58 protein-coding genes and 4 pseudogenes (1 of these 62 running past the window's edge) are annotated in these 56,687 nt (G+C 59.2%); 38 read left to right on the top strand and 24 right to left on the bottom strand.

Annotated elements, in window-relative coordinates; genetic code table 11:
- The 4 genes from EAO80_RS07005 to EAO80_RS06990 all read right to left on the bottom strand — a co-directional run.
- On the bottom strand, positions 1–587 hold the 5' portion of the coding sequence (locus tag EAO80_RS07005; protein ID WP_122089226.1) for an ABC transporter permease. It extends 490 nt beyond the left edge of the window; the window shows 587 of its 1,077 coding nt (coding positions 1–587); its start codon is at positions 585–587; its stop codon lies off the left edge, out of view.
- A 53-nt stretch (positions 588–640) separates the two neighbouring features.
- Positions 641–2,227 (bottom strand): ABC transporter ATP-binding protein, encoded by a 1,587-nt coding sequence (locus EAO80_RS07000; protein WP_122089209.1) that lies wholly within the window; start codon positions 2,225–2,227, stop codon positions 641–643.
- Positions 2,228–2,278: 51 nt separating this feature from the next.
- A complete protein-coding gene (locus EAO80_RS06995; protein ID WP_122089208.1) occupies positions 2,279–3,427 on the bottom strand; it encodes a BMP family lipoprotein in 1,149 nt (382 codons plus the stop codon).
- Positions 3,428–3,636: 209 nt separating this feature from the next.
- Positions 3,637–4,293 (bottom strand): helix-turn-helix domain-containing protein, encoded by a 657-nt coding sequence (locus tag EAO80_RS06990; protein WP_122089207.1) that lies wholly within the window; start codon positions 4,291–4,293, stop codon positions 3,637–3,639.
- Positions 4,294–4,449: 156 nt separating this feature from the next.
- On the opposite strand from EAO80_RS06990, the gene EAO80_RS06985 reads away from it, so the two are divergent.
- The 5 genes from EAO80_RS06985 to EAO80_RS06965 all read left to right on the top strand — a co-directional run bounded on the left by EAO80_RS06985 (position 4,450) and on the right by EAO80_RS06965 (position 10,495).
- Complete coding sequence (locus EAO80_RS06985) at positions 4,450–6,513, top strand: hydantoinase/oxoprolinase family protein (protein ID WP_122089206.1); 2,064 nt, start codon at positions 4,450–4,452, stop codon at positions 6,511–6,513.
- The gene (locus EAO80_RS06980) at positions 6,510–8,360 is read left to right on the top strand and encodes a hydantoinase B/oxoprolinase family protein (RefSeq protein WP_122089205.1); all 1,851 of its coding nucleotides are present in this window, start codon (positions 6,510–6,512) and stop codon (positions 8,358–8,360) included. Before EAO80_RS06985 ends, EAO80_RS06980 begins: the two co-directional genes overlap by 4 nt.
- Positions 8,361–8,380: 20 nt before the next feature.
- Positions 8,381–9,016, top strand: a complete 636-nt coding sequence (locus EAO80_RS06975) for an isochorismatase family protein (RefSeq protein ID WP_122089204.1) — start codon at positions 8,381–8,383, stop codon at positions 9,014–9,016.
- Positions 9,017–9,085: 69 nt separating this feature from the next.
- Positions 9,086–10,033: an isocitrate lyase/PEP mutase family protein gene (locus tag EAO80_RS06970; protein ID WP_122089203.1), complete on the top strand. Its 948-nt coding sequence runs from the start codon at positions 9,086–9,088 to the stop codon at positions 10,031–10,033.
- A gap of 249 nt (positions 10,034–10,282) precedes the next feature.
- On the top strand, positions 10,283–10,495 hold the full coding sequence (locus tag EAO80_RS06965; RefSeq protein ID WP_122089202.1) for a hypothetical protein: 213 nt from the start codon (positions 10,283–10,285) through the stop codon (positions 10,493–10,495).
- Between the two features lie 65 nt (positions 10,496–10,560).
- Here EAO80_RS06965 and EAO80_RS06960 read toward each other — a convergent pair whose 3' ends face one another.
- The 3 genes from EAO80_RS06960 to EAO80_RS06950 form a co-directional block, all read right to left on the bottom strand.
- A complete protein-coding gene (locus tag EAO80_RS06960) occupies positions 10,561–11,106 on the bottom strand; it encodes a metal-dependent hydrolase (RefSeq protein ID WP_122089201.1) in 546 nt (181 codons plus the stop codon).
- Positions 11,107–11,241: 135 nt separating this feature from the next.
- Positions 11,242–11,685: a zinc ribbon domain-containing protein gene (locus tag EAO80_RS06955; RefSeq protein ID WP_122089200.1), complete on the bottom strand. Its 444-nt coding sequence runs from the start codon at positions 11,683–11,685 to the stop codon at positions 11,242–11,244.
- A 364-nt stretch (positions 11,686–12,049) separates the two neighbouring features.
- Positions 12,050–13,237 carry an MFS transporter gene (locus EAO80_RS06950; RefSeq protein ID WP_122089199.1) on the bottom strand — a complete coding sequence of 396 codons (1,188 nt, stop codon included), beginning with the start codon at positions 13,235–13,237 and terminating at the stop codon, positions 12,050–12,052.
- A 346-nt stretch (positions 13,238–13,583) separates the two neighbouring features.
- On the opposite strand from EAO80_RS06950, the gene EAO80_RS06945 reads away from it, so the two are divergent.
- From EAO80_RS06945 to EAO80_RS06915, 8 genes and pseudogenes are all read left to right on the top strand, one after another.
- Positions 13,584–14,222 (top strand): hypothetical protein, encoded by a 639-nt coding sequence (locus tag EAO80_RS06945; RefSeq protein WP_122089198.1) that lies wholly within the window; start codon positions 13,584–13,586, stop codon positions 14,220–14,222.
- A 202-nt stretch (positions 14,223–14,424) separates the two neighbouring features.
- Entirely contained in the window at positions 14,425–14,850 is a 426-nt protein-coding gene (locus EAO80_RS06940) for an EamA family transporter (RefSeq protein WP_122089197.1), read from the top strand.
- A 580-nt stretch (positions 14,851–15,430) separates the two neighbouring features.
- Complete coding sequence (locus EAO80_RS06935; RefSeq protein ID WP_211330659.1) at positions 15,431–15,964, top strand: hypothetical protein; 534 nt, start codon at positions 15,431–15,433, stop codon at positions 15,962–15,964.
- A gap of 329 nt (positions 15,965–16,293) precedes the next feature.
- Positions 16,294–16,590 (top strand): annotated as a pseudogene (locus EAO80_RS20775) (response regulator); the annotation flags it as partial.
- A gap of 84 nt (positions 16,591–16,674) precedes the next feature.
- Entirely contained in the window at positions 16,675–18,453 is a 1,779-nt protein-coding gene (locus EAO80_RS06930; RefSeq protein ID WP_245998501.1) for a PAS domain S-box protein, read from the top strand.
- 254 nt (positions 18,454–18,707) lie between these two features.
- Positions 18,708–18,950: pseudogene (locus EAO80_RS20770) on the top strand (ribbon-helix-helix domain-containing protein).
- Between the two features lie 19 nt (positions 18,951–18,969).
- A complete protein-coding gene (locus EAO80_RS20765; protein ID WP_368280516.1) occupies positions 18,970–19,227 on the top strand; it encodes a type II toxin-antitoxin system RelE/ParE family toxin in 258 nt (85 codons plus the stop codon).
- 412 nt (positions 19,228–19,639) lie between these two features.
- Positions 19,640–20,344, top strand: coding sequence for a TVP38/TMEM64 family protein (locus tag EAO80_RS06915; protein WP_122089194.1), 705 nt, complete (start codon positions 19,640–19,642; stop codon positions 20,342–20,344).
- 274 nt (positions 20,345–20,618) lie between these two features.
- Here EAO80_RS06915 and EAO80_RS20595 read toward each other — a convergent pair whose 3' ends face one another.
- On the bottom strand, positions 20,619–20,750 hold the full coding sequence (locus tag EAO80_RS20595; protein ID WP_281273011.1) for a hypothetical protein: 132 nt from the start codon (positions 20,748–20,750) through the stop codon (positions 20,619–20,621).
- Between the two features lie 629 nt (positions 20,751–21,379).
- Here EAO80_RS20595 and EAO80_RS06900 point away from each other — a divergent pair.
- Together EAO80_RS06900 and EAO80_RS06895 are read left to right on the top strand one after the other, a co-directional pair.
- A complete protein-coding gene (locus EAO80_RS06900) occupies positions 21,380–22,033 on the top strand; it encodes a ribonuclease HI family protein (protein ID WP_122089225.1) in 654 nt (217 codons plus the stop codon).
- A gap of 219 nt (positions 22,034–22,252) precedes the next feature.
- Complete coding sequence (locus EAO80_RS06895; protein WP_122089193.1) at positions 22,253–22,747, top strand: hypothetical protein; 495 nt, start codon at positions 22,253–22,255, stop codon at positions 22,745–22,747.
- Between the two features lie 136 nt (positions 22,748–22,883).
- Here EAO80_RS06895 and EAO80_RS06890 read toward each other — a convergent pair whose 3' ends face one another.
- Positions 22,884–23,066 (bottom strand): hypothetical protein, encoded by a 183-nt coding sequence (locus EAO80_RS06890; protein WP_122089192.1) that lies wholly within the window; start codon positions 23,064–23,066, stop codon positions 22,884–22,886.
- Between the two features lie 129 nt (positions 23,067–23,195).
- Here EAO80_RS06890 and EAO80_RS06885 point away from each other — a divergent pair, with 129 nt between their 5' ends.
- From EAO80_RS06885 to EAO80_RS20755, 8 genes are all read left to right on the top strand, one after another.
- Complete coding sequence (locus EAO80_RS06885; protein ID WP_162993911.1) at positions 23,196–24,245, top strand: M23 family metallopeptidase; 1,050 nt, start codon at positions 23,196–23,198, stop codon at positions 24,243–24,245.
- A gap of 920 nt (positions 24,246–25,165) precedes the next feature.
- Entirely contained in the window at positions 25,166–26,425 is a 1,260-nt protein-coding gene (locus EAO80_RS06880) for an FAD-dependent monooxygenase (RefSeq protein WP_122089190.1), read from the top strand.
- Positions 26,426–26,832: 407 nt separating this feature from the next.
- Positions 26,833–27,351 carry a winged helix-turn-helix domain-containing protein gene (locus EAO80_RS06875; RefSeq protein WP_122089189.1) on the top strand — a complete coding sequence of 173 codons (519 nt, stop codon included), beginning with the start codon at positions 26,833–26,835 and terminating at the stop codon, positions 27,349–27,351.
- Positions 27,348–27,797 (top strand): hypothetical protein, encoded by a 450-nt coding sequence (locus tag EAO80_RS06870; protein WP_122089188.1) that lies wholly within the window; start codon positions 27,348–27,350, stop codon positions 27,795–27,797. Before EAO80_RS06875 ends, EAO80_RS06870 begins: the two co-directional genes overlap by 4 nt.
- Before the next feature lie 149 nt (positions 27,798–27,946).
- Entirely contained in the window at positions 27,947–28,504 is a 558-nt protein-coding gene (locus EAO80_RS06865; RefSeq protein ID WP_122089187.1) for a DUF7342 family protein, read from the top strand.
- Positions 28,505–28,510: 6 nt separating this feature from the next.
- The gene (locus EAO80_RS06860; protein ID WP_122089186.1) at positions 28,511–29,017 is read left to right on the top strand and encodes a hypothetical protein; all 507 of its coding nucleotides are present in this window, start codon (positions 28,511–28,513) and stop codon (positions 29,015–29,017) included.
- 155 nt (positions 29,018–29,172) lie between these two features.
- Complete coding sequence (locus tag EAO80_RS06855; protein WP_122089185.1) at positions 29,173–29,493, top strand: MarR family transcriptional regulator; 321 nt, start codon at positions 29,173–29,175, stop codon at positions 29,491–29,493.
- The gene (locus EAO80_RS20755) at positions 29,453–29,824 is read left to right on the top strand and encodes a hypothetical protein (protein ID WP_122089224.1); all 372 of its coding nucleotides are present in this window, start codon (positions 29,453–29,455) and stop codon (positions 29,822–29,824) included. Before EAO80_RS06855 ends, EAO80_RS20755 begins: the two co-directional genes overlap by 41 nt.
- Before the next feature lie 201 nt (positions 29,825–30,025).
- Here the strand turns inward: EAO80_RS20755 and EAO80_RS06845 are convergent, their stop codons facing one another.
- The 5 genes and pseudogenes from EAO80_RS06845 to EAO80_RS06825 all read right to left on the bottom strand — a co-directional run.
- Positions 30,026–30,832: a nucleotidyl transferase AbiEii/AbiGii toxin family protein gene (locus EAO80_RS06845; protein ID WP_122089184.1), complete on the bottom strand. Its 807-nt coding sequence runs from the start codon at positions 30,830–30,832 to the stop codon at positions 30,026–30,028.
- A complete protein-coding gene (locus EAO80_RS06840; protein ID WP_122089183.1) occupies positions 30,829–31,662 on the bottom strand; it encodes a type IV toxin-antitoxin system AbiEi family antitoxin domain-containing protein in 834 nt (277 codons plus the stop codon). Before EAO80_RS06840 ends, EAO80_RS06845 begins: the two co-directional genes overlap by 4 nt.
- 106 nt (positions 31,663–31,768) lie before the next feature.
- Positions 31,769–32,119, bottom strand: coding sequence for a MarR family transcriptional regulator (locus tag EAO80_RS06835; protein WP_122089182.1), 351 nt, complete (start codon positions 32,117–32,119; stop codon positions 31,769–31,771).
- A gap of 149 nt (positions 32,120–32,268) precedes the next feature.
- Complete coding sequence (locus EAO80_RS06830) at positions 32,269–32,517, bottom strand: hypothetical protein (RefSeq protein ID WP_122089181.1); 249 nt, start codon at positions 32,515–32,517, stop codon at positions 32,269–32,271.
- 89 nt (positions 32,518–32,606) lie between these two features.
- Positions 32,607–32,816: pseudogene (locus tag EAO80_RS06825) on the bottom strand (cell division control protein Cdc6); the annotation flags it as partial.
- Between the two features lie 312 nt (positions 32,817–33,128).
- Here EAO80_RS06825 and EAO80_RS06820 point away from each other — a divergent pair.
- Together EAO80_RS06820 and EAO80_RS20750 are read left to right on the top strand one after the other, a co-directional pair.
- On the top strand, positions 33,129–33,629 hold the full coding sequence (locus tag EAO80_RS06820; protein WP_211330657.1) for a hypothetical protein: 501 nt from the start codon (positions 33,129–33,131) through the stop codon (positions 33,627–33,629).
- 1 nt (position 33,630) lies between these two features.
- Positions 33,631–33,876 (top strand): annotated as a pseudogene (locus EAO80_RS20750) (hypothetical protein); the annotation flags it as partial.
- A gap of 106 nt (positions 33,877–33,982) precedes the next feature.
- Here EAO80_RS20750 and EAO80_RS06810 read toward each other — a convergent pair.
- The 6 genes from EAO80_RS06810 to EAO80_RS06780 all read right to left on the bottom strand — a co-directional run bounded on the left by EAO80_RS06810 (position 33,983) and on the right by EAO80_RS06780 (position 40,403).
- A complete protein-coding gene (locus EAO80_RS06810) occupies positions 33,983–35,203 on the bottom strand; it encodes a mandelate racemase/muconate lactonizing enzyme family protein (RefSeq protein ID WP_122089178.1) in 1,221 nt (406 codons plus the stop codon).
- A 338-nt stretch (positions 35,204–35,541) separates the two neighbouring features.
- Positions 35,542–37,035 (bottom strand): tripartite tricarboxylate transporter permease, encoded by a 1,494-nt coding sequence (locus tag EAO80_RS06805; protein WP_122089177.1) that lies wholly within the window; start codon positions 37,033–37,035, stop codon positions 35,542–35,544.
- A 1-nt stretch (position 37,036) separates the two neighbouring features.
- The gene (locus EAO80_RS06800; protein ID WP_245998499.1) at positions 37,037–37,525 is read right to left on the bottom strand and encodes a tripartite tricarboxylate transporter TctB family protein; all 489 of its coding nucleotides are present in this window, start codon (positions 37,523–37,525) and stop codon (positions 37,037–37,039) included.
- Positions 37,526–37,546: 21 nt separating this feature from the next.
- Positions 37,547–38,566 (bottom strand): Bug family tripartite tricarboxylate transporter substrate binding protein, encoded by a 1,020-nt coding sequence (locus tag EAO80_RS06795; protein WP_245998498.1) that lies wholly within the window; start codon positions 38,564–38,566, stop codon positions 37,547–37,549.
- Positions 38,567–38,727: 161 nt separating this feature from the next.
- The gene (locus tag EAO80_RS06790; protein WP_122089174.1) at positions 38,728–39,693 is read right to left on the bottom strand and encodes a D-2-hydroxyacid dehydrogenase; all 966 of its coding nucleotides are present in this window, start codon (positions 39,691–39,693) and stop codon (positions 38,728–38,730) included.
- Positions 39,694–39,920: 227 nt separating this feature from the next.
- Positions 39,921–40,403 carry a DUF7529 family protein gene (locus tag EAO80_RS06780; protein WP_122089173.1) on the bottom strand — a complete coding sequence of 161 codons (483 nt, stop codon included), beginning with the start codon at positions 40,401–40,403 and terminating at the stop codon, positions 39,921–39,923.
- Between the two features lie 81 nt (positions 40,404–40,484).
- Between EAO80_RS06780 and EAO80_RS20590 the strand changes: the two genes are divergently transcribed.
- The 5 genes from EAO80_RS20590 to EAO80_RS06755 all read left to right on the top strand — a co-directional run bounded on the left by EAO80_RS20590 (position 40,485) and on the right by EAO80_RS06755 (position 47,283).
- Complete coding sequence (locus EAO80_RS20590; RefSeq protein ID WP_122089172.1) at positions 40,485–43,220, top strand: ABC transporter ATP-binding protein; 2,736 nt, start codon at positions 40,485–40,487, stop codon at positions 43,218–43,220.
- 81 nt (positions 43,221–43,301) lie between these two features.
- Positions 43,302–44,954, top strand: coding sequence for an ABC transporter substrate-binding protein (locus EAO80_RS06770; RefSeq protein WP_122089171.1), 1,653 nt, complete (start codon positions 43,302–43,304; stop codon positions 44,952–44,954).
- Positions 44,955–45,013: 59 nt separating this feature from the next.
- Positions 45,014–46,027, top strand: coding sequence for an ABC transporter permease (locus EAO80_RS06765; RefSeq protein ID WP_122089170.1), 1,014 nt, complete (start codon positions 45,014–45,016; stop codon positions 46,025–46,027).
- Positions 46,024–46,941 (top strand): ABC transporter permease, encoded by a 918-nt coding sequence (locus tag EAO80_RS06760; RefSeq protein WP_122089169.1) that lies wholly within the window; start codon positions 46,024–46,026, stop codon positions 46,939–46,941. Before EAO80_RS06765 ends, EAO80_RS06760 begins: the two co-directional genes overlap by 4 nt.
- A 3-nt stretch (positions 46,942–46,944) precedes the next feature.
- On the top strand, positions 46,945–47,283 hold the full coding sequence (locus tag EAO80_RS06755) for a DUF7268 family protein (protein WP_122089168.1): 339 nt from the start codon (positions 46,945–46,947) through the stop codon (positions 47,281–47,283).
- Positions 47,284–47,412: 129 nt separating this feature from the next.
- Here EAO80_RS06755 and EAO80_RS06750 read toward each other — a convergent pair whose 3' ends face one another.
- Positions 47,413–48,426, bottom strand: coding sequence for an alcohol dehydrogenase catalytic domain-containing protein (locus tag EAO80_RS06750; RefSeq protein ID WP_122089167.1), 1,014 nt, complete (start codon positions 48,424–48,426; stop codon positions 47,413–47,415).
- A 148-nt stretch (positions 48,427–48,574) separates the two neighbouring features.
- Between EAO80_RS06750 and tnpA the strand changes: the two genes are divergently transcribed.
- The 6 genes from tnpA to EAO80_RS06715 all read left to right on the top strand — a co-directional run bounded on the left by tnpA (position 48,575) and on the right by EAO80_RS06715 (position 54,339).
- Positions 48,575–48,949 (top strand): IS200/IS605 family transposase, encoded by a 375-nt coding sequence (tnpA, locus tag EAO80_RS06745; protein WP_122089166.1) that lies wholly within the window; start codon positions 48,575–48,577, stop codon positions 48,947–48,949.
- The gene (locus tag EAO80_RS06740) at positions 48,946–50,220 is read left to right on the top strand and encodes an RNA-guided endonuclease InsQ/TnpB family protein (protein ID WP_122089165.1); all 1,275 of its coding nucleotides are present in this window, start codon (positions 48,946–48,948) and stop codon (positions 50,218–50,220) included. The genes tnpA and EAO80_RS06740 overlap by 4 nt, the downstream gene beginning before the upstream one ends.
- 659 nt (positions 50,221–50,879) lie before the next feature.
- Positions 50,880–51,191 carry a toxin-antitoxin system TumE family protein gene (locus EAO80_RS06735; protein WP_122089164.1) on the top strand — a complete coding sequence of 104 codons (312 nt, stop codon included), beginning with the start codon at positions 50,880–50,882 and terminating at the stop codon, positions 51,189–51,191.
- A gap of 13 nt (positions 51,192–51,204) precedes the next feature.
- A complete protein-coding gene (locus EAO80_RS06730) occupies positions 51,205–51,618 on the top strand; it encodes an HVO_A0114 family putative DNA-binding protein (RefSeq protein WP_122089163.1) in 414 nt (137 codons plus the stop codon).
- Between the two features lie 584 nt (positions 51,619–52,202).
- Positions 52,203–52,775, top strand: coding sequence for a helix-hairpin-helix domain-containing protein (locus EAO80_RS06725; RefSeq protein ID WP_122089162.1), 573 nt, complete (start codon positions 52,203–52,205; stop codon positions 52,773–52,775).
- A gap of 367 nt (positions 52,776–53,142) precedes the next feature.
- Entirely contained in the window at positions 53,143–54,339 is a 1,197-nt protein-coding gene (locus tag EAO80_RS06715; protein ID WP_122089161.1) for a Cdc6/Cdc18 family protein, read from the top strand.
- Between the two features lie 277 nt (positions 54,340–54,616).
- On the opposite strand, the gene EAO80_RS06710 is transcribed toward EAO80_RS06715, so the two are convergent.
- The 3 genes from EAO80_RS06710 to EAO80_RS19565 are packed head-to-tail and all read right to left on the bottom strand — an operon-like array spanning position 54,617 to position 55,756.
- On the bottom strand, positions 54,617–55,237 hold the full coding sequence (locus EAO80_RS06710; protein ID WP_122089160.1) for a hypothetical protein: 621 nt from the start codon (positions 55,235–55,237) through the stop codon (positions 54,617–54,619).
- Positions 55,224–55,556, bottom strand: a complete 333-nt coding sequence (locus EAO80_RS06705) for a PHD finger domain-containing protein (protein ID WP_122089159.1) — start codon at positions 55,554–55,556, stop codon at positions 55,224–55,226. The genes EAO80_RS06710 and EAO80_RS06705 overlap by 14 nt, the downstream gene beginning before the upstream one ends.
- A complete protein-coding gene (locus EAO80_RS19565; protein WP_162993910.1) occupies positions 55,550–55,756 on the bottom strand; it encodes a hypothetical protein in 207 nt (68 codons plus the stop codon). Before EAO80_RS19565 ends, EAO80_RS06705 begins: the two co-directional genes overlap by 7 nt.
- Positions 55,757–55,965: 209 nt before the next feature.
- On the opposite strand from EAO80_RS19565, the gene EAO80_RS06700 reads away from it, so the two are divergent.
- Together EAO80_RS06700 and EAO80_RS06695 are read left to right on the top strand one after the other, a co-directional pair.
- Positions 55,966–56,202, top strand: a complete 237-nt coding sequence (locus EAO80_RS06700) for a MarR family transcriptional regulator (RefSeq protein ID WP_122089158.1) — start codon at positions 55,966–55,968, stop codon at positions 56,200–56,202.
- 114 nt (positions 56,203–56,316) lie between these two features.
- A partial coding sequence (locus EAO80_RS06695; RefSeq protein WP_122089223.1) for an NAD-dependent epimerase/dehydratase family protein occupies positions 56,317–56,687 on the top strand: 371 nt, incomplete at its 3' end.

Below are 56,687 nucleotides of genomic sequence, written 5' to 3'. Positions count from 1 at the left end.
TCGGGGTTGTCGTAGACGATCTGTGGGAGCGAGACGGACTCGGGGAGCCGTTCGGTATTGGGTGCCCGGTTTCCCTCGCCCCGAAGCGGCCCTTCGACGAGCCAGCCGACGACCCCGACGGCGATGAAGTTCAGCATGATCGTGGTGATGATCTCGTTCGCGCCGCCGTAGGCCTTCAAGACGCCGGGAATTGCCGCGTAGGCGCCGCCGGCGACCACTGCGGCGAGCGTGCCCACCAGCATGAGTGCAACGCCACCGATTGGGCCAGCCGGGACGAAGGGGGCGAGCCAGAGGATCGAGAGGACGGTCGCGAACCCGCCGACGACGAACTGGCCCTGCACGCCAATGTTGAACACACCGGCACGAAACGCGATCGCCACGGAGACGCCGGTCAAGACGAACAACGTCGTGAACTTCAGCGTCCGGGCGGTGGCGTTTCCATCGCCAAACGAGCCCTCGATCAGCTGGCGGAGGAACTGTACCGGGTCGTAGCCGGACGCGGCCACGACGACCAGCCCGATCAACAGCGCCAGTGCCGTCGCCGCCATCGCGATGGCGAATCGTTGGAGGACCGTCGCATCCAGCATCCTGGCGGCGGCTCGGTCGAGAATCGCACGGCCGCGCGGCGAGTCCGAGCCGCTCACGTCCGCACCCCGCCATCCCCCTCCGGGGCGTTTTCGGTCGATCCTTCCACGTCACGACCGTGACCGGCCATCAGCAGACCGAGTTCCTCGTCAGTGACGGCCTCGGGATCGACCGTATCGATGAACTCACCCTCGTACATTACCGCGATGCGATCGGAGAGCGTCCGGATCTCCTCGAGTTTCGAGGAGACCAGCACGATCCCCAGCCCCGCATCCCGCAGCTCCAGCAGCCGGTTGTGGATGAACTCGATCGACCCGATGTCGACGCCGCGAGTCGGATGGGACGCGACCATGACCACGGGATCGTGTTCGATCTCCCGACCGACGATGAACTTCTGCTGGTTGCCCCCCGAAAGCGATGCCGCCTGTGTATCGGGGTTCGGCGGCTGCACGTCGTACTCCGCGATGATGGCTTCGGCGTGCTCACGGACGGCCGGCCAGTCGATGAATCCGCGGCTGATGTAGGGCTCGACGGTCTGATTACCGAGCAGCGCGTTCCGGACCAGATCGTAGTCCTGTACCAGTCCCTCGGTCTGGCGATCCTCCGGGACGTAGGCGATACCGGCCTCGATGCGGCGTCGACGACTCATCTCGGTGATCTCTCGGTCGTCGAACCGCACGGTGCCCGACTCGACGGGCCGGATCCCGGTGAGTGCCTCGACCAGTTCGGTCTGGCCGTTACCCTGAACGCCCGCGATGCCGAGGATCTCGCCCTTTCGAACGGTACAGTCGATGCCACGGACCTGCTCGAGGCCGTGATCGCCCTGCACCCGCAGCTCGTCGACCTCGAGAACGGGGTCGCCGGGCGTCGTCTCCCGTGGTCGACGATCGAACAGCACCTCCCGACCGACCATCATCCGGGCCAGTTCCTGCTCGGAGGTTTCGGCCGCGTTCACGGTGTCGACGGCCGTGCCGTCCCGAAGGACGGTGATATGATCGGCCGCTGTGAGCGCCTCGTCCAGTTTATGCGTGATGAAGACCAGCGAGCGTCCGGTCGCCGTGAGTTCGTCCATCACGTCGAGCAGTCGGTCGACCTCCTGGGGCGTGAGGACGGCCGTCGGTTCGTCGAGGATGAGGACGTCGGCACCACGATAGAGGCTTTTCACGATCTCGACGCGTTGGCGGGCACCGAGGTCGAGATCTCGAATCGGCGTGTCGAGATGGCGGTCGACGTCGAACTCGTAGCGCGAGCAGATGGCTTCGACGTCCTCCCTGGCGGTCGCCTCGTCGACCAATCCGTTCGCAGTCGGTTCGTGGCCGAGGATGACGTTCTGCAGAACGGTCATCGGTTCCACGAGCTGGAAGTGCTGGTGGATCATGCCGATCCCCGCGTCCATGGCGTCCCGCGGGGAGTCGAACGTCCGGGGGTCGCCGTCGACGACGATCGTTCCCGCATCCTGATCGTAGAGCCCATAGAGGACGCTCATCAGCGTCGTCTTGCCCGATCCGTTCTCGCCGAGCAGAGCGTGGACGGTTCCCTGCTCTAGGGTGAAATCGACCGCGTCGTTCGCGACGACATCGCCGAAACGTTTGGTGATTCCGTCGAGCCGGACTGCCGGCGTGTATGCGTTATCTGTGCTCATGATACCGATGTGAATGCGGACAGGCGGACATATATTCGAGGGAAGTGACGATTAGTTGCAACCGGAGGCGCTACAGGGAACGGTGATATCGCCGTTCGTGATGCCCTGTTTGGCTTCATCAAGGTTCTGCTGAACCGCATCGGGGAGCTGGCCCTCGAACGCCTGACCGATGACGCAGTCGACAGCCTCGTCTTCTAATCCCAGCGTGTTGTCGCCGGTCACGCTCTCGAAGTTCCCCTCGGCGATCGCGACCGCGACCTCGCGGGTCCCTTCGTTGATGTACTTGACCGCCGAGCCGAGGATGACGTCCTGGAAATCGGGCAGCGTCTGGGACTGATCGGAATCGACGCCGATGGCGAGGCGGCCGTTCTCCTGGGCGGCCTCGAAGACGCCTCGGCCCGCGGCCGCGGCGGCGTGATAGACGATGTCCGCCCCGGCACCGTACTGGGAGCTGGCGATGTCTGCGGCCGTGTCCGTGTCGGTGTAGTCGCCGATGTAGCCGACGTTGACCTCGACGTCCTGGTTGACCCACTCGGCGCCGGCGACGTAGGACTGCTCGAAGGCGTTGATGAGCGATTCGTCGACGCCGCCGACGAAGCCGATCTGGGCGGTGGCGGGATCGTTGGAAATACCCCCTTGCGAGAGTTCCTCGGTCGTCATTGTCCCGGCCAGAACGCCCGCCAGATACGACATCTCGTGGTTGGCCCACGTGTAGCCGGCCACGTTCGGTTCTTCGACGTGGTCGTTGATGAGCATCCAGTTCTGGTCGGGGTAGTCGGCGGCGTTCTGGGTCAGCGCCTCGGTGTGGTTGTACGAGACCAGCACGATGAGGTCGTACTCGCCGCTACTCGCGAGTTCGGACTGTGTCGACTGGTACTGGGCCTGTTCGGTCTCCTCGACCTCGTTGATCTCGATGTCGTACTCCTCCGCGGCGGTCTGGAGGCCTTCGAGCGCGAGGTCGTTGAACGCGTTGTCGTCGAACCCAGCGGGGCTCGAGACGATCGCGACGTTCGTCGTCCCGCCTCCGGACCCACCACCACCGCTATCATTACCGTTACCTGATTCATCGCCACCGAGACAGCCGGCGAGACTCGTCGCACTGATGATGGCCGCCCCGGATGCGAGGACGGACCGTCGATCGATGTTCGTCGTCTCACGCCCTGTCCTCGAATCCGTGGAATCATTGTATGAATCTCCCATGTGAGTAGTTCTCTTGATACAGAGATATTCTACATATTTAACCATTTCGTATAGAGTAGTTCGTTACGTTACATGAATATGGCACTGTAACGGTGGTCCCCACCCGTCTCGGCCCTCGGGAGATGGACCGGCAGCATCGACTAGACGACCGCAGTTTGTGATGGAACAGAACGTTCGATCGAGGATTGAAAGCGCCTCTAGTCGATGGGTTACTCGAGTTCGATGCGCTCGAACCGTCCCTCGCCGGTTCGCTTGTGCCCGTCCACGAGGGCGGCGGAAAGCAATGCCCGTTCTGCCTTCCGGAGGTGTTCCTGTAGGGTAGCACGGCTGATCCCCAACTCCTCGGCGAGCGCTTCGTTCGTGATCGCCCGTGGCCAGTCGTAGTACCCACGCGTGAGCGCTTCGATGGCGACGTCGCGCTGTCGGTCGGTCAGCGGCGAATCGATGTCCGCCCTGAACTCCTCGAGTTTTCCGAGCGTGACCGTCCCGAACGTACCCAGATCGTCGAGGATGTTCTTGAGATCCTCGCGACGGAACGCGAGGACGTTGTATTCTCGTTGTCGGCCTGAAACGGTGTTCGAGCGCCGGAGCGTACCGTGATTCTGATAGATGGCCGAGTACGCTCCACAGGACGGTTTGGTGACGAGCAGGTTCTCGTCGTCGAGGCGCTTGACGTGTTCGACGTGATCGGCGGCTTCGAGCACCGGCTGAAACGCGTCGGTATGGCGACCCGAACGGAGAACGAACGTCACGAGCCCGTTCTGTATCTCTTCGATCTCGATCGGGACGGGACTGTCGACGTCCGTAGTGAGTCGTCGAAGGATACAGTCCCGGTGTTGTGTGAAGTGAACCGTCGCAATAAACATCCTGACGGTTCATGATAACGTGACCCGTGGTGAAAAGCGTAGTTGCTGGGTTAGTCACTGATAGCCAACGACGAAGCGGTGTGATATAAACAGCCAACAGCTGTTGGGGAAATCCTTACTCGCGATCACGGTATCCTCTGTAGTGTACGATAACACATGACATATAACCTCGGCGTCGACGTCGGCGGGACGTTCACCGACGTGATCGTCTTCGACGAGACGACGCACGAACTCACGATCGATAAAGTCCTTTCGACGCCATCGGATCCCTCCGAAGGGGTGCTTCGGGGCGTCGAGGAGGCGACCGAAAAGGCCGGAACGTCGGTCGGCGAACTCGAGCTCCTGTTTCACGGCACGACGGTCGTGACGAACATGCTTCTGGAGGAGACGGGATCGCGGGTCGGTCTCATCACGACGGCCGGGCACGAGGACATACTGCACTTGGCACGGGCGTGGACGCCCGGTCCGCTGTACGGCTGGATGGACATGGAAAAACCGGCACCCCTCGCCGATCTGGTGGACACATGGGGGATCACCGGGTCGATCAGCTCTCCGGCGGGCGAGGTGACCGAGCCGCTCGACGAGGACGCAGTGCGAGAAGCGGTCGCGGAACTGGACGCTGCCGGCGTCGAGTCGGTGACCGTCGCGCTGTTGAACTCCTATCTCAATCCCGCCCACGAAGAGCGCGTCCGGGAGATCGTCGCCGAGAAGGCGCCCGGGCTGCCGGTGTCCATCTCCTCCGACATCGTCCCGGAATACGGCGAGTACGAACGGACGCTCACGACCGTCATCAACGACTACGCTCGTCCGACGGTCATCGAGTACCTCGACGGACTCGACGAATCGCTCGCGGCGGCCGGATCGACGGCCACGATGAACGTCGTCCGTTCCGATGGCGGGCTGATGAGTTCCGAGGCTGCGAAGGGGCGACCGGTCGAACTCGCCCTTTCGGGGCCGAGTGGCGGCGTCGTCGGGGCGGCGACCATCGCGTCGGAGAAAGGCGTTCCCGACGTCCTGACGCTCGACATGGGGGGCACCTCGACCGACGTGTCGCTCGTCGAGGACGGGACGCCCGAGACCGCGCGCCAGACGAAGGTCGGGTATCGGGAGTTCAAATCGAGATCCGTCGACGTCAATACCGTGGGTGCCGGCGGCGGCTCGATCGCTCGTGTACAGTTGAGCGGATCGCTGCAGGTCGGTCCGGAGAGTGCCGGCGCGGATCCCGGACCGGCGTGTTACGGACAGGGTGGCGAGGAGCCGACCGTCACGGACGCCAACGTCGTTCTCGGTCGGATCCCACCGACGGTCCAACTCGGCGGGCGGATGGAGTTGGATAGGGAGGCCGCTCGCGATGCCGTGGCAACCATCGCCGACGAGCGTGGTACCACGATCGAGGAGGCCGCACAGGCGATCCTCGACATCGTCAACGAGAACATGCATAGCGCGCTTCGCGTCGTCTCCGTCGAGCGCGGCTACGATCCCCGCGAGTTCGGGCTGGTCGCCTTCGGCGGCGCCGGTCCGATGCACGCCAACGCGCTCGCAGACGTGATGGGGACCTATCCCCTTCTCATCCCGCCGGGTCCAGGGGTCATGTCCGCCTTCGGCTTTCTCACCTCGGACGTTCGAAACGAGTTCTCGGAGACGTATCTGGAGACCGAAGACGACATCGACGGTGCGGACGTCGCCGAGAAACTGCGCGACCTCGAGACAGAGGCCGGCGAGTGGCTCGTCTCCGAGGGCGTCGACGAGGCCGATCACGCGTTCGACTACTTCGCCGACTGTCGGTACTTCCGGCAGGACATCCAGATGTCGATCCCGATCACGATCGAGAACCTCCGCGACGAGGCCGGACTCGCGGAGATCAAGGACGATTTCGAGGCACGCCACGATCGCCAGTTCGGGTTCTCGCTCGATGCGCCCCTGGAGATCGCCACTCTTCGCGTCATCGGGAACGGGACACTACAGGGGGTTACGATCGAGGAACAGCCACGTACCGACGCCGATCCGACCGGTGCCGAACTCGACTCCCACGAGGTGTATTTCAACGGCGAATACTACGACACGTCGGTCTACGACCGCGCCCAGTTGCGGCCGGGCAACGAGATCGACGGGCCGGCGATCGTTACGGACGACGACTCGACGGTCGTCGTCCAACCCGACCACGTCGCGACCATCGACCGCTATGGCAACATCGAGATCAACCGAGGTGACCGACAGTGAGTGAATCCCCTGACTTCGTCGGTGAACACGACGTCGACCAGACCACGCTCGACATCATCGAGAGTACACTCTCGAACACCCGTTACGAGATGGACCGCGTGGTCGAGACGACGGCGATCAGTCCCGTCATCCGCGAACAATCCGACCAGTTCCCACTCATCGCCGACGCGAAAGGTAGGATGGTCATGGGTCAGTTCGGCTCGGCGATCGACACCATCCTCGCGAACTCGGCGTTCGAGCGCGAGGACCTCGCCGACGGCGACGTGATCGCGACCAACGACCCGTACATGTGCGCCGGCGCGGTCTCGCACACGCCGGACATGCTCCTGTTGCGTCCGGTCTTCTACGAGGGGGACCTCGTGGGCTTTTCCAGCCAGTGGGGCAATCTGATGGACGTCGGCGGAAAGACGCCCGGTAGCATGCCCGTTCAGGCGAGTACGATCTTCGAGGAGGGGATGCGTCTGCCCCCGGTCAAACTCTACAAGGGCGGCGAGATCGACAGCGAACTGCTTGAATCGTTCGCGCACAACACTCGCCTACCCGAACACGCCGAAGCCGACATCAAGGCATTGGCGGCGGGGACGAAAGCCGCAGAAACCCGCATCCACGAGCTCTGTGATCGCTTCGGCAAGGAGACGTACGTCGAGGCCTGCGACGCCATCCTCGATCGCACCCGCGACGGGATGATCGACCTCATCCACGAGTTCGTCCCCGAGGGCGAACGTTACACCTTCGAGGACTACGTCGACGACGACGGGATGGGTAACGGCCCGATCAAGCTCCACCTCGAGATCTACCGGGAGGGTGAGACCGTCTACCTCGACTGGACGGGCACCGACGAGCAGGTCCCGGGGACGGTGAACTTCCTCTTGAACGAGAAGATGTTCAAGATGTTTACCGGGGTCTTCCTCATCATGGCGTTCGACCCCCTGCTCACGTTCAACGACGGCTACTACGACCTCTTCGAGGTGACGCTGCCTGAAGGGAGCGTCGTGCAGCCGGAGTTCCCGGCGGCGCTCGGCAACCGTCTACCGATGATGGCCCGGCAGTTCGACGTCCTGCAGGCGACGTTCTCGAAGCTCATCGACGGCTTCTCTGTCGCGGGGAGTTACGGCACGTCGCCAAACCTCGTCTATGCGGGCACGGACTCGGAGGGCAACGACTTCCAGATGCTCGAGATCCTCTACGGCGGGATCCCCGCACGGCCGGGCGGTGACGGGCTCGACGGCCATTCGTGGTGGCCGATGTTCCGGACCGTGCCCGCCGAATACCAGGAGGCGTACTACCCGCTGAGCATCGACGAGTACAGCACCCGGAGCGACACCGGCGGGGCCGGCCAGTTCCGAGGTGGCCACGGCATCACGAAGGTCTACACGTTCGAGGAGGACGGGGCGATCACCTTCCAGGACGATCGGGCCCACACCTACCCGTGGGGCGTCGACGGCGGTAGCCATGCCCAAACAAGCGAGAAGACACTGATCCGAACCGACGGGACTGAAGAGGAGTTACCGTCGAAGGTCGAAAACGTCGCCGTCGAGGCGGGCGATACACTCGTCTTCAGTACCGCCGGCGGCGGCGGGCTCGGCGATCCGCTCGAACGTGATCCCGATGTCGTCGCTCGAGAGGTTCGGCGCGGGCTCGTCTCCGAATCAGCCGCCGAGGCAGAGTACGGGGTCGTCCTCGACGAGGGCAGCGTCGACGACGTAGCCACCGAGGATCGACGCGAGGAGCTCCACAGGACGCGCGACGAGCCCGAAGCGTTCGATTACGGCCCACTACCGGACGACGAGACCCTCGAAGCACGCATCGCCGCCGAACGCCGGGAGTTCGACGATCGACACAACTGAGCCGTCGCCGATCACAATTTATGGACTCACCACACGACTTCGACATCGACTACGATCCGGCGGACTTCGGCGCGAGCGTCGGCCTCGGCGAGCGACCGGCACTGCTCGTCATCGACCTGATCAACGCCTTCACGGATCCGACCACTCGCCTCGGTTCGGACGTGAGTGACGTCCTCGAACGGACCGAACAGTTGCTCGCGGCCTTTCGCGATCGGGACCTCCCGCGCTATTTCACGACCGTCGCGTTCGAGGACTCGTACGGCGATGCCGGGCGGTTCATCGAGAAGGTGCCCGCCCTGAAGGAACTGCGCCTCGGCACCGAGGCGGTCGACGTCGACGAGCGAATCGCACCCACAGATGGCGAACGAGTGATCCTGAAGAAGTACGCCAGCGCTTTCTTCGGGACCGACCTCCAGACGGAGTTAACGACGGATCGTGTGGACACGCTCGTCCTTGCCGGCGTCACAACCAGCGGCTGCGTCCGTGCAACCGCCGTTGACAGCCTCCAGCACGGCTATCGAACCATCGTTCCCGCCGACGCGGTCGGCGACCGTGCCGAGGGACCGCATCGAGCCAACCTCTTTGACATCAACGCGAAGTACGGTGACGTCGTTACGACCGACGACGTCCTCTCGCACCTTTCAGACAATGTATAACGACCCCGACTCTAACGACGGCCGAGTCGAATCGACACCGACCACCCGCCGCGTGACGTGGGGACGGCCATGACCACCACTGGTGGAGCGCTCCGAGAACGCCTCGCGAGCGACGAGATCCTCGCCTGTCCCGGCGTTCATGACCCCCTGACGGCCGCCGTCGCCGACAGCGTCGGCTTCGACGCCATCTACATGACCGGCTACGGCACGTCGCTCTCGAAGATCGGCTATCCGGATGCCGGGTTCATCACGATGCCGGAGATGATCGACAACGCGACGAACATCCAGGAACGCATCGACGTGCCGCTGATCGCCGACGCCGACAACGGCTACGGCAACGCGACGAACGTCGTCCGGACGGTCCGCGAGTACATCAAGGCCGGCGTCGGCGCGATCCACATCGAGGACCAGACGTTCCCGAAACGCTGCGGGCACACGAAGGGACGGCAGGTCATTCCACGAGAAGAAGCGGTCGGGAAGATCGAAGCCGCGGCCGCCGTGCGCGATGAGCGGGCCCCCGAATTCGTGCTGATCGCGCGCACCGATGCGCGCGGGACCGGCGACGGCTCGCTCGAGGCGGCGATCGGCCGTGCCAACGACTTCCTCGCCGCCGGCGCCGACGTCGCGTTCGTCGAGGGTCCCACCGACGAGCGGGAACTCGAACGTGTCGGCCGAGAGGTCGACGGCCCGATCGTCTACAACTTCGTCGGCGATATGGGTTCCTCACCGTACGTCGAGCTGTCGGCGCTCGAGGAGTGGGGCTTCGATCTGGTGGTGTTCCCAATCGCCTCGACGCTATCGACGATCGCGAACGTCCACGCCGACCTCTCGACGTTTGCCGACGATCCCGTCGCGGCGATGCGGGACATCGACGACGAATTCAACGACCGACCGGTCGGTAGCCTCCACGAGTTTTCGGGATTCCCCGAGGTCGTCGAGTGGGAGCGCCAGTTCCTGCCCGAGAAGGAACAGGACAAGTACGAGGGGTCTCTCGGCGACGACCTCGATTCCGAGTGAGGACACACGAAGAGTTCGGGCTGCGGTCGGCCGTGAGCTCAACGCGCCGGTGGTCTCCCGAGATGGAGGTTTCGCTCAAGAGGCGACGAACGGGTCGTCGCGGTTGAAGAGAACTGACTCGAAGACAGTGACAGTACATTCGAATAACCGTCTTGGAGTCGCTCGGCACGCTTCACCGACACATATCCATGCCAGCAGCGATCTCTTCTCACGCAACCGTTATGATCTCGAATCGCCATAGAGGAACCCATGGATTCTCGATTCAGACTCTTCATTGCAGGTCTCGTCGCCGCCCTTACGGCGTTCATCTTCACCGTCGTTGCCTTCACCGGCATCCTCGATCTCATCGAAACGGCCGTCTTCACCGGTGTCTTCCTCGTCGTGATGCTGGGCTTCGAGCGGTTCATGCTGTGGGCGGAAACACTCGAAAGCGCCGAATCGCCCACTGGAACGTCCCGATAAGAAAACTATTTCTACCGACTACGATGCTCTCGTCGAATCAAGCGGCGCCTGTCGTCGCCGCCCCCTCACCCGTCCCGAGCGACCACGACAGCACGAATCGTATCGATCCCGGGCCGACCCTGGCGCCACCAGACGGCGACGGCGACGAGTGCGAGCACGAGTTCGAACGTCAGCATCGGCGTCGGCTCCAGCGAGAGGAACTGTCCGATGATCGTTCGTCCCTGCTCGTCGTATGGTGGAGGGGGCAGTAACGGCCAAACGAGGGACGTGGTGTAGGCGAACTCGCCACGAAGGGCGGCTGGCAGGACATCAACGATGGCGTGTGAGAGGGCGCCGACCGCGAGTGCGATCGCCCACTCGGTGTCCCGATTCCGGACGACGACGGCCGCGATGAGCACCAGCGGGACGAGAAGGAGCAGGGAGTGCCCGAGCGAGCGCCCCGAGGGCAACACGAGCAGCGTCCACGCCAGCGGCTTGTCGATCAGGTCGGGAAGCTGCGTCCCGAACAACAACAGCAATGTGGCTGGTCCGTCCGGCGGACGGTCGTATCGAAGCCGCGTATACGCCGCATAGAGCAGGTACCCGGTCGCGGCATGTCCCCAGGGCCACATCGTCCCCGAGTTCCTCGGCTAGCTCCATGTATTCACTGATACCGATTGTGACCGGCACGGAAACCCGATCCCGATAATGGGTTGTGGAAACAGGACAAGCCGCTATGAACCGAATCGAGGCGTGAATCGGTCGATCTAGTTCCGATATGGATCGTCCTTTTTGTCCCGAGTATCCGAGGAGATCTCGTCCAACTCGCTGAGATCCGTCGTACACCAGTGGCAGAATTCAAGGTCCGTATCGAGCTCCTTGCCACAGTGAGGACAGTGTGTGAGCTGTCCATCCGAAGTGACGGCCAGTCGAGCGACCGCATTATGCACATGTGCGAGGAGATACGCATCGGCGGCGCTGAGACCACCCACTAATAGAATTGGCGCGATCGCTATCGGATCGACGGCGGTCCCGTTTGCGAGCGTCTCGACAACCGCAGAGTCGACGAAAAGGACAGTGACAGCAAATAGAACGCCGACCCAAGCAAATCCACGACGCCACCGACGAAGGTAGATATGCCCAACCCCCGTCGCAAGTGCTCCGAGCAGTGCAGCGAGCCACGGCCGCTTTTGGGAAACCGATTGGCTCATACTGAAACTAACCAGTTAGTTAGTAATAAGACTTCTTCTGCCTAAAGGCGTACTATAGATCGTACTCAGGGAGTTGGTATGTCTGATTGATTAGTTAGTTGAGTGGGTTGGTTGCTATCGCGGTGGAGACGTTGACCGAAATATCGAGGATCTACAGAAAATACAGTGAGAGTGCCTCGGGGTCAAGCCCCGAGGGTGAATCGCGGAAGTACGATTCAAACATGCTCTGTGCGGTTGATGTATCGTTCCACAGTCCGCTCGCTCATTTCTCCTGCCGTCCCCACGTAAAACGAGCGTTCCAACACCGTTGTCGTGGAGCGAAGCGGTGTTCCACGCCACCGTGGTTCCATCTCGATCCTCGCCTTCAGTCGTTACTCACATCAGACGAGAGTCCTCCATCGGAAACCGTGATTCGATGGACTGACCGAGACGCAAGTATTGCGATCGCTATCTCCAGTCCACCAGCCACGAGAAATGCCGGCAGATAGCCGTACAGTTCCGTGACGGTGCCACCGATGAGAAACCCGCTCAACATCCCGAGACTACCGAATACGTTGAATCCGCCCATCGCCGCGCCACGTTCCGTCGCCGGGACGATGTCGGTGACGAGCGCCATCGTCGTTGGCGAGACGAGCGCCCCGCAGACACCGACGAGCACCATTAGACCCGCCGCGACCACGTAGCTCGGTGCCAGTGCGACAGTGATGATCGTTACCCCATACAGCAGGGAGCCGACGACGACGGGAAGGAATCGCCCGACTCGATCCGAAAGCGAGCCGACCGGATACTGCAACACTGCGAACGGAACGAAGAACAACGCCAGCGTGAATCCCGCCGTTGCCGCGTCGATACCGAACGTGTCCCTGAAGTAGGCGACACCAGTCAACGCGAAGAAGCCAGCCGTCAAGCGGTCGATATAGCCGAACGCGAACGGGACGAGTAATACGGGGCGCGTTCGGACGCGATCGACGATCATGTCGACGGGGAGCCCGCCGCCGGTACTCCGGTCGGGAACCGTCGCGGCGAGGGCAGCCGCACCACCGAGGAGCACGGCACCGCCGTACAGGGGTGCGAGCGGATCGATCGTCGCGAGTTGCCCGCCCACGACCGAGCCGATCGCCGCCCCGAGGCCGATTGCCGTCCCGGCAGCACCCATGTTGCGTCCGTGTTCCCCGGAGAGGTCCATCAACATCGTGATCGACAACGAGAACGCACCGATCGTGAACGCACCACCGACGACCCGCAACAGCAACACCGCTCCGAACCCGAGCCCGACGCTCGGAGCGAGTGCGACCGCCAGATAGCTCGCGGCACCGCCCGCCGCACCGAGAACGACGAGCGGCGTTCGAGACCCGAGGGAGTCACTGGCGACGCCCCACAGGACGGCACAGACCACGAATGCACTGAACTCGGCGGCGAGAAACCACGTTCCAGCGAGGACGATCTCGCTGCCACCGAGTGCCGAGACGGTTTCGTCGAGTCCCGGGTAGAGAAATACCTGTGAAACGAGGACGCTCCAGACGACGAGCGCAAGCCGGGGTCGTTCATTCATCAGGGTGAACTCCTCTCAAAGTCGCCGTTCGACCGACGGTATAACTCCCATTCGATCACACGTGCGTGAACTGGCATCCTCCGACGAAGATATCGGGTGACATGAGCGTGTTCCGACGCCCAGCTAACTCGATATCGACTACTGACCCGAACAATGCTTCGTCGTGACGACTGCGGTACTGTGGCCCGCTGGACCGAGACCGCCGACGAGTCCGTCTGCCATAGTGGCTACTGAGTCAGTTAGTGCGAAAAATCTTCTCATAACCGCTGTTGTGGGCCGCAAGACGCGGTTGGTTCGATGGGTCACCACAATACCGAAGTCCAGCCGCTCGAAAGACTGGGACAGGATGCCATCCCTCCTCGAACGCTTACTCGGCACTGATACACCCGACGAGCAGGTCGATCTCGAAGCGCGCCAGAACGACGCGGACGAAGCGCTCCGCGATGCCGTTGAACGCGGTACTGACACCGTTGAGGACTGTGGTGTGACCGGTGTCGCGGTCGTGAACGAAGGGCCGGACGGCGTACCGGTCGTCGTCCCCATCGCTCGCTTCTCGCTCGGTGAAGACATCGAGAATCCCGATATGGGGCTCGTCTGGGAACTCGTTGGCGAAGCGATCAAAGCTGTCCAAGCACCGTTCGACGACGTGTTCGTCCGTCATTACGACGTCCAGTTCACCTTCGACGGCGACGAACTCTTCGAGGCCGAGGAGTGCCGGCGGATCGCACTCACTGATGGGCTTGTGGATCGGTACGCGACTGACGCCGGGTTCGGGATTGCTGACCTCCGCGACACGGTCGAGGCGGCGGACGACATCGACGACGAGATCGCGCCGGTCGCGTGGGGCGAGTGTAAAGACTACAGCCGGTCGGACAACGCAGCAATCGTCGTCGCCGGGACGGCTGCCGCTGCGAGTGCCAGCGCGAGTGCCGCGAGCTGTGCAGGAGCTGGTGCAGCAGGCGGTGCGGGCGGCGGTGCGTGTTGACGGGGTAGGTCCCTTCACGCTTCGAGGGAGGCCTATGGCTGGCACCAGCGACTGCAGACAACCGCGGATAGGAAACGTTTCGACCGCCGAAGGATATAGGGTCGTAATTCGTCTGAATGCCACCCCGGACTGATTCTCGAGTATATGAGTAGAATTGCTACAAACGGAGTCTTTTACCGTTACAGGGGGAACGTACGCACCGATGGGAGTCCCTGGGGTGAATTCGGCCGTGGTGTTCGGATCGCTGACGATGGTGTCATGGGGAATCTGGATCGTCGTGGGAAACGCCGCCTCGGAATCCATGGACCCGACGACGGCTGCCGCGATATCGTATCTCGTCGCAACCCTCCTTGCAGTCGGGTTCGTTGTCGTCTCAGGTGCCTCGCTGGCCATCACGCCACGAGGCGGGGCGCTCGCCGGCGTGGCTGGATTGTTCGCCGGAATCGGCTTCGTCTCGATGTACGTCGGTCTCTCACATGGCTCAACGACGGTCGTTTCGACGCTCGGTGCCATGTATTTCGTCGTCGCAGCGCTCATCGGGATGGCCGTGCTCGGAGACGAAATCACCACAACGAGAGTCGCAGGGCTCCTGCTCGCCGGTGTTGCTGTCGTCCTCGTAGCGCAATAGCCGAGACGCTCAATGTGCAATCTCGTTTGCCCGCAACCCGAGTCGGCTGCGGTAAGTCAAATGAATCGTCCCTCGAAGTCGTGCGGTTTCGGGAGCACTGAGCACGCCTCCAGCAAAAGTTCAACTCCCCGTCTGTGAGGACGTCCTATGGGTGTGTCGGGTAGTTAGTGCCCTCCGATATCGATCTACTCATTCAGTAGTAGGTTGGTTGTGATGAGACACCTGAAGGCCGTCTTCGTGCTATTGAGTTGAAGTATTGTCCAATGGTGTTTCAGGGAGGGCGCCTGTCTCACACGGTGTATTTTTCAGAAACCGTCACCTCAGATTAATTACTACAGACACACTACGTTGTAGTTACATTTACGGCTCAACCACGTGAAACCGGTGTATTCGTGGGATATACACTCAATACAGCTATTATCTCGCCACCCGAACGTATGCTATGCTGACTTCTGAATCAGTCACACTTTGGGTACACATTATTGCGGGAGTCATTGCACTGCTCGCAGGAGTCGGTGCACTCGTCACTACAAAAGGCGGCACCCGTCACCGGCTTGCCGGGCGGGTCTACGTTGGAGCAATGGGCGTGGTCGTCGGAACTGTCCTTCCATTACTCGCTTTCGACCCCACCCCGAATCGAATATTTCTCACGCTGGTCGCCATCTTTAGCGGCTACTTCGCGTTTTCCGGGTATCGAGTTCTCTCCCGAAAACGGGCATCGGATACAGTTGGGCGAATCGATTGGATAGCTGCAGTTCTCGTCGTCGTCGCGTGTCTATTCCTTGGGGGATGGGGGGCTGGATTTCTGCTCGGTGGGGACTCGTTCGGAACGGTGATGGTCGTTTTCGGTGCCATCGGCCTTCTTGTTGGGATCACTGACCTCCGGGAGTACCGTCGTTCGGATCAACAAGGTCCATGGATGATTGAGCATCTCGGGCGAATGATGGGGGCCTACATCGCTACGGTAACTGCAGTGTCAGTCGTCAACTTCAGTGCTGTCTCACCGGTCGTGAGCTGGCTTTGGCCAACCGTTATTGGAGTTCCACTTATTTGGTACTGGTTCCGAAAATACGGAGATATAGGCCCATTTGCTCGTCTCTATCCGGTGAAATGAAATATCGAAGCCGAGTATACGCAGTGAGTATAGAATAGTAGCTCTCAGTTACTATCTCTCCCATACGTTAATTAACATGTAGATCAACCAGTGTAATACTGGTACGGGAAATACTCTGTGGCCGATCAGGTCTACACCCCAGACTTTTCGTTTGGGGGTCCCCGTAGTCGGGTCCACAACCCACACCCGCCGATCATGGCAACCACACATCCACGCCGTATTTTCGCAAGCAGCGACACACCCACACTGTCTCTCACGATCCCTGCACGGATCGTGTCCGCCTCCCACAGTGATGATGATCAACATAACGCGATCGAAGCCACCGAGTGATGGACACTGGTACTGACGGCGGGGACGATACCATACGTGTCCTTCACGTCGACGACGAGCCCGATCAAGCGGAATTGACCGCCGCCTTCCTCACGCGCGAGGACAACCGATTCGCCATCGAAACGGCAGCAAACGCCAGTGATGGGTTGAACCGCCTTTCCGAGGCACAGTTCGATTGCGTCATCTCGGATTACAACATGCCCGGCCAGACTGGTCTCGAATTTCTAAAAACGGTCCGTGAGGAGTATCCAGATCTGCCGTTCATCCTGTATACGGGTACGGGGTCAGAGGAGATCGCCTCCGATGCGATCTCTGCGGGCGTGACCGACTATCTCCAAAAAGAACGTGGGGCCGATCAGTATACGATTCTGGCAAACCGTGTGCGAAACGCCGTCGAGCGATACTGGATCGAACGCGAGGCCGAACACACGCGAACTCAGCTTGAATCGATCGTGGACGAACGCGAGCAGATCATCAAGCGGGTAACCGATGCGATCGTTGAAGTAGACTCGGACTGGCGGTTCACCCTCGTCAACGAGCAAGCCCAAGACCTGTACGAGATGTCCGACGAGGATCTCCTCGGACGGGACTTCTGGGACGTGTTCGAGGACGCGAAGGACACCCGGTTCGAGACGGAGTACCGACGGGTAATGGAGACCAAAGAACCGGCCTCGTTCGTGGAGTATGTCTCCCGACTCGATGGCTGGTTCGACATCAACGTCTATCCGAAACGGGATGGGGGGATCGCGTTTTATTTCGTTGAAGTCACCGAACAACGCGAGCGACAACAGGAACTCGAAGCAGAGCGGCGGTTCATTTCCGAAGCACTGGATACGTTGGATGATATCTTCTATGTGATCAGCCCAGAGGGTGACCTTCGATGGTGGAACGAACCCATGGTGGAAGTGACTGGGTATTCGGCGGCGGAACTAACTGAGATGAGGGCAATCGAGTTGTTCCCCGAAGACACACAGCCGCACGTTGTCGAGTCGCTCGAGACAACACTGGAGACGGGTGCTGATAGAGGAGAGGCTGAGGTCCAAACGAGCGACGGAGCCCACATTCCCTACGAGTTCATCAACCGACGGCTCACTGATTCCGAGGGAGAGATTCTCGGTATTGTCGGAACCGGCCGCGATCTCACCACTACGAAAGCCCGAGAGCAGGAACTCCGCGAGACGAAACAGCGCCTCGAAATCGTTCTTGAGGGGACCGAAACAGGCATTTGGGAGTGGAAGATAGGCGCAGACGAAATCGAGTGGGACAACACATTGGAACGGACGTTTGGACTTGAGCCCGGTTCGTTTGAGGGTGACTATAATGCCTTCGCCAAGCGTACCCATCCGGATGACCTCCCCGAAGTCGAAGAGGCAATGGACCGATCGATTGAGAGCAAGGAACTGTATCACACGGAGTTCAGAATGATCCACGAAGATGGGGAGATAGTCTGGGCAGAGGTCCAGGGAGTCGTTATCGATCAGGAAAACGGGCCTGATCGGTTGCTCGGTCTCTATCACGAGATAACCGAGCGCAAACAACGTGAGAAACAGTTAGAGGCGTTTGTCTCCGTCGTTAGCCACGATCTACGAAATCCGCTTACTGTAGCGGACGGATACCTCGAACTCGCCCAAGAGGAGTGTGAAAGCGATGAGCTTGCTCACGTTGCGCAGGCCCATGACCGGATGAAGAAACTAATTGAGAATCTACTTACACTAGCACGTGAGGGGACTGAAGTGAGTGATACCGAACCGGTCGATTTGGCAGCGCTCCTCGAACACTGCTGGGGGAACGTTGCGACAGCGGAGGCGACACTCACAATCGATATCGACGACGAGATTCAAGCAGATCGAAGCCGTTTCCAGCAACTCGTCGAGAACCTCTTCCGAAACGCGGTTGAACACGGCGGTGAAGATGTGACGGTCACTGTTGGAGCGGTAGAGGCGGGGTTCTACATCGAGGATACCGGACCAGGGATCCCTGAAGACATACAGGACGACATGTTCAACGCAGGCTACTCCACTACAGACGACGGGATTGGATTCGGTCTACACATTGTCAAACAGGTAGCCGATGCTCACGATTGGACCATCCATGTGATCGACGGTGCTGATGGTGGCGCACGCTTTGAGATCACGGGCGTCGAGTTCGCTACTGAGTAATGACGGTGGGCACGTTACCGCTTCTATCCTCCGTTGATTGGATGTGAGCCGTGATCGAGAGTTCGGCCCACCCGGCAGCTACTCATATAGGGTTCAGAACTACAGGAAATGCAAATAGTACTCATTACGACGTACAGAGGTGGTATTCAGCAGCAAGTCGAGAAAATACGCAGTCAGCGAAATGATTATGCGTAAGACGATGGTAATACCTACGTACGTCTGAAGCGGCTACAGACGATGACGATAAGGACGAGATCGTCACAGCAAACTTCAAAGTCACCAAATCGTTTCTGAGGGAGATTGATAACACCTGGTAGGGACGTGGCTTCAACAGTCGGAGTGAATTCATCCGCTACACGCTTCGGGACGCCGCCGAATTCCCGACGTTCGACCGCGACGAACTCGTCGCACTCCTTGCCGCTGAGGACGAGATCCATGAGGGAACGACAATGAGTGCGGCCGAGGCACGCGAGCAGTTCGGCACGGCCGATGAGTGATACTGAGTGGACGTGAGAACTGGCCTCAAAGGCCCGAATCGATCTCGAGACACTCTCTACTGACGAACAAGATCATATTCTGGACAAGCTTGAGGAGATCGTCGATTCTCCATGGCGTGACCCGCCGGAGTACGGGGAACCACTGCAGAACAGTCCATACAAGAAGAGACGTCTCGGCGAGTTTCGGCTCTCTGTGACCGTCCGACGAGGTGAACAGCGCCGTATCGTCGCCCACATCAAACGACGTGGAGGTGCGTACACCGCTGACGACGACTGACCGGTCTGTTCGGTTTCCCGCGACCGTTTGGTTCCTCGAACCGAGGGATCCTGTTGTTGTCGCTCCCTCACCGGGCCCGACTGGTTACGATGGCCCGTATCGTATCGAACTCAGGTCGTCCCTGAAGCCACCAGACGGCGACGGCAACGAGCGCGAGCACGAGTTCGAATACCATCATCGGCGTCGGCTCTAGCGAGAGGAACTGCCCGATGATCGTTCGTCCCTGTTCGTCGTATGGCGGCGGCGGCAGTAACGGCCAAACGAGGGACGTGGTGTGACATCCACTCCGCCGTAAACGGCGGAGTTTCCCTCCCAGAGGGAATACCAGACGAGCTGGTAAGGTTTTAAGGGCGAGAGGATGTCGCGTTCGGAACGCGAACCTTCAAGCCGCCAATGGGCGAATTCGGACTGGATGCAAGTGTTTTCATCCAGAGCGGATCGACGGCGCGGACTCTTCGTTGCGCTTCTGGTTGTAGCCGTGGTTGGCGCCCTCTCCGTTGTCGCGAGCCAGTACGCGCCGATCCTGTTTGACGCCAACGCCCTTCGCGAGTGGATCGCCCAGTTCGGCGTCCTTGCTCCCTTCGTCTTCGTTCTCATCCAGGCGACCCAGGTCGTCGTTGCGCCGATCCCCGGACAGGTCGTCGCGCTCGTTGCGGGGTATCTCTTCGGCCCGGGTCTCGGCACCGTCTACAGCCTCACCGGCGTTCTGATCGGGAGTGCCATCGCGTTCAGTCTGGCGAAGCGTTACGGACGCTCGTTCGTCGAGGACGTCCTTCACGAGGACGTGCTGACCCGCTTCGACGGGTTCGTCGACCGGGTCGGTATCGCCGGCCTCTTCGTGTTCGTCATCATTCCCGGCCTCCCGGACGACGCGATCTGTTTTCTCTGTGGACTCACGACGTGGCGGCTCCGAACGTTTCTGGTAGTTATCAGCATCGGTCGGCTGCCGGCGTACGTACTCACCGTCTATGCCGGTGGAGAATTGGCAAGCGGGCAGTTTCTCGGAGCACTAGCGCTCATCGGGATCGTGGTCGCGCTCTCGGTGATCGGGTATTCCAAACAGGATACGATCCGGGAACTGATCCAGCGCGTAGAGCCCCAGCTCCCGTTTCGGTGAGACCAACTCGGATCGATTCGGTCCGGTTCGATCCTATTTCCGGAAAGAAGGACAGATGGACGAGTTGACATCCAGTCTCGGGCCGATCCGATCGATGAAACTGCCGGAGCACCAGCACCTATTTCAATACCAGAGCGATCGGTGCCACCACGCCTGCAGGCCGGAACCCATTGCAGCGGGACTCGCCTATACTAGTCATCGGTTTTGTCCCCTCCATCGTCTCGCCGAACTCACGAACGAGTAAGAACAGCTGGCGACAGAGTTCAACGACGAGTCACTCACCGAGTTCCGGGAGCAATTCGCTGAAGAGGAGCTCTCGGCCGACGGTCCAACAGCCGATCGAAACGACGTCCGAATCGTCTGGGAGGTCGACCGCCTCGAGCAGGTACGTGCGGACGCCGACCATCCGACCGCTTACGCCGAGCCCGACGTGCCGAATAGCCCGTTGGCAGCACGATCGAAACGACTCGATCAGTTGACTGGGCGATTACAGCTTCCACTCTGAGAGGATCGGCGTCTCTTCATCGTATTGTCCTGGGAGCGAGACGGTACTTCCAGTTCCGAGCCGACAAGGCCGGATGGGGGTCGGTAAGCGATACCATCATATATCGCGGTCACGATATGACTGATGGATTCTTTAAGTACTTCTCGCGATAAGGGATGAAGTAAGAGGGAGTGCGGGTGTGGTTTCCTGCTGAATTATGTTTTCAGAGGTTTTGTCGTAGCTTAACCGAGGCGCTAAGTCCCTTCCTCAAAAACGGCCTACCGTCTGGAACAGTGACGCTGAAGCGCGGATTCACCGACTACCCCGATCGGTTCGAGGCCGAGTTCACGGACAAGTCCCATCCTCCACGAGCGAGGGCGTCAGGCCGAGCGAAGTAGGGTGGAGTTGTTGACAACGGCCCACCCTAGTAGTATCTGAAGGGGTTATCCTGCTTGACCACCGAAGATATCTATGCAGTGGTGCGACCAGCCAACGAAACCATCCGGACACGAGAGTGTGAGAGTCCGGAGCCGAAGCCCGAGGAAAAGAGTGTGACCGACGACCCACTGCCGGTCGAACACCTCTCGCCGCTCGCCACCCTCGTCGATGAGGTACTCGCGGGCGTCGGCTACGAGGTGGCGGCCGCCACCGATATCATCGACGACGCTGTCCCCGGCTACGGCGGTCTCTTCGATCCCGCGACCACCCCGGCCGAGTTGCGTCGCGCACTCGAAGATCTGCGAGGGCTAGGACTCACCCGGCCACCCGTCTCCGAGCCGACGAGCGACACGTTCGTTCTCTACGTCGACGGCAGTTCACGCGGTAACCCCGGTCCCGCCGGTGCGGGCGCCGTCATCATGGACGCTGCGGAAGACCAGCTCGCTCGTCTCGGCCGACCCGTCGGTTCCCGAACGGGGAACAACACTGCCGAGTACGTCGCCCTCCAACTCGGGCTCTCAGAACTGTTGGATCGCTATGAACCACGCAGACTAGAAGTACGTATTGATTCGATGACAGTTATCCGAGACGTCTGGGGAGGCGATGATCCGACGGAACCGGGCGTCGAGACGTACAGCAAAGCCATTACGGTGGCATTGTCGAATATTCCGGATCACCAGTACACGCATCTGGCCGACAGCGATCCAAACCCTGCCGACGCACTGGCGACAGTAGGGGCTGATATTGCAGCCTTCGGGCCTGGATAGGAGAGCTACGCCGCTTAAAATCCGAAACCTCGGCTCTGTTGAAAGCCTAGTTATTCACTCCTCCGCTGGATGAGGGAGGCGGTAGATAGTTCGTACGTACGCATCGATGGGATCTGTAGATTCGCGCTTACGTACAATCCTCGCTAGAAACCAGAGACAGATACCACGCGAAGCCGAGTAGAGGGCAACGTTATTAGCTTTCTTCGGCTTCACGCTGGTATGGCTTGGGAGCCACTAGCGGTTGCCCGGTGGCATCCCGTGCGAACGTTCGGAGCTACAGGCGGCGTCTTCGCACTCCTGTTTATCCTCACTGAATCCGTTCAGAATTTGCTCGCAGGTCGCGGCTTCAGCCTACCGTCCGGCTTCCTGTGGCTGTTCGTCGTTGGCGGAGTACTCGGTGGGGCACTTCTCGCGTGGCTTCTCTGGGAACGCCTTGGCGCCGAACGTTCGCCGCGCCGCGGAGCTGCGGTCGGCGCGCTCGTCGGTTTCCTCGCACTTCCGGTGCCGTTCTACATTCTCGAACTTGCCCTCGTCGTAGCCCAGGGAATCCCTTTCGAACCGCAGCCGGGCGTGTCTCCGTTGGTTCAGTTACTCACTGACTTCGTTTTGCTCCCCCTCGTCCCGCTGTTCCTTGGTGCACTCGGTTTGCTGCCTACATACGGGGGAACAGTCGTCATTGGGGCCCTCGTCGGCTATCTCCTTGCCCGCGAGTAGCTACTAATTCGAATATTGCCTCACGTCGCACTCGCATATCAATTCATCTTTACCGAACGATAGGTAGGTCGTCTAGGGATATCAATTCTCCAATACGAACTGGACTGATCGCGATATGTTTTGAAATGAGCTCGAACTAACTGTTGTTCCCAGTTTGACTCCAAGCTGCACCGAGAGCGATTCCTATTCCCATACCAATAGCCAACCACTGTGTGAAATCGTCCATTACAACGCCCAAGCCTGCTCCGAGCCCTGCTCCAACCGCAATACCTGTCCCCATCTTGTTTCGGGAGTCCGGTTCACCCTGTTCTTCAGACATATGCTTCAGTCACATATTGAAATATTAAGTCTTCCCTCCGTACTGGTCGAAACCAGGCCCGAATGTATTACTTGCCAAGGATTTCAACAGAGCCAAAACGACTATTTCGTTCATGAATCACCGAACAGTATGACCGAACGCGCTCGTTCCCTGCCCCAGCGTGTGCTCGAACGCCTCGCCGGCGTCAACATGTGGCTCGTCGTGGGTGCCGGCTTCGCGCTCGGGTTCACCGTGAACCACTTCGACGGGCCGTGGTGGCTGGCCTTCCTCTGTTATCTGGGCGGGGGACTACTCCCCATTTTGCTCTCGACCGTGTCGAGCGACGAGGACGGTTTCGAGTACGAGATAACGAACCGCGAGCGGGCGGTCTACCTCTTCGGGGTGCTCCGCTGGGCATTCACACCGTGGGGGATTTTCACACAGATACTCCAGCTCGGCGGACAGGGGGTCGCGTACGTTCGATACCGGGGCGATCTGCCGAGCATGGAGCGACACACCCCCGAGACGGAGTTGCGTCTCCCTGTTGGGGGCGAGTGGAAAGTGGTCAACGGGGGCGTCACGCCCGACACCTCCCACTCGTGGAACATCTTCTCCCAGCGCTACGCCTACGACTTCCTGCAAACCGACGACGACGGGGAGACCCACGCCGGGTCGAGAAACAAACTGGAGGACTACTACGCCTACGGCGAGCCGATCGTCGCGCCCGCCGACGGGACGGTCGTGGACGTGAGCGACCGCCGCCGGGACTACCCGGGCGTCGGGACGGCGCTCGTCGAGTGGCGCACCTGGGACATCGCGGGCAACCACGTCACTATCGAGCACGCCGACGGGGAGTACTCCTTCCTCGCACACCTCCAGGCCGGGAGCATAGCGGTCTCGGAGGGTCAGGAAGTCGCGGCGGGCGACGTCATCGGTCGGTGTGGCAACTCCGGACACTCCAGCGAACCGCACCTCCACTACCAGCTCCAGGATACGCCCGACTTCTGGACCGCCGCGGGCCTCGCGCCGCGCTTCCACGGCGTCGACATCGAGCGCGACGACTGGAAGGCAGCCGAGCGCGCGGTCTACGCCGACCGGGAGGGCGGAGACGGGGTGTACCTCTGGGCCGGTGATCGCGTCCGTCAGCGCCGGGCGGGTCCGGTAGGCTCGAAGAAGAAGGACGCTCACAGCTGGGGATAGGGTTTTGATCTTCGGTAATATATCACTTCTACAATCGAACGATCCAGTTCCTCCCATTCGTCTTCAAATGTCGCACCGAACGCCACACCCAACGCCGCCCCTAATCCCATTCCCATCGCGCCCCCAATGCAACTCCGAGTGGGATATTATTCAGAACGACGCCGAGTGCGGATCCAAGGCGGGTTCCAAGTGCCATCCCCATAGCGATCCATACCGCCAGCGAAACGTCACCAACTCCTTGAATCTCGTCGCCAAACATAGCTTTCAAGTCGTAACTGTTCTTGATATCTGTTTTCTCTGTATCTATCGCCGACTAAGGGTTTCAATAAGGCCCAAAACGCTGGGTCAAATTTTTGCTCGCGAATTGAAGCGCACTAATCCTCCCCTGCCCGAAGGCGGTCGAGTGCTCAAAAGTCGCCCTATGAGCCAGCAATTGGCCGCACAAGAGCCGTTAGTTACGCATGCAGGGAAGACAGGAGGAACCTACTATCCGTTGACAGTCTGTCAGGCATGCAAATAGAGATTTGTTCAACGACTGTCTTTCCTGGCCAGATATTGTGTGGGGCCATTTAGATAGAAATTAATTAATAGGGGTAACGTTCTACCATTTAGTGCGGTTCGAGTGACAGCCTGTCGATGGCATATTCATCCACACTGCTGTCAACTCCCCTCCCCCACTTCCCAATCTCTTGGGTGTTTTTCCGAACTGAAGACGTGTGAGCAACATCTCGTGAGCAAATATCGGATTTTGCGATCGAAATCATTCGTAACTGGTTCTCAGTAATAGTGCGTATATTGTGAAGTGCCGTGAGATACTCACGAAAGATTCTGTACAGACGGAATAGCTCGTGACACGTCCACTCTGGAGCGTATGAACGCGGCCCAAGAGGTATAAATCGCTGACAATCGAAACAGTAGATATGCCTGATCGTGTCGAAACCACGGATGTCGCTATCGCCGGTTGTGGGCCTGGTGGTGCTGTTCTAGGGTACTTGCTCGCTCGGAGTGGGGTCGATGTTGCACTCATCGAGCGGGCCGCGACGTTCGAGCGCGAGTACCGTGGGTTCGGGTGGAATCCAGGTGTGATTCGCCTCTTCGACGAAATGGGTGTTCTCGACGATGTACTCGATCTCGCTCACGAAACCGTGACCGACGGTACGTTCTCACTCTACGGAACAGATGTTTCAGTTCTGGACTTCGACGTGCTCGATACCGAGTATCCTTACGCCTTGATGATGGAACAACCGTCGTTACTAGAATATCTCGTCGATCGAGCGGATGCATATACTACGTTCACGTTCCACCCCTCGACGACAGTCACAGATTTGCGAGTCGAAGGCAATGGCACCATCCAAGGCATCGAGGCTCACGATCGCAAAGCGGATGCCGACGTTCGATTCGATACGCGCGTGGTAGTCGGTGCCGACGGGCGCTACTCCACAGTCCGGTCAAGCACTGGAATCGATCCTGGGTTTTTCGAATCCCCGATAGATCTTGTGTGGTTCAAACTTCCAAGTGGAGCGATTGATGCCCGCACTGAGGGCCGCATCGATCGTAACGGTATTCTCCTGTATTTCGGATTGGGAGACGGCGAACTCCAAGTGGGATATCCGATACTGGATGGTGAATGGACGTCGATTCGAGCCGGGGGCTTCAGCGCGTTCTCTAACCGCATCGCAGCCATCGATTCCGAACTCGCGTCGGCAATGTATCGTCATCTCGATGGCTTCCGGGACACTACCCTACTTGATATCGCACCGGGTACTGCAGAAACCTGGTCCCGGGATGGAATGGCGTTAGTAGGGGACGCTGCACATACCGCAAGTCCAATAGGCGCTCAAGGGAATCCGCTGGCTATCGAGGATGCAGTCGTGATCCACGATGTGCTCGCCACGGCGCTACGTGACAGCACAGGAGTAGTGCCCGAGGAGACTCTGGCCGAATTTGAAACACGCCGTCGCCCGACAGTTGAGCGCGTTATCTCATTGCAGCGGCGCGGCGCACAGAATCTCGCATTCTGGATTACCTATGGACAGTACGTTCCTGAACTACTGGTGCGGGGATCGGCGAGTATCTTTAGTTGGCTCGTTCCTCAATTGCCGCCGATTCGAAAATCGATCGAATCGTTCGCGCTCGGCGATCGGTCGATTTCTGTAACGCAATCCCATTTTATCGAGTAGTGTACTCCGATGTTCTCGCTTCTTGGAGACCGGTCCGTCAATCAACTCGGACACGGGCGAGATAGCTCTGATTGCACTGATGAGCCTACGCTCGCGTAGAACAGGGCGTTTCGCGACGGCTCTACGATGTGAATACTGAAATCCTCGAAGGACTGATCCAACTTCGATCCTGTACTGAAGTGGCCATCAGCGGCAAGCTCAGCGTAGACGATCGAGTAAACTACCCTTCGTTCTCACCCTATACGGGGTTCAGTTGTTGAGAAAGGAGTGTTAGCCTCATTCCAGATACAGGTCGAATATGGTCAGTTCAGTCGCTATCCACTAGATTGGATTCCAAGAAGGACACTGATTAGGAAGGAATGTTTTTTCCAGAAAATTATTTGTCTTTGGAGAGCGTACTGACTCGTATGACCGACGACAACAGCTGGACAGACATCAACGACCACGTAACCGAGGAGTGGAAGGAAGAGACGACGCCATTTGAACGCATCTATGAAGTCCTCGAACAGACTCATGACGGACAGTCTGCGGCCGAGATCGCCGAGCGCGCACTTGTAAGCGAACCAACCTCTCGCCGGCATCTAGATGCGCTTGTTGCGACCGGATTCGCGGCTACCGCACAGGACGGCCGCACCACACGCTACCGACGTGACGATGATCGCGTGCTGATGACGCGGATTCATGAACTCAGAGAGCAGGCCACCCGAGACGAAATTCTCGGCGGCATTAGACGGATGAAAGCGGAAATTCGAGACTACGAAGCACAATACGATGCACTCTCACCCGAAGAGCTGGCACGGCAATTGCCCAACGAAGCGAATGAGGAGTGGGAAGACGTCACTGCATGGAAGACGACACGCCAGAACCTCGCAGTCGCGCAGGCGGCCCTCGCCTACGACGAGGCGAGTGAGCAGCTCACAGCATGACCACTGATCGTGCCGGTGAGTTCGGAACGATCTACCTCCCGGCACTTCAGCGCATTCGGACGCTCTGGCTGAATCTCGAACCAGTGGTCGCAGAAACAGGCTACGACGACCCAGTTACCCCCACAGAACTCAGAATCGAACTCACTGACGGACTCGGCGATGCCGACTCGGCACGATTCGACATCCAGTGGAGTACACTGGATAACTACTCGTTTCACTACGTCGACAGCGCAGATGTAAACTGGCGATTCGACCGACATCCCAACACCCATTCTCCTGACCGGCATTTCCATTCACCACCGGATGCTCGAACTGTCGACACCGAGCCATCCTGTATCCGCGTTGGAGAGGTCTCACTCGTTACTCGTGCAGTCCACACGATGTGGCGTGTTGCCTATGAGAGCGCGGATCTGAATCGACTCAAGAGTATGTCGAACCCTCCCTGATTTTCCGTATCAAGAGGGTGGTTAAAGCGATCGTCTCTGATTACATACGGGCCGATCACAACCACGGCTACCCTTCCAAGTGTGTAATTGCTCTCGTATATGTGAGAGTGCTCAATAGATATAATAGATCTGACTACGTACTAGCCTGTATGACTGACTCTGGACTCAACTCGTGGACGGAGGGGCTTTCGTCTCGCGAGCGTGTGAGAGAGATCGCGATGACGCTCACCCAGTCGCGCTCCGTTGACTGGGTACGCGCCGAAGCACAGGTTTCCTCCTGGCAAACCGCGAAAGACGAACTGGAGATGCTCGTTGAATTCGGGCAGGTACACGCCATCGAAGGAGACGACGGCAACACGAAATACGCGCCGAACTACCAACTTCGCTACTTCAACGAACTCACCGAGTTGATCAACGAACACAGCCAGGCTGACCTTCGCGAGGAAATTGCGAGCATTCAGGAGACGATCGAGGACTGGATGGCTGACTACGGCGTCGACTCATGCGACGATCTCGAAGCGACACTCACCGACGAGAGCCTCTCCAGCGAGGACGTGCGAGAACGGAGTCGCATCCTCCGCCGCTGGGAACGGTGTGAGGACAACAAACGTCTCCTGAAACATGCGCTTGAACTCTACGACGATGCTCAATCCCTCTATCCTGGGCAGAACGAGCCATCGAACTCCTCGTCCCCACTCTCCCAGTAGGATCCGATGATCTTCCTCGCCAATCGATCGAATCTCGATCGACGGACGCTACTTACTCGTCTCCACAATCGGCTTCAGACACAAGTCGATTCGGCGGACACGCCGATTCGAAACGTGTGGTATCACACTTCCGCCGAGAACAAAGTCGGTGTACGTGCCGCTATCGATCCCCACCGATTCCTGCAGTCGGCTGCCTTAGGTGATGACGCTGAGCTCTACATTTCATTTGATTTTCCGCCGGATCATCCGTACGACTTCTACAAGATCCAGTGGGTTGAGCCCGAACGAGACCTCATGCTTGGGTGGCATCAGGATGAAACGCACATGGATCTCGGTGAATGCCACTTCCAGATCGATCACCGTGGAGAGACGGTTCAACGCGAGGCCGCAGCGTTTCTCGATACACATCCGTTGAACGTCTTTGATCAACGTCTCGACCATCTCGTTGCGCTTCTCGCTGCCATCTCGTGGGACGAGGATCGCCCGCACGTTCCATCGGATGCGATCCTGTGATGGTGAGTGGATTCCCGCTTCAGAATCGGATTTGAACCGTTCAGCTGTTGCTCCGGTGGCTGGGTGGACACGGCTACTCCTCCACTATCCGTCGATGCCACGGATTTCGTTCCCCACACCCACAGTTTATTGCACTATATTGCATTCTATTGCATATGCCGATCAGCACCGACCGGTTCGACGAAGAACCCGTGGACGCGCTCGATCTCCAGGAAGGGACGCACCCGTATCGGCTACTGCAGTTCCTCGCAAACCACCGTGATCAGGCGTTCACGCAGACGGAACTCCACGAAGCGACCAGCATCAAGCGCGGGAGCGTCGGCGCTACACTCTCGCGCCTCGAGGATCGTGGCCTCGTTCGCCATCGGGGCCGATACTGGGCTATCGCCGAGGACGATCGTCTCGCCGCCTACGCTGCACAGACGAACGCCAGTTCTGCTTCGACGACGGACGACTACTACGGCGACGAGGAATGACGGATACTACGAGCGCGGCGCAGTCGTAAAAGGCCCCGATCTTCTCGCGGACCACGACTACCGGCCGTACGTTTGCCTGAGTGATCGTACCCACCCGTTCCACGACGAGGAAGCGCTCTACGCGGCGGTTACGACGACACGACGGGCAGTTGCTATTTCGCTCACTGACGATGACTTCGTCTCAGGTGGTCTACCGAGAGAGAGCTACGTGAATCCGTGGACAGTCGTCACGATTCGGCATGCCGACATGGAGCGCGAAGAGGGACATCTCGCCGAGACGACGACAGAAACGATCGCTACCCAATCTGCGGGATATCTTGGCGTCGGCTAAGAGCGCTGTTTCCTCGTAGTCTCTATCTTCAGTAGTCCGTTCCTCTGCGACGTATTCACGCTTCAAGAGGAGTGTCCGCTGGCTGGTACCAACGGATACACACGACGTCACTGGGCGTTCCGATAGCATAGAAGAACGCTACGATGTAAGTGAGAGCGAACACGCTCGGGAATTCGGTCGTACCGGCGCCCACCACTAGGACTAGCGTTGCTGTTCGTCTACCAGCGAATCGATGTAGTCTTCGAGTGCTTCATAGACGGGACCGAACTCGGGGAGTTCTGCAACCAAATCGGGAAGCGTATTCTTCCAGCCGTCACGGATCTCATCCCATTTCTCTTCGGGAAGCCCGTCGCGAAGATCGACGTCCAGCCCGTCGTGTTCACACTTCCGCGTGAATGCCGGGAGAATACCCGAGTCGTCGATGTCAGCCTCGGTAATCATCCGATAGAGGTCGTAGTAGTCACGAGCCTGTGACCGCTGGTAGAGCGCTCGCAACTTCTCTGCGAAGATTTCTTCCAGGCTGTATGCGGTCAACTCGAATTCGGGGACGTCCTCGTAGCTGTGGCGATGGTTTACCGAGGTGAACGCAACGTATTCGTCGATCATGACGTCCAGACTCGTCGTGTTCTTGTGACCGAGAATGGCGGTGTACTGGATATCGATATCGACGTAGTGCGTCGGATACGCTTCTTTCTGCAGTTCGCGGTGTTTGGTCACCTCGAAGTCGATGCCGGAGGCTCTAGTCGCGTCTTCCAGTGCGTCTTGCAACTCCGCCTCAGTCCCGTGATACGCTCCCTCAACACCGAAATCAAGATCTTCCGAGTAGCGCCACATCTCCGGGAAGTACAACTTGCTGAGAGCGGTTCCGCCCTTGAACAGTAGGTTGTCGCCGTAGGGATTCGTGTAGATCGCCCACAGGATCCACGAATTGACGTAGTTCTTCTCTGCGTAGCCGAGGCGGACCGCTAGTTCTCTGGCCAGCCGCCGGAGTTGTGCATCGGAAATCATGCAAACTCATCCGGGAGAAACGATTCGGGAGTCGCGTTCAGGCGCAGTTGGTACTTACTGTCGCGGGTACCCGTCGCTTCTCTCGTCGGGTCGAGCAGCGGGTATCCAGTCGTGAAGTTCTCGACGAGTTCGTCGTACTCCGGAAGGTCGATGTCCAACTGGTCAGCGAGGTAGACGAGTCGTTTCGTTGCGGCACCGTTCCCAACTCGCTGCAGATACTCGACGACTCGTTCCCACGAACATCGCGTTTCGACCGCGTTCTGCATCGCCGTTGCGAGTTCACCGATACCACCACAGAATTCCGGATGGTCGGCGCAATCGACCAGCGTTTTTTCGATACTCGAAATGTTCACCTGGTTCGATCCGACCGCAGTCGGTTGATAGCCGAAGAACTTCTGTGCAGTGACCGACACTGGACGATACGTGACCCCGTGAATTTCACGCTCTTGAGCGCGCTCTGTCGTCACGATGTACACCGTCCGGGACAACTGCTCCGTCAGCCCGTGGTGATTCAGCGCGCTCCAGTACCCAACGTACATCGGCTCCACGAGGGCGGACGCGATCACGAACTCGTGCTCGGTATACACAGAGTTCTCGCCTGCAGCGAGCGGCAGGATGAGATACTTCCCGTGCGCGATACGCTCAAGCCAGCCTTTCTCCTTGAGCGCATACGCCATGTCCTTCGCCGATTTCCGTGGGATGTCAAGTGCATCCACGAGATCACTACTAGTAATGACCTGCCGGTTCTCGCTTGCGAGCCGTGACAATGCCTGTGACTCGCGCGTCGATAGGCTCTTTCGTTGAGTTTCTGTGTCGTTTGTTGATTCCATAGCCGCTCAGCGTACATAGACTCTAAATTAAGCAGTGGTAAAGGTGTTTGTTGAGAGCTAGTTTGGTGAACGGATCCGTCCCGTAAACGATCGTTCCACGGGAAAATCATTCCTCAGCCTGTTCGCTCGCCTCGATCCACTCGTCTCGATCCTCGTCCCCATAGCAATCATCGAACAGGCGCGTCACCCGATGGTGATCGTAGGCCTGGCGAAGTCGATCCAGATCAGTGGTAAGTGCCCAATACGGAGCCTTATGTCGGACGAGCTCCTGCTTCTCGAGTCGCGAGAGGACCGGATGGATCGAGTTTTCGGGGACGGGCGTCCGACGGGCGATCTCCTTTGCCTTCCATGCTCGATCGCGGTTCTCATAGAGGAACCGAAGGGCGTGCTCCGGATTGCTGAGCTCCGCTAACTCCTCCGAAGAGCGTTCGTCAAACTGATCGATATCGATCGACATATACGTACTTTTGCTACGCTGTCAATTAAATGTATGCTCTGTATGGTACCACGCTTTGTAGGTAGTAGGTGTGTACTCTCTGTATGAGAACGACGACTGCGATCAATATGGAGGGGCTGTTCCTGCACGGTTGGGCAGGATGGAGGGGTTCACACCCACCCTTTGGCCACCCGTACGTCCAGATCGATCATCGTGAGTGGCCCGAGCCCCGACGAAGTGCTGTTCGTTTCGATAATGGGGTTTCGATGGCTGTCCTCGAATCCTGTCTGGACGCGCTTCGAGAGCACGGAGCCGATCCCGAGCGGCTCCTCGAATCGAGTAAGTAGATTCTTCTCACGTATACCAGTAGCATCCACGGTAGTCTGGATATTCGTCACTTTCGAGAGTCCACTCACCATCCACACCCCTCGTACCGAGTGAGGCAGAGATATTGAGGGGAGCGTCTCATACGACAACGAGAAATCGTACCGCCAACACAAGACAGACCTCAGCCGTCGTTCAGCGCATCAAGAACTATCTCCGGATCTCGAATCAGTTTGTGTTCGAGATAGCTCCCCTCGCCTGGGCCACCGCCTGTGTGCTCGCTTTCCGTGATCTCGAGAAACGACTGTTCTTTGAGGAGGCGAGACACACGATCATACGATAACGGCTCCATCTGCTCGGTTGCAGTTATCCGCTCATACAGATCATAGACATCCGGAGAGACAACGCCACGAGCTCATCCGTAACAATCCTCGCTCCCCATAACGTTTCACTCGTCTATCCGATATGAGACGACGCGAATCGGATCGGTGGGATTCGCCTCATTCGGTATGAGGGGTGTCTTCCGGTAGCACTGAATCGTGGTTTCCAATCGTCACGCTCACTCGGTACGAGGGGTGGGTCGGCAAAGCTCTGATTCAGCTGAAACGCGCGTTCGGAGCTGCTTCAAGTTGAGCGACCGCTGGCTGGTGTATATGTACAAGGAAATGGTATAACGACCATAATGGGGGTATACGATACGCTGGTCGTGGAGGACGAGGTTGAACTGCCGAAATTCCCGCGGGATCGACACCCGACCGAAATCGACTGGCAGACAAAGGAAATCGGACATCCCTACCTGCGAACGTACAAACTGACGGGATCGGGACGGCTCCTTCGAAAGGAACGAGATATGCGGGAAAAGACCGGTGACGAGAAACAGGCCGAAGCCGAAGAACATGGCTTCGACTCGTGGGATGACTACGTCTCGTTCCGCGAGGACGCTGACCCCAAAGAGCTTCTAAGCCGGGGACTCGGAATCGGCACGCCGGACGGCCAGACAGTTGCGGATGAGTTCTGGCTCGATCACAATATGCACGGTTCCTTCGAGTTCCACGGGTCGGATGATGACATTGAGGACAGGTTCTTCTGGTCGTACGAAGCCCGCTTTACCAGAGGCGACCTCGACGCCATCGTATTCCTTGGTGAACGTGGCGGAGGCTATCCGGGGAACTTTAAACAAGATAAACCGGACATCATTCGCTTCTGACCAGATCCGGTGGTTCGAGACCGACGACTTCAGCGTCCAGTACGCCGAGCAATACCGGACGGGAAATTCGTGGGAGTGTCGCTGGGATCGCCACCTCAACGATCACAACACCCGCGAGCACTTCCATCCACCTCCGGATGCACCGACGCCAGGCGAGGATGAGAACTATCCAGACGAGTGGCGGGACGTACTTGCCGCCGTCCTCACTCGTCTCGACGAACAGATCGAAGCATTCTGGACCGAGTAGCGGCCCCACCGCGGAATCGTGGTGTCTGTACACGGTCCAACTCGTCTACCCGCGTTTGTAGATGATCCTCGAGACGCCTGATTAGAAAGTAATGGCTACTCCGGTCTCACGAGAACATCGACCCTTCGCCAGTTGCGTGCTGTTCGGCAACGTCTTTGTCTAATCCGACACCGAGACCGGGAGCTTCAGGAACCTCAATATAGCCGTCCTCTATGAGCGGTTCGGAGCGCACCAGAAGAGCGTCCCACCATTCGACGTCGAGCGCATGATACTCGAGGACGTCGAAGTTCGGGACGGCCGCACCGAGATGGACGTTGGCCATCGTCCCGATCGGACTACAGACGTTATGCGGGGAGATCGGGATATACTGTTCTTCGGCACGGTTGGCGATCGCCTTCGTTTCGGCCAGCCCACCGCAAGTGCTCGTATCGGGCGTGAGGATATCGACGCCGAACTCCTGGATCAGCTCCGCGAACTCGTGGACTCGGAATCGATTCTCGCCGGTCGCAAGCGGCACGCTGGTCGAGCGCGCTAGTTCGCGTTGGGCGCGCATGTTCTCCGGCGGGAGGACGTCCTCGAGCCACATGAGATCGTACGGCTCGAGCTTGCGCGCAAGTCGCTTGCCGCTCTCGAGGCTATAGTCCCAGTGACAGTCGAAGGCGAGATCGATCTCGTTGCCGATCGCCTCCCGGATCGCTGCAACGGTGTCGACCTTATGCTGGATCGCGGCGTTCGAGAGGCGACCATTGACCGGGTCCGGATCGTTGTCGATCGGCGTATCGAGGTCGAACTTGAGCGCCGTGAATCCCTGCTTGACGACGTTTCGGGCGGTCTCAGCGTAGGCTTCCGGGGCGTATGCGTCGCTGTCACTGTAGTCGGTCGACCCGTGGTCCACCGAATAGGCTTCCCCGGCGTGACAGTCACAGTAGATCCGGACCGCGTCGCGATACTTCCCGCCCAGTAGCTGGTAGACCGGGACACCGAGAAGTTTGCCCGCCGTATCCCAGAGGGCGATCTCGATTCCGGAGGCGGCCGTCACGGCCTTCCCGGTGGTCCCGCCGTGGCCCGAGAGCTCCTGAACCATCAATCGGAAGAGACGCTCGACATCGAGCGGATTCTCGCCGATCAGCACGTCCTCGATGTAGTGCATCAGTTCTGCGATGGCACCCCCGCGGTAGGACTCACCGATGCCGGTCACGCCGGCGTCAGTGTGAATCTCGACGATGTTCCAGTCGAAGTTGCCCTCGATAACACAGGTCTCGAGGCCGGTGATCTCCACGTCGCGCTCTGAGGCACGGGTTTGTTTTTGGTTGGAGTAATCTCGCATTGGATCGTCCGTGCCAACGGCGCCGCTCGACTTGAGTATGGACCCTTGGCCTTTCTCAAGTACGGTGTGGTCGCCACCCGTAGGAAATACCGTCTGAGAAGCTGACAAGAAATATCTTCGGTTCAGTTTTACCAATGATCTTGACCGGATCTAACTCGGACTGAGCTGCTTCGAAGGATGGTCTGAACCGAACGCCATAGAAGCTGATGCATTCCGGAGGGACATTCCGAAGACACCACCGGCCAATCCTATGATGATCATGGACGCTGCCGTCTCCACCGATTCGAATGAAGGGATAGACGGCGACTTTGAAGGACGGACAGTAAAGCAGGACCCCTCTAGGTCCGATACTGCTGGATCCCATGGCGGATAAAGGGCAGGAACAACGAGACTAAGCTGAAGATTAGAATTACCATCGCGATCGGACTGGTGTAGATGATTTCCAGTGACCCGTCGGAGACCTGCAGCGACCGGCGGAGATTCGACTCGGCGATCGGTCCGAGGATGAGCCCCAATACCATCGGCGCCAATGGATAATCATCCATGCGCATGAAGTACCCGAGCACGCCGGCGCCGAGCATTACCCACGCGTCGAGCAGGTTACCCCGCAAGGCTATCGAACCGATAATACAGAGGATAAAAATAACGGGCCAGAGATACATTGCAGGAAAATCAATCAATCGCGCCCAGTAGCGCGCACCGATGAGCCCGAAGATGAGGATCAGAACGTAGACCAGAAAGAAGCCGATGAAAATCGCATAGACCAAACCAGGTTCACTCTCGAAGAGTCCGGGGCCCGGTCGAATGCCGTGAACGAGCAGTGCGCCGATCAGAATCGCCGTTACCGAATCGCCGGGGATTCCTAAGGTAAGCGTCGGGATGAGTGCACCGCCAGTACTAGCGTTGTTGCCCGATTCAGCGGCTGCAACACCCAGAACATTACCCTCTCCGAATTTGGGGACCGCATTGCTACACCACCGTTTCGCCTCGTTGTAGGTTACGAAGGAGGCAATATCCCCGCCGGCACCGGGGATAGCACCGATGAACGCGCCGACGATGCCTGAACCAACGGTGACATTCCCAATATTCTTTAAATCCTCACGGGTCGGCCGGACCGTCGAGAGGTCCTGTTTGACACTGTCGGTGTCGATTCCCGCACGATACCGGGCGATACCCTCAGCGATCCCGAACAGCCCAATCATCACAGCAATGAACTCGATACCGGCAGTGAGCGCGTCGACCCCGAACGAAAAGCGGGGAAAGCCGAGGTTCGGATCAAGCCCGACGGTCGCGAGAAACATACCCAGCAGTCCCGAGATCAGCCCCTTGATGATGGAATCGCCGCTGATGCTGGCGATGATCGTCAACCCGAAGACGGCGATCGCGAAGTTTTCAGGAGATCGGAACGCGAGTGCGACATTCGCGATCTGGGGGGCGAGCACCGCAAGGAAAATCACACTGATGACGCCGCCGACAAACGAGGCGACGGTCGCGATCCCAATCGCGCGCCCAGCCTTGCCTTGTTGGGCCAGTGGGAAGCCATCGAACACCGTTGCGGCCGCACTCGGCGTGCCCGGTGTCCGGATGAGAATCGCCGGGATCGATCCCGCATACAGGGCACCCCCGTAGATTCCTAACAAGAGCATCATCCCTTCGACAGGTTCCATACTGAAGGTGAAGGAAACGAGGACGGCGACGGTCATGGTCGCCGTCATACCCGGTAGCGACCCCATGGTAAGACCGATTATCACACCGATGACGATCAGCGCCAGCGCGAACGGTTCGAAGACGAGTGTAGCACCCTGAGCGAAGAAATCGAGGATGGACGGCACGTCAGATCAGCCCCGCATGAATTACGAACGGTAGCACGTCTCCAATCGGAATGAGACCCTCTGGAAGCGGGACCTGAAAGAGGGCTCCAAAGAGGTAATAGAGGACGAGCGTGACACCGACGGCACTCCCAAGGACCATCGGGATCGACCGCGCACCGGAGAACCACATGAGCCCAGCGAGGAAGGCGATCGTTGTCAGCGGAAAACCGACGATTGGCATGGCTAAAATGTAGATCGTCGGAAACGCGACGACGATGACGAGCCGGCGGACGATGGCCGGATCGATCTCGTGGGCCGCTCGCTCCTCGGCGGTAAGATCCTTGACGAGCAGGCCGAGCGCGAGGATTGCGATCGTCCCCGTGATCAGGCGCGGGAAGAAGGCCGCCCCGGGATCGCCACCGCGACCACCGGGGAAGTCGGCACTGACGACGAAGACGGCCGCCGACAGTACAAGCAGCAGTCCGGCTGCGATAACGTCCGAACGAAACACACGATAGACCATTTGCACCGATCAGCCCGATTGTTCGAGTCCGAGGTCGTCGATGATCTGGCCGAAGCGCTCGTACTCTGACTCCATGAACTGGCTGAACTCCTCGGCGTCGCGGTAGACGAGCCCAAAGCCCTGTTCGTCCATGAATGACTGGAACTCGTCGGATTCGTAGACGCTGGTAAAGCCATCCTGGAGGGAGGAGATGCGTTCCTCGTCGGTACCCTGAGGCACCGTCAGACCGCGCCACGCCCCCATTGTGAAGTCATAGCCCTGTTCCTGAAGCGTTGGGACCTCGGGAAACATATCGAGGCGTTCCTCGCCGAACACTGCAAGAATTTCGAGAGGCCCGTCCTGGACCTGACCGGCGACCTCCGGTGCGCTTGCCGCCGTCGCTTCGACCTCGCCGCTGACGACGGCCTGGGTCGCAGGCGACCCGCCATTGTAGCCAACGTGATTGAGCTCGATGTTCGCCTGCTGGGCGAAGCCGGCGGCCGAGAGGTGCCAGATCGCACCAGTCCCGGAGTTAGAAACCCGGATCTCACCGGGGTTCTCCTCGGCGTAGCTAACGAACTCCTCCAACGTACTGTAGGGGGCGTCCGCGGGTACGGTGAGGGTAGCGGGATCGAAATTGTACTGGATAACCGCAGCGAGATCCTCAGGTGTGACATCGGCGATGCCGAGATGCGAGATCGTACAGATTTCGACGGTCGTGACCCCAACGGTATACCCGTTTGATTCCGAGTTTGCGATCGCGTTGAATCCACTGCTACCGCTTCCGCCCGTTTGATTGGTGACGTACAGTGACACTCCAAGAGGATCCTGAGCGAGGTCAGCGAGCTGTCGGCCGGTTAGGTCTGTACCGCCACCGGCTGCCCACGGACAGATCATCTCGATTTCCTGGCTCGGGAAATTCTCCTCGTCCTCGTCACCACCGAGTTGGCCGGCACAGCCGGCGAGACCACCCATTCCGGTGGCACCCAGTGCTGTGAGGTACTTACGCCGACCGATATCGTTATTTAATATCAAATCACGCGTTGACATGCGGCTAAGTGATTATCTATTGTGTTATATAATATTCCCGGTCGGAATCATGCCGTTCGATAAAAGAGGGAATCCATGGCGGATGATTGAACCGGTTCCAATGAGTGGATGCCGACGCGCTCGCCGATCGATCGAGACGGCCATCCGGTCGGTTCAAACGATTATAACTGAATCACGTTTTCGAGTTCGTCTCCAGTATCGAGGGCCCGGACGTTGCGGGCGACGATATCAGCGAGTCGCGGCCAGTGTTGCGGACTATGGCCTGCGTTGTGCGGTGTGATCATGACGTTCTCGAACTGCCAGAGGACGTGATCCGGTGGCAGGGGCTCGGGGTCAGTGACATCGAGTGCGACGTCGCCGATCTGGTTTTTCTGGATCGCGTTGATCAGCGCATCCGTCTCGACGATGGGTCCCCGACCGATGTTCGTCAGTGTTGCATTTGGCGGCAGCGTCTCGAGTGCGTCGGCATCGATCAAGCCGCGTGTCGTCTCGGTGAGCGGGGAGGCGATGACGAGATGGTCCGTGCGCGCGAGGGCGTCGTGAAATTCGGTGGAATCGAAGCCGATCACCTCGTCGGTCGGCCCACCCTTCTCGGGGGTGTAGCGAACGCCAATGGTCTCGACCTCGAATCCGGAGAGGCGTTGGACGATGGCCTGTCCGATCGACCCGAGCCCGACGACGGTGACGGTACTGTCTTTGAGCTCGCCGGCCTGGTAATGGCGCCATTCATGGCGCTGTTCGCGGCGCCAGCCCTCTCGGAGTCGTCGCGTCATCGCCAAGATATAACCAAGAACCTGCTCGGCGATGTTCGGTGCATGGATGCCCGAGGCAGTCGTGGCGGTAACGCCCATCTCCGCGAACGTCTCGAGTGGGAGATGGCTATAGCCAGCGGCGACGCCTGCGAACAGTTCGAGCTGCTCCGCGTGTGCGAGGAGTTCCTCGTCAATAGCGGTCGTCGAGACGACGCGTGTCGTTTGCATGAGTTCGCGCTCCTGGTGTGGCGTGCGAGCGAGTACGATCCGGTGGTCGGGGAGCCGGTCACGAAGTTCGTCTCGGTACTCTGCTACGGGGATCCCGTGGGCTCCGCCGCGGAGGATCAGAACGTCTGGGTCTGGGTTTTCACTCATCTGGTACTCGAGTGTACTGGTGTGAATGCTTGTGTAGGTTCGCCCGGGACTGGCAGACCAGTCACTGAACTGGTGGATGGTGTCAGGGCGTCACGACGAGCTTTCCGACGCTCTCGCAGTCCTGCATCGCTGTGAACGCTGTATCGGTCTCCGAGAGCGGTAGGTCCGGTTGATTTCGGGCGTGAAGGCGTCATTAGAACAGCTACGGCCAACTACTATTGAGCACCCTACGTGACGTCAGGGAGAAACGGCGATGGATCGGTGTGGACGAACTGAACGTAGTCGTCGTTCAACCGTCGGCAGAACAGCCGTAGTTCACCGGTGGCATTGATCGTCTCAAGTGTACTCCGAGAAGAGGCGAGATCGTAGTACGCAGGCGTGAATACGGCGACTTCCTGGTCCGGGTCTTTCTCAACGACGAGCAGGTAGACCAGCCCCTCTTTTTCCGCCCGGAAGACCTCCGAGTCGCTAAACGAGCAGTCGTCAACGAGGGATTCGAGATCTTCATACTCGGGACCAGGAAGCAGGACGTCCAGACCCGTTCGATACTCCGAGTCGACGAATACCGAATCACCGGGATGGAGTTCGAGTGTGGTCCAGCCGCGCTCACGGTACCCCTCCGCACTCACAGTCATATCGTCGATGACGGCCTGCCAGCCGGCTGTCGTCTGTACGGGTGGTGGACCGCCACCGGCAGCGTTGTCGCTCATGTCTCCACCGCGAACGCCGGCGCGAATAAGCGTTGTCCAAGCCCGCAAGCTATTTCTTTGCCGCTCGGCGAATAGCTCTCAGTGCCTGATATCCTATCTCTCACCGGTCTGAAAACACAGTTCAAGACGAATCGTGGTGCAGTAAAGGCCGTCGACGGGATCGATCTCACCATTGAGGAAGGTAAGACCGTCGGGCTCGTCGGCGAATCCGGATCTGGAAAGAGCGTCACTGCCCTCTCCGCGATGGACCTCGTGGACGATCCTGGCGAGGTCGTTGACGGACGCGTAACGTTCCGGACGGCCGATCTGGCTGCGGAACTCATCGAGGAGTTCGACGATGCCCTCGTGTCATACCCGTTCGAACTCATCGAGGCGATCCGTGAGATCGCCGGCGACCTTCGCACCAACACCGGTACCGACGCCGCCACGGCGGAACTGCGCGGAATCGCCGACGACCTCACCGGTCGTCACGATCCCGCGGGACTGGAGGACGATCTCCGTGACGCTGCGACCCGACTCGACGATCGGGTAACCCCCTCGGTCGTTGCCGACGAACTCACGGAGGCCGTTGACGAGACGATAGACGGGTTCGTCTACGTCGACGAGGGTGCACTCACACGCCTCGAAGACGGCGCGTCGCCGACGGAAGCGGGCATCGAGGAGGGTGTGGTCGATCTGACGGCCGCACCCGAGGAAGCGATGCGCCACGTGCGCGGCGGGTCGATGGGGATGATCTTCCAAGACCCAATGACCTCGCTCAACCCGGCGGTCACGGTCGGCGAACAGGTCGCCGAGTCGCTTCGTCTCCACCGGTATGGCGGTCGGAAATCCGATACGTGGTTGAACGGTATCCGGGAGATCCTTCCGAAGCTCGGTGGCCGCAAAGACGACGAGAACGTGATGGCGGACGTCGTCGAGATACTTACAGAGGTCGGAATTCCCGAAGCCACTACACGTCTCGAGGAGTACCCTCACGAGTTCTCCGGTGGAATGCGCCAGCGCGTACTGATCGCCACCGCGCTTGCGTGTCGACCGGACTTACTCATCGCCGACGAGCCGACGACGGCGCTGGACGTGACCATTCAGGCCCAGATTCTCGACCTCATCGACGATCTTCAGGAGGACTTCGGAATGTCCGTCCTAATGATTACCCACGATCTCGGGGTCGTCGCCGAGACCTGCGACCGGGTTGCGGTTATGTACGCCGGCGAAATCGTCGAAGAGGGGCCCGTCGAGGAGATATTCCACAACCCGAGCCATCCCTATACGTACACCCTCCTCGAGTCCATCCCAACCGAGGAGAAGGACCGTCTCACACCCATCGAGGGCAACGTTCCCGACCTCATAGACCTACCCAACGGGTGTCATTTCGCGCCGCGCTGTCCGTGGGAAAAAGAGGAGTGTACCGGGGGCGAGATACCGTTTCTCCAACACGGCCCGTCGGAGGTCGATCATCGCTCGAAGTGTATCCTGGAGGAGTTCGATACGAGCGAATACGGATCGACGGGCGTCGCCAATGATACCGACCACGACATCGGCGAACCCCTTGTCGAAGTCGAGGGCCTCCGGAAGTACTACGAACAAGAAGAGGGGTACCTCGACCGGCTGTTCCCCGGTGAGAAACCGAGTGTGAAAGCCGTCGACGGCGTCGATCTCGACGTACGCGAGGGCGAGACGCTCGGCCTCGTCGGCGAGTCAGGCTGTGGGAAGTCGACTGCGGGACGCGCCATTCTCCATCTCGACCCGCCGACCGACGGGACGGTCGTGTTCGCGGGCGAGGACCTCGGGAGGCTCTCGAAGTCAGAACTCCGCGAGAAGCGAAAGGACATGCAAATGGTTTTTCAGGACCCGATGTCGAGTCTCGACCCGCGGATGACGGTCGGCCAGACCGTCATGGAGCCCCTGAAGATCCACGACCTCGCGGAGGGACGACGCCGCCAGCGGGTGGTCGAACTCCTGGAGGAGGTCGGTCTCGATGCGAGCCAGTACGACCGCTACCCGCACGAACTGTCCGGCGGCCAGCGCCAGCGCGTCGGGATCGCACGGGCGCTCGCTGTTGATCCAGACTTCATCGTCGCTGACGAGCCCGTCTCCGCCCTTGACGTTTCCGTACAAGCGCAGGTCATCAACCTCATGGAGGACCTCCAGGAGGAGTTCGGGCTCACCTACCTGTTCATCGCCCATGACCTCTCGGTCGTCCGGCACATCGCCGACCGCGTTGCGGTGATGTATCTCGGCGAGATCATGGAAGTCGCGAAGACCGACGACCTGTTCGCGAATCCGAAACATCCCTACACTAACGCGTTGCTCTCGGCGATCCCCGAACCCGATCCGCTGGCTGATACTGATGATCGGACGATCCTGCAGGGCGACGTGCCCTCCCCCATCGACCCACCGACGGGGTGTAGCTTCCGGACCCGGTGTCCCTCGATCATTCCCCCCGAGGACCTCGATATCGAGCAGGAGCGCTATCGGGAGGTCATGTTCTACCGCCAGCGCGTCGAAGCCCGCGACATCGACCTGGAGGCTGCCCGAAACCTGGCCGCCAGCCCGGACGAACACGCAGACGATCGCGCGGTCGCCGACGGCGGAAGCGGGTTCGCGACCGTTCTCGACGAGCAATTCTTCGACGGGCCGCTGTCCGGAGAAGCCCGTGATACAGTCGACGAGTCGTACCGCCACCTCGAAGACGGTGACTGGCAGGCGGCTGAGACCGTCCTTCGCGAGACTTTCGAGAGCGTCTGTGAGCGCGCCGATCCAGCACTCGGCGACGACGAGCACCCCGCAGCGTGCCATCTGTACGATAACACGCAGTAAGGAGGGCTTACCCCTCTAGCGGTATTCGTCCGTCCAATTCGGTTCGGTAGTATTATCTATGTAGATGGAAGAATTCACTTCATGGACGGTAACAACAGTCACGTTTCTAGGCGGAGTTTCTTGAAAAGTACTGGAACGGCAACGATAGCAGCGACCGCGACAGGTTCGATGGCCGGCTGTCTTGGCGGTGGCGGTGATGGTGATGGTGACGGCGGCGGCACGCTTCGTTACGGTCGCAGCGCTCACTCCGACTCCCTGGACCCACAGAACTCCACGAGTGGTGAGGTGGCAAAGGTGACCAATCAGGCCTACGAAGGTCTCATCGACTTCCAGCCCGGCGAGGCCGCACTCACGGAAAGTCTCGCGACGGACTGGACGATGGAGGGCGAAAACGTCGCACTGACGCTTCGCGAAGACGTGACGTTTCATGACGGCAGCGACTTTACCGCCGACGATTTCATCGCGACGTACCGCCGTTTCGTCGACGAGGACTACGAGTACTACTTCCAGGACGCCTCCTCCTACGGGCCGTTCACGCTCGGGAGCTGGATCGACAGCGTCGAAAAGAACGGAGACTACGAGCTAAATATCACCCTGACACAGCCGTATGCGCCGTTCCTCCGCAATCTCGCGATGTTCGCGGCGGTCGTTCTCTCGCAGGACGCCATCGAGGGCGACGTCGACCTCAATCAAGAGATGATCGGCACCGGTCCCTTCGAACTGGGCGAGCTTGACGACGCCAACAACCGCATCCAACTCACCGCCTACGACGACTACTGGGGTGACGGTCCTACCGTCGACGAGCTGCTGTTCCTCACACGAGGCCAAAACTCCACGCGTGCGCAGGCACTTCTGGAGGACGAATTGGAGATCATCGACGGACTCGATCCGGACACCATCGAACAGATCAACGGTTCCGATGGGGCAGAAGCCCAGACGGCCGAGGGCATCAACATCGGATACATGTCGTTCAACATGTCCCGCGTCGAGGCGTTCCGCGACCGGCAGGTCCGACAGGCGATCAGTTACGCCATCGACACCCAGTCTATCGTCGAGAACATTTACGCTGGGCTCGCGACGCAAGCGGACCAACCGATCCCGCCCGCACTGTTCGGCCACAACGACGACCTCAGCCCGTATTCGTACGATCCCGAGCAGGCACAGACGCTTCTCGAGGAAGCTGGCTACGGCGATGGGTTCGCCTTCGAACTAACGACGTTCCAGAACGCGCGTGGCTACAACCCTGCGCCGCTTCCGACCGCCGAAACCATCCGGACGAACCTCGCCGACATCGGAATTGAAGTCACGATCGACGAGCGTCAGTTCTCAGATTACCTCACCTACACGAGTGAGGGGCGCCACGACGCCTCGCTTGCGGGCTGGTACACCGACAACGCCGATCCCGATAACTTCTGTTACGTCCTGCTTCACCCCCAGACCGAGGTACCGGAAGGCCAGGACTGGGTGGCCTGGGATACCGAGGGCTACAACACGTCGAACCGCTCGGCGTGGGCAAACCAGGAGTTCATGAGCGTCGTCGAGGAGGCCCAGCAGGAGACTGAGGAAGAACAACGCGCTACGCTGTATAGCGAGGCTGCAGCTATTGCCCATGAGGAGGCACCATGGGTCTATATCGACTACGCTGACGAAGTCCGTGGGGTCAGCAACCGTGTAAGTAACTACACTATCTCGGCCATTGGTGGGCCCTTCCTTCACCTCGTTGAGTTGGAATAATCCACGTTAGCCGGCGAGTTACGAGGGATTTTTACGACTCGAATCCACTCATCTGCGTAATGGTATCAAAGCGATTTATAATTAAACGGCTTCTGTTGCTCGTCCCAGTCTTGTTTGGTGTGGCAACACTGGTCTTCGCTATCCTTCACCTCTCGCCGGGCGATCCTGCGGTCGCGATCGCAGGCGACCGGGCGAGTCAGGCGTACATCGAGCAGGTCCGGGCGGAGTTGGGCTTGAACGACCCCATCTGGCAGCAGTACCTTACCTACCTCGGAGACGTTGTGACGTTCGACTTCGGCAATTCCTACCAAGTGAATCGAGGAACGCCGGTCAGTCAGATTCTCTCCGATCGCCTTCCGATCACCATTGAACTCGCCGTTCTCGGTCAGATAGCGGGACTGACCTTCGGTATCCCACTGGGGATCTTGAGCGCAGTTAAGCAGGATACACTCACCGATCACCTCACACGCGTCGGTGCACTCGGCGGTATCAGCATCCCGATCTATTGGAGCGGCCCGCTTCTGATCCTCCTGTTCGCCCAGTTTCTCGGGATCCTCCCGACGAGTGGGCGCATTGGATCGGCACACTTCATCGACTCAGTCACGGGGTTCATCCTCGTGGATACGCTCCTCGAAGGAGATCTTGAGGCATTCCAGTCAGCGGTTCTCCACCTCCTGTTGCCGGTCGTGGTACTCGGAATCTACTCGATGGCGCTCATCTCACGGATGATGCGCTCGTCGATGCTCGAAGTCATCCGCCAGGATTACATGCGAACTGCCCGCTCGAAGGGACAAGGTGCGAAGATCACGATCCTGAAACACGGCCTACGAAACGCCTTCATTCCCGTGATCACGGTCGTTGGAATCCAGTTCGGCTCGCTGCTGGGTGGTGCCGTCCTCACCGAGACCGTCTTCGAGATCAACGGTATCGGCACGCTGTTGGTCGATGCGATCAATCGAAGCGACTACCCGGTCGTCCAAGCGACCGTACTGTTGTTCGCCGTCCTGTATACGCTCGTGAATCTCCTCGTTGACATCACGTACTCCATTCTCGACCCACGGATCGAACAATGAGCACAGAAATACAAACCTCGACGGAGGGACGTGGCATCGTCGAGCGACTCCGCGCGAGTCCGTTCCTCACGAAGTTGCTGTCGAATCGCCTCGCCATTGTCGGCCTCATCATCATCGTTGGCGTACTCGCCATTGCGGTGTACGCCCGATTCGCCTACGACATTCAGGCGCTGACTGCGACCCAGTACAATACGAACCCGACGGAAGCCCCGCCCAGTGCCCAGTACTGGTTCGGGACGGACGGCCAGGCGAGGGACATCTTCCCGCGCGTGCTGTACGGTGCGTGGTACGCGATGAAGTTCGGTACGGTTACCGTCGCAGCGTCGACCGTCCTCGGCGTGGGACTCGGCATCATCGCGGCCTATTACGGTGACCTCACGGACAACGTCATCATGCGGACCATGGACGTCCTGCTGTCGTTCCCGTCGTTGTTGCTGGCGCTTGCGCTCGTGACCGTCTTTCCGGATTCGCTGGGCCTCTGGCGCGCGGTCGCGGCACTCACGCTCGTCTACACGCCCCGGTTCGCCCGCGTCGTTCGCGGGACTGCCCTAAAGGTCCTTGAAGACGAGTACATCGATGCCACGTACGCACTTGGCGCAACCGATCCGCGACTACTGGTGCGTCACGTTCTGCCAAACTGCCTCGCACCCATCACCGTCCAGTCGACGCTGAACTTCGGGCTGGCCATCATCGACATCGCGGCGCTGTCGTTTCTCGGGTTCGGTGCGAGTCCCGGGTCACCCTCGTGGGGGATGATGCTTTCCAATGGCGTTGAGTTCGGCTTGTTCTCGGGGGCGTGGTGGTGGTCATTCTTCCCCGGGCTGGTGCTCGCGTTGTTGGTACTTGGATTTAACCTGCTTGGCGATGGCATGCGTGACGCCCTCGATCCCCGGATGCGCGATACCGTCGACTGAGACATGGCCGACGACGACAATCGGATTCTCCCCGGCCTCACACGCGCAGTCACATTCGGTGCGATCGGCGGGGGTGGACTCGTCATCGTGTTCGTCGTGGCGGGCTGGTCTCGAAGCGATGCAAGCGCCGTTGCGTTCTCGCTTGCCGCACTCGTCTTCGGCTTCGGTCTGACCGTCTGGGCCAGCACACTGCTGCTCGGTGAGTCGCTTGCGGGTATGCACGCCACGCTCGACCGTGACTGGAACGCTGCCGACACACAGTGGGCAATGGCGATACTGACCATCGTTGGGGCGGCTGGGATGGTGAGTGCATCAGTTGTGACGATCCTTCTGGGAGGATGACTACGGTGTCGCTCGTGATTCGCTGTGCGAGAGGAGGAGGAGACACGAATGGTCACACCATCTTCGTGTAGACATAGCACACACGAACACCAAGACGACTTAAGGAAAACAGGTACCTGTGAACGATCGTTAGGGCGTAACGACGAGCTTACCGACGCTCTCGCGGTCCTGCATCGCTGTGAACGCCGCACCGGTCTCCGAAAGGGAGTAAGTCCGGTCGATTTCGGGCGTGAACGCGCCGTCGTCGACGAGTTCCACGAGCGTCTCCAAGTCGTCTTGGGTCCCCATCGTGCTCCCGATGATGCGTTTGTGCCCGAGGAAGAGATCGGGAATGTCGATTTCGGACGTCCCACCGGCCGTCCGCCCACAGACCGCCATCCGGCCGTCACGCCGGAGGACGTCCAACCCGAGTTGAGTATACGCACCGCCGAGGTGGTTGAGCACGCCGTCGACCGGCTCGATATCGGCGATCGCCTCCTGGATCGCGTCCGGATCGGTATCCTCGATTGCGTGATCGAGCCCGAGGGATTCGAGCCGATCGAGTTTCGCCCGCGAGGAGGAGGTCCCGACGCTGTGGGCCCCGAGGACGCCCGCGAGTTGGACGCCGGCGACGCCGACGCCACCGGTCGCACCCGGGACGAACACTAGATCGGCCGGTCCGGCCTCGATCCGGCGAAGCATGTGGTAGGCGGTCATGTACGCCGTCGGCAGCGCGGCCGCCTCGACCGTTCCCACACTATCGGGGAGCACAATGAGGCGGTCGGCTTGGACGCAAGCGGTCTCGGCGAGCCCGCCGTGATACAGTGAAAAGTTCTCACAGAGGTTCTCCGGGCCCTCTCGGCAGTAGCGACACGTTCCACAGGTCTCGTTCGGACAGAGGACGACCCGGTCGCCAGGCTCGACGTTCGTGACGTCCTCGCCGATATCTCTGACAACGCCGGCGACGTCGAGGCCGCTGACGAACGGCAGATCGTCCGTATCGACCATTGCAGAGTCGCCCTCAAGGATCCAGAGGTCGTGGCGATTGATCGCGCAGGCCTCGACGTCGACGAGCACCTCTCGACGCTCGGGTTCGGGGGTTGGTTGGTCGACGATCGAGACACCATTCGGACCAGTGAGATCGGTGAACGCTGCGGCGCGCATTGGGTAGGTGTTTACGTGAAACAGGCGCAAAGCCTCGCCCTTCAGGGCGGGGATACGCGCCGTAATTCTCGTTAATCTTCCGCTGTCGAAAGCACTGCCGGGGTTCTGTCGGTACGTTTAAGTAGCAACCCGACCATAGTATACATAGATGGTGAAGAGTACCCGTCACGCGAAATACGAACTCTACTACCACATAGTGTTCATCCCGAAGTACCGGGAGCCGCGTCTGACGGGCGCAACCAAAGAACGTCTCAAAACCATCTTCGCGGAGATATGCGACGACAAAGACCTCGAACTCGTAGAGGTCGAAATCATGCCCGACCACGTACACCTGTTCGTGGGAAGCCCGCCGCGCAACGAACCCTCGTTGCTCGTCAATTGGCTGAAGGGCATCTCCGCGCGGTACTACAATCAGCGATACGACGACCGTATCAAATGGACGCGCTCGTACTACGTCGGAACGGCGGGTAGTGTCTCGAAAGACGCCGTAGAGCAGTATATCCGCGAGCAACACAACGCATGAAACGCGTCAACACCTTCCGAGTAGTCCCACAGTCCGACGCGGACGAGGAGTTGCTTCGCCGGTTGTTGGACGCTTCAGCCGCTCTCTGGAACGAACTGAACTACGAGCGTCGGCAGAACTACTTCGCCGCCGACGATTCGAGCGTATGGGATACCGACGAGTACCGTGGACGCTACAACGGTATCGTCGGGTCCGCGACCGTTCAACAGCTCACGCGAAAGAACAGCGAAGCATGGCGGTCGTTCTTCTCGCTGAAGGAAAGTGGCGAACACGCGAACCCACCGGGATACTGGGGCAACGAAGAGGACGGGCGAACGCTCCGCACCTACATCCGTTGCAATCAGTACACGCTCGAATGGGGGAAGCGTAGTCGTCTCGAAATCCCCGTCGGGCAAGACCTGAAAGAAGAGTACGGTCTTGGCTACCACGAGCGCCTTCGCCTCGAAGTGCGCGGGGACCCGAAGTGGGATGGCAAACAGGGCCGTCTCGAAATCGCCTACGATGAAGCGAGCGATACGTACAGAGCCTTTCAACCTGTCACCGTACCTGATTCTCGGCAGGATTCACCACTGGCGGATGAAACCGCCGCTCTGGACGTAGGCGCAAACAACATCGTAGCCTGTTCGGTTTCGACCGGCTCGCAGTACCTCTACGAAGGGCGCGACCTGTTCGAGAGATTCCGTGAGACGACGACGGAAATCGCCCGCCTACAGTCGAAGCTTCCCGACGGGCGCTACAGTAGCACCCGTATTCAACGGCTCTACCGACAACGGACGCGCCGACGGGACCACGCGATGCACGCGGTTGCCCGCGACCTCGTAGAACGGCTCTACGACGAGGGCGTTGCGACGGTGTACGTCGGGGACTTAACCGACGTTCTCGAATCGAATTGGTCGGTTCGGGCGAACACGAAAACGCACAACTTCTGGGCGTTCCGCGCGTTCATCAACCGTCTCGCCTGCGTTTGCGAGGAATACGGTATCGTCCTCGAAGCGCGGTCGGAAGCGTGGACCTCGCAAGAGTGTCCCGACTGTGGCGAGCGAGAGGCGACTGTGCGCCACGAGGATACGTTGACGTGCTCCTGCGGTTTCGAGGGACACGCGGACCTCACGGCGTCGGAGACGTTCTTAAAACGCGAAACGAGCGGCGAAGTCGGGCCGATGGCACGGCCTTCACGGTTCAAGTGGGACGACCATTCATGGTCAGCGTCATCATGCGCTTGTCTCAACGAACAGCGTGAGAACCCGCAAGTTGCCTCCGTGGGTCGGTAGCCGAACCCCCAACGGAGGAATCTCGCCCCTTTAGGGGCGGGAGGATGTCAATGGCGATGTAGTTAGCAGTATGGTCGGGACCGATGTATGTCGGATCGGTAGCGTTCTCGACCGGGACGGCTGGATCTCGAGAGTGAACTCGCTGGTTGCAGTCTCGCGACCGCTCGGTTCCTCGAATCGATAGCAGAGCTGGGGTCCCCTCGGGAGTACCACCTTCGATCCACGCTGGGTCCACGAGGCGATACAGCCGTACGGTGAGGCGTCGGACATGATCTCAGTGAACGAGGACTGATGACCACCGTACGCTCAAACTGTCGACGCCGAGCCATCCTGTATCCTCGTTGAAGAGGTCTCACTCGTTACGCGTGCAATCTACAAGATGTAGCGTATTGCCTATGAGAGCGAGGATCGGAATCGACTCAACAGTATGTCGAACTCTCCCGAGATTTCGTACCAAGAGGGTGGTCAAAGCGGTCGTCTCTGGTTACATACGGTCAGATCACAACCATTCTTCCGAGTGTGTAATTGCTCTATCCACTCGTCTCGATCCTTGTCCCCATAGCAATCATCGAACGCTGTCAAGTGAAGTACTATCGGTATCAGGTGATAGCATACAACTATATACGAGCAGTGCGTAGCTGAAACACACAACGAGTGACATGGGAGACGGGGATGTAGTACTCGACCGACGATTCGATGTCGACCCCATCGAGGGGACAGAGGTCGTCCTCTCGGCGATCGAGAGTTCGGCCCATCCCGGCGGCTACTCGTACGGGTTTCAGTACTTCCAGCCCGTGGAGAATGACGAGATTCTCCGGTACGACAACTCGAAGGTTCCCCAACACGGCGCGGGGTATCACCATCGCCACTCCGATACCGACGCCGAGATCACCGAGATCGAGTTTACCGGCCTTCGCGATCATGTCACTCGGTTCCTGAACGAGGTGGACGAACTCAATGCAACCCGATAACCGATCCGACGATATGGCTCCCGAAGAGCTCAACTGGCCCGAGACGCTTCGCATCACAATCGCCACGCATGAGGAGGCTACCGAGCGTGCGCTCAAGGCTGCCGACGCAGCCGAGGGGGGCGAACAGACGCCCGCCGAGATCTCGTTTGCGAGTGCGAACAAACTCCGGAAATTGCTCACCGACCGCCGCTTCGAGGTCATCCGGTCGCTAATGGACGACCCCGCCAATAGTATCTCGGCGCTCGCAAAGCGTCTCGATCGAAGCTACTCGGTCGTCCACGAGGACGTCGAGGTGCTCGCTGAGTACGGGATCATCAAATTCCGTGGGGATGCGAGCGGTCGAGCACCCTTCGTCCCCTACGAATCGATCGACGTCTCGGTGACGATCCACGGGTCGAAGTCTGAAGACACTGAGGCGGCCGCGTAGCAAACGTTCTCGTATTCGACTGTGATCAACAGACTCTAGCTGGAATACCCAAAACGACAGCCGTCAATGTCCGAAAAACGGGACGAGAGGACACGCAGTAATGACATCCTCCCCGGCGTTCACGCCGGGGTTTCCCGTACCGCGTTGGGATAGTAGGGTTCGAGGTTCTCGGCCTGTTCTCGCGGGGCGAAACGGGCCTCGCTATGGTCGAACAAGTGAACCGCTGGTTGTACCATCCAGCCGTTATCCCTATCCTAGCCACCATCGGTGGCGAGATTCGGAAGTACGGGAACGATCCGGAGGCGCTTCTGCGGTCGGGCGTGTAGTCGACTCACCAGCCACATTTCCCGTCGAGTACGCCGCTCCTAGTGCCTGACTGATCCGATTCGTGCGTCGTCCGTTCTGCGTTGACCGTGACCACGCAAAGCGACGGGATACCTGGTGGTATCGATGAGGCTAAACTGGTTCTACAGACGTTCTCCGCCGTAGAAACGACAGATACATCCCTCTGAGAACCCTCCCTGTAGAGGAGGGACTGTTGTGCCATCCGGAGAAACAACCAGGCACACCTCACCACCCCGACAATGGCAAACACGGACTTCGTTCCATCGAGAACTACCAGGACCGACGTACAGATCGGATTGACCGTCGCCGACCAGCGAACCGGCGACCGCCGACAGGTGATCTACGCCGACTCACGGATCGTCCTCGTCCGCGACGAGGCGGACGCGACGACGCTGATACCCCGCAGGACGTTCGAAACGGAGCTGGGCACTCGATATCACGTCCGCCCCAACGCTGCTCCCTCCATCGATGGCGGGCAGTACGAGCGACTTCGCGCTCGTCTCGCCGAGTACGACGAACAGGACGGTCGGAAGGCACACCACAAGGCCGACGCACTGCGGGAGGCACTCGACCTCCTCGCCGACACGGGCACGGACACGAAGGCTGAGGAGACGAAAAGCGATGACGACCAGGAGGTCGCGTTCGAGGAAATCCCTGGAATCGGCCCGAAGACGGCCAGCCGCCTTCGAGGGCTGGGAATCGTGACCGTCACCGACGTGGATGGCGCGACCGACGACGTGTTGCGTTCGATCCCGGGGGTCGGGCCCGACGCCCTCGAGAAGATCCGCGCGTTGGTCGAAGAGCGACGATAGTCGACGTCGAGGCGCTTTCAGACGCCATCGAACGGATCGAAGCGTACAGAAAACAGTTCGACGCAAATGCTCCTGACGCCGTCTCCCTCGTCGAAGCCAGTCGGGACATGGCAACTGAAGACGCATGGGAGGCACTCTCTGCGTGGAAAATGCTCGAACGAAGAGTGGCTCTCCTTGATGCGGCGCGGCGTGAGCACCCAGCCTCCAGTCGCACCCCTGGACAGATCGATGCCTAACAGCCCGGACTGAATATCGGATACTCGGTAGGGCTCATGCCGGAGCTGGCGTACCGATAGTTTACATGATTTGGAACTATACGGATACGTAGTTCCGCTGGACGCAACGACAAAACGATTCCTCCGACACCATGAACAAGTACGACGACCTTTTCGAGGAGACGGCCCCGGATGACAGCGTCTTTGCGGATAAAGGTGCACTCGATCCATTAGCTGAACCGGATGAGATCATGGCTCGCGACGAGCAGGAACGGGAACTCGCGACGATCTTGAACGGCGTGTCCGAAGGCTATCTTCCGCCGACGGTCTCGATTCACGGGCCACCGGGAGCAGGAAAAACCCTCACTGCCCGACGGATTGCCGAGGAGTTCGCCACTCGACACGAGGAGCTTGCCGTCGAGTACGTCAACCTCAAGGAATGTCGAACGATCTTCAGTGCGGCCAACGAGATCCATCTCGAACTGATCGGCGAGCGCAAGAAGTCGTATGAAGGTCTTGACGGCGTCTTCGAGGGAATCTGGGTCGCCCTTGAGGGGTATCCGGAGTATACGGTACTGATCCTCGATGAGATCGACCAGCTCCAGCACGATACGAACTACGATCCAAACGAGTTCTTCTACCGATTGTTACGTGGCGAAGGGAAGCTCAAGCGTGGAATATCTCTTTCAGCCTGGCTCATCAGCAATCAGCTCGTGGAGGTGGATCTTCGTCTCGATAGTCGCGTCGAGAGTACGATGGGAAACGAGGAAGTGTTTTTCGGGCCATACGGTCCCAACGAATTAGCCAAAATCCTCCTTCCACATCTAGAGCGTGCGTTTACCGAGGAATCTTACGTACCAGAGGCAGTAGAGCATGGGATACTACAGGCTGCAACTCGCTGGGGCGATGCACGCAAGGCTCTGACCCTCTTTCGGAATGCGGGAGAACTAGCAAATCAGCGTGAATTAGCGAGCGTGACGATCGAGTGCATCAATGACAGTCTTGAAGCGACCGAACAGGACGCAATTATGGAAAAGCTAGCTCAGCTGCCGGCCAATCATGTAGGTGTCTTAGTAGCAGCTACCAGTTGGACAAATAAACAAACAGGAGAGATCGTCCAACCAGTAACGACAGAGCAGATACGCAAGTCGATGGAAACAGAGACTGCCCTGGACGCCCCACTAGGAAAACGGGCAATTCAAAACGTCGTTACGGATCTCGAAACGATGGGATTACTCGAAGCCTGGATTGAATCACGAGGGCAAGAGGGACGAGTGAAGCAACACAAAACGACGTTTGATCCCCAGCTCGGCAAAGAGATCATAGAGAACCACCCCGACTTTATCTGACTCACTGTTCGAATCGAGGATAGAGAAGAACAGTCGCGGCAGTCAACTCGTAGTAGTAGCGATGTTCTATTGGTGATCGTCTCATGATGCTTGATCTCCTAGAGCTACTTTCATCGAAAGTAGCGAGAAGGAGGCCGCAACCGCCTCGTATCGTCCATTCGAGACGATACGAGGCGAGAGACCCACCGCTCATCAACCGTTTAGTACAGACAGCAGTACAAGTGAAGAAGAGTACTCAAACAATGGCGGTGGAACAACGGGCTGGAATGGCGTCATTCTAGCGCCCCTCGTTCGTGTGGTCGCTACTTTCGGCGACAGTGTCCTTCGTGCTTGCTTTCTCACCAGTGTCGGCCTCGTAGAGCTCCCAGAGCGCGTCGGGGATCGAATCGGCGGTGGCGACCAGCCGTTTGTTCGCGCCCTCCTTGGTGCCGCTTCCTGCTTGGAGTTCGAAGGCCTCCCACTCGGTGCTGAGGGCTTCGAAGGCGTCGCCGACCGTTTTGTGAGTGAACTCGACGCCCAGTCCGTGGCCCATCGTGAGTATAGTCGGGACGTCGACGGCCCCGCCCTCGCCGATCGGGTTCGTCTTCTGGGTGATCTGGCGGAGGATCTCGTTACGTGCGAGGCGTTTGGCCCGCTCTTTTTTCGTTCCCGTTTGGTGGGTGCGTTGGGACCGGACCTGGGCCTGCAGATGATCGACCGCGGTCTCGAGGGTGTCCAGGCGATCGATGATCGCATCGACCTTCGCGATCGGGTCGGCGTCGGCCGGGGCGTCGCTCAGGCCGTGGAGCAATCGTCTGATGGCGGCCATCTCGAGGGAGTCCTGTCTAAGCATCTCGCGTTCCAGTCGCTCGAGACGGGGTTCGACCGGTTCGTCGGAAGGCTCCTCAGAGCGTGACATGGCCTTCCTCCGGCGCGCTCTTTGTGATGCGTTCGATTTCGAGTAGGGTGAGGGAGGCCCGTTGGGTTGTGGCGTCCATCGTGACGCCGAGGTGGCCCTCGGCCAGCAGTTCGGTCGCGCCGAGAGTCGGGTCGGTGATGGTCGACTGGCAGTCCCGACAGTAGATGTGTGGGATGGTCCATTCGTCGTCGCCGGCATAGCGCACGACGTACGCGCTGACGGGGTCGCCCTCGCCGAGGGTACTCTTGCAGTACTGACAGCGGGTCTCGAGAATCGGGAAGCCAGTAAGGAGCTGTTCGGCTGGGGTCGTGATCAGCATTCGTGGACCTCGCAGTCGTCGGTGTGGAACGTGGGTCGGTAGAGGTCCGTTTCATGGATGGACTCGTGACCGCAGGCCGTACAGCGCCAATAGGTGGTCGCGTTCGGGATTTCGGGTGGTTCCCAGTGTGGGCCCGTGATGTGCTGTTCGAGAGTTGATGAGCCGATACTGTTTTCTGGCGGTGAGTGGCTAGTGTTCATTGCTTCTCCTGCCTGAGAAGCTCGGTCGCGTGTCCTACCACGCGGCCACGAATTGATTTGTGACGAAACCGACCTTCTCGAATAGTATAACAAGTCTGCCTCCAATATAGTTTACGGAAGTCTATTTCTACCATCTATAGTCATGTTCATTTTCGGCGTTAAAGACAATACCCTTACAGCAGGCGGGAGTAATCCCTAGACGATCGAACATGGCGTTGTCTGAGGAAGATCTCAACGAAATGGATCGCTGGATACTGGCGTTCCTTGATGAACACGAATGGGCGACCCCGAATCTACTACGGCAATTCTACAGCGACGAGATCAAGGAGGTGAGCAGACAATGGGTCAGTAACAGGATTGGACGGCTTGTAGAACATGATCATCTCGAACGTGTTCATCCAGATGCCTACGAGGTTGAGTTGATTACGGATCCGAGAGAGGATTGATTCCGTCCCACTAATGTGTTTTGCAAGATGAAGAAGTCTCTTCTAAGATCTTTGGAACACAGAATCTAGTATAGATACAGCATCTTTTTACCCATAGTCGAATTTCGTTTCAGTATGAATGGAAATAGAATTCTCGTGACAGGTGGTGCCGGATTTATCGGCTCGAATCTCGCCAATCATCTCGTAGAGAATAACGATGTCATCGTCGTCGACGATGGCTATCTTGGAACACCCGAAAACCTCAATGATACCGTTGAGTTCCAAGAGAAAAGCGTGTTAGACGACGATCTGCCGACCGAGGTGGACGTCGTGTTTCACCTCGCGGCACTATCCTCGTATGCGATGCACGAGGACGATCCGACGAAAGGAGCGCGCGTCAACGTCGAAGGGTTCGTCAACACCGTCGAGCAAGCCCGCGACGACGGCTGTAACACGGTCGTCTATGCCTCGACCTCCTCGATCTACGGCAATCAGACCGATCCCTC

Origin of the sequence: Halalkalicoccus subterraneus (assembly GCF_003697815.1) — an archaeon.
Classification (GTDB): Archaea; Halobacteriota; Halobacteria; order Halobacteriales; family Halalkalicoccaceae; genus Halalkalicoccus; species Halalkalicoccus subterraneus.
The sequence above is the reverse complement of the archived record's forward strand: the minus strand, read 5'-3'. Positions and strand labels throughout refer to the sequence as shown.

Excerpts from the sequence above, each read along its gene's own strand:
- EAO80_RS06755 (WP_122089168.1), top strand. The coding sequence starts at position 46,945 with ATGGCCGACGACGACAATCGGATTCTCCCCGGCCTCACACGCGCAGTC.
- EAO80_RS06960 (WP_122089201.1), bottom strand. The coding sequence starts at position 11,106 with ATGTGGCCCTGGGGACATGCCGCGACCGGGTACCTGCTCTATGCGGCG.
- EAO80_RS06870 (WP_122089188.1), top strand. The coding sequence starts at position 27,348 with ATGACCACTGATCGTGCCGGTGAGTTCGGAACGATCTACCTCCCGGCA.
- EAO80_RS06740 (WP_122089165.1), top strand. The coding sequence starts at position 48,946 with ATGAAACGCGTCAACACCTTCCGAGTAGTCCCACAGTCCGACGCGGAC.
- EAO80_RS06840 (WP_122089183.1), bottom strand. The coding sequence starts at position 31,662 with ATGGAATCAACAAACGACACAGAAACTCAACGAAAGAGCCTATCGACG.
- EAO80_RS06770 (WP_122089171.1), top strand. The coding sequence starts at position 43,302 with ATGGACGGTAACAACAGTCACGTTTCTAGGCGGAGTTTCTTGAAAAGT.
- EAO80_RS20595 (WP_281273011.1), bottom strand. The coding sequence starts at position 20,750 with ATGGTCGGCGTCCGCACGTACCTGCTCGAGGCGGTCGACCTCCCAGAC.
- EAO80_RS06795 (WP_245998498.1), bottom strand. The coding sequence starts at position 38,566 with ATGTCAACGCGTGATTTGATATTAAATAACGATATCGGTCGGCGTAAG.
- EAO80_RS06760 (WP_122089169.1), top strand. The coding sequence starts at position 46,024 with ATGAGCACAGAAATACAAACCTCGACGGAGGGACGTGGCATCGTCGAG.
- EAO80_RS06700 (WP_122089158.1), top strand. The coding sequence starts at position 55,966 with ATGGCGTTGTCTGAGGAAGATCTCAACGAAATGGATCGCTGGATACTG.
- EAO80_RS06880 (WP_122089190.1), top strand. The coding sequence starts at position 25,166 with ATGCCTGATCGTGTCGAAACCACGGATGTCGCTATCGCCGGTTGTGGG.
- EAO80_RS06860 (WP_122089186.1), top strand. The coding sequence starts at position 28,511 with ATGATCTTCCTCGCCAATCGATCGAATCTCGATCGACGGACGCTACTT.
- EAO80_RS06735 (WP_122089164.1), top strand. The coding sequence starts at position 50,880 with ATGGGAGACGGGGATGTAGTACTCGACCGACGATTCGATGTCGACCCC.
- EAO80_RS06715 (WP_122089161.1), top strand. The coding sequence starts at position 53,143 with ATGAACAAGTACGACGACCTTTTCGAGGAGACGGCCCCGGATGACAGC.
- EAO80_RS06780 (WP_122089173.1), bottom strand. The coding sequence starts at position 40,403 with ATGAGCGACAACGCTGCCGGTGGCGGTCCACCACCCGTACAGACGACA.
- EAO80_RS06730 (WP_122089163.1), top strand. The coding sequence starts at position 51,205 with ATGGCTCCCGAAGAGCTCAACTGGCCCGAGACGCTTCGCATCACAATC.
- EAO80_RS06935 (WP_211330659.1), top strand. The coding sequence starts at position 15,431 with ATGGGCGTGGTCGTCGGAACTGTCCTTCCATTACTCGCTTTCGACCCC.
- EAO80_RS06985 (WP_122089206.1), top strand. The coding sequence starts at position 4,450 with ATGACATATAACCTCGGCGTCGACGTCGGCGGGACGTTCACCGACGTG.
- EAO80_RS06990 (WP_122089207.1), bottom strand. The coding sequence starts at position 4,293 with ATGTTTATTGCGACGGTTCACTTCACACAACACCGGGACTGTATCCTT.
- EAO80_RS06965 (WP_122089202.1), top strand. The coding sequence starts at position 10,283 with ATGGATTCTCGATTCAGACTCTTCATTGCAGGTCTCGTCGCCGCCCTT.
- EAO80_RS06750 (WP_122089167.1), bottom strand. The coding sequence starts at position 48,426 with ATGCGCGCCGCAGCGTTCACCGATCTCACTGGTCCGAATGGTGTCTCG.
- EAO80_RS06865 (WP_122089187.1), top strand. The coding sequence starts at position 27,947 with ATGACTGACTCTGGACTCAACTCGTGGACGGAGGGGCTTTCGTCTCGC.
- EAO80_RS06890 (WP_122089192.1), bottom strand. The coding sequence starts at position 23,066 with ATGTCTGAAGAACAGGGTGAACCGGACTCCCGAAACAAGATGGGGACA.
- EAO80_RS06710 (WP_122089160.1), bottom strand. The coding sequence starts at position 55,237 with ATGTCACGCTCTGAGGAGCCTTCCGACGAACCGGTCGAACCCCGTCTC.
- EAO80_RS06940 (WP_122089197.1), top strand. The coding sequence starts at position 14,425 with ATGGGAGTCCCTGGGGTGAATTCGGCCGTGGTGTTCGGATCGCTGACG.
- EAO80_RS06830 (WP_122089181.1), bottom strand. The coding sequence starts at position 32,517 with ATGGTGAGTGGACTCTCGAAAGTGACGAATATCCAGACTACCGTGGAT.
- EAO80_RS06945 (WP_122089198.1), top strand. The coding sequence starts at position 13,584 with ATGCCATCCCTCCTCGAACGCTTACTCGGCACTGATACACCCGACGAG.
- EAO80_RS06970 (WP_122089203.1), top strand. The coding sequence starts at position 9,086 with ATGACCACCACTGGTGGAGCGCTCCGAGAACGCCTCGCGAGCGACGAG.
- EAO80_RS06765 (WP_122089170.1), top strand. The coding sequence starts at position 45,014 with ATGGTATCAAAGCGATTTATAATTAAACGGCTTCTGTTGCTCGTCCCA.
- EAO80_RS06875 (WP_122089189.1), top strand. The coding sequence starts at position 26,833 with ATGACCGACGACAACAGCTGGACAGACATCAACGACCACGTAACCGAG.
- EAO80_RS06705 (WP_122089159.1), bottom strand. The coding sequence starts at position 55,556 with ATGCTGATCACGACCCCAGCCGAACAGCTCCTTACTGGCTTCCCGATT.
- EAO80_RS19565 (WP_162993910.1), bottom strand. The coding sequence starts at position 55,756 with ATGAACACTAGCCACTCACCGCCAGAAAACAGTATCGGCTCATCAACT.
- EAO80_RS06835 (WP_122089182.1), bottom strand. The coding sequence starts at position 32,119 with ATGTCGATCGATATCGATCAGTTTGACGAACGCTCTTCGGAGGAGTTA.
- EAO80_RS06995 (WP_122089208.1), bottom strand. The coding sequence starts at position 3,427 with ATGGGAGATTCATACAATGATTCCACGGATTCGAGGACAGGGCGTGAG.
- EAO80_RS06950 (WP_122089199.1), bottom strand. The coding sequence starts at position 13,237 with ATGAATGAACGACCCCGGCTTGCGCTCGTCGTCTGGAGCGTCCTCGTT.
- EAO80_RS06855 (WP_122089185.1), top strand. The coding sequence starts at position 29,173 with ATGCCGATCAGCACCGACCGGTTCGACGAAGAACCCGTGGACGCGCTC.
- EAO80_RS06790 (WP_122089174.1), bottom strand. The coding sequence starts at position 39,693 with ATGAGTGAAAACCCAGACCCAGACGTTCTGATCCTCCGCGGCGGAGCC.
- EAO80_RS06895 (WP_122089193.1), top strand. The coding sequence starts at position 22,253 with ATGGCTTGGGAGCCACTAGCGGTTGCCCGGTGGCATCCCGTGCGAACG.
- EAO80_RS06725 (WP_122089162.1), top strand. The coding sequence starts at position 52,203 with ATGGCAAACACGGACTTCGTTCCATCGAGAACTACCAGGACCGACGTA.
- EAO80_RS06845 (WP_122089184.1), bottom strand. The coding sequence starts at position 30,832 with ATGATTTCCGATGCACAACTCCGGCGGCTGGCCAGAGAACTAGCGGTC.
- EAO80_RS06915 (WP_122089194.1), top strand. The coding sequence starts at position 19,640 with ATGCAAGTGTTTTCATCCAGAGCGGATCGACGGCGCGGACTCTTCGTT.
- tnpA (WP_122089166.1), top strand. The coding sequence starts at position 48,575 with ATGGTGAAGAGTACCCGTCACGCGAAATACGAACTCTACTACCACATA.
- EAO80_RS07000 (WP_122089209.1), bottom strand. The coding sequence starts at position 2,227 with ATGAGCACAGATAACGCATACACGCCGGCAGTCCGGCTCGACGGAATC.
- EAO80_RS06810 (WP_122089178.1), bottom strand. The coding sequence starts at position 35,203 with ATGCGAGATTACTCCAACCAAAAACAAACCCGTGCCTCAGAGCGCGAC.
- EAO80_RS06885 (WP_162993911.1), top strand. The coding sequence starts at position 23,196 with ATGACCGAACGCGCTCGTTCCCTGCCCCAGCGTGTGCTCGAACGCCTC.
- EAO80_RS06975 (WP_122089204.1), top strand. The coding sequence starts at position 8,381 with ATGGACTCACCACACGACTTCGACATCGACTACGATCCGGCGGACTTC.
- EAO80_RS06955 (WP_122089200.1), bottom strand. The coding sequence starts at position 11,685 with ATGAGCCAATCGGTTTCCCAAAAGCGGCCGTGGCTCGCTGCACTGCTC.